We start from the raw sequence: 57,438 nt of genomic DNA, 5'->3' as shown, positions 1-57,438 counted from the left end.
TGTTTTTTTCCATTGTCTCGGGATAACTGGTCCCAAAGCTGATCACTAACAAGGCTTTTTTCATAGTTTGTTCCACTCTCTTTTTCACACCCAGTTGGTGTGAAAGGGCTAGTAGTATCAGCAGGCAGCGCCTACTGAATAAATTCATTTTTACAGCGAGTGATAGCTCGCCAACAGAGCCTTACAGGCATCAATATCGTGCAATAACGCGCTGTACTCACCATTTAACACCGGCTGAGGTCGTTCAATCACAATGCAAGCAATGCCAAGCTCTAAACACGGGCGCATTTTTTCCAAAAAACCGCCCGCTTGACCGGACTCTTTGGTCACCATCACATCCGGTGCAACTGTTTGATACACCGCATGGTTTAAGGCTTCGCTAAACGGACCTTTCATCGCGATGATGTTATCCACGCCAAGGCCTAACGCTTCACACTGCTCAAGCACTTCCGCCGTTGGCAGAACTCGTGCAATCAACATCTGCTCAGGTAGCTGCGCACAAAAGGTCGCGAGATCTTTACTGCCTGTGGTGAGCAGCACTTTGTGCCAACCTTGCTTTTGCACCATTTCACACGCTTCAGCTACCGAATGAACGCGAGTGATAAGCTCATGTTCAATCGACTGACTTAGGCGTTCAAAACGCATCAAAGGCAAACCGAGCTCAGTTGCCGCGGTCATGATGTTTTGGCGCAGCTCTTGCGCATACGGATGAGCGGCATCAATCACATGGGTAATCTGATGTTCCATCATCCACTGCTGCATTTGCAGTGCGTCCATGCGCCCGACAATCAACTCACCTTGAATGCTGGGCTTGCCATCGGTGCCTTGCGCCATTTGGCGACCCGCATCGGTCGCCACAGAAAAGGTGTAAGGTAAGCCGAGCTGCTCAATCGCGCCGCACAGCGCGATCGAATCGGACGTGCCACCAAACACGAGGAGTTGTGGTGAACTCACTGCGCGCTACCTGCCAATTCAGAATCTGCATGCTCTACATCTGTCAGCTCAGCGTCACGCTTGCCTTCTACAGAGTAACCGCGCGGTGTCACCATCAAACCGTTTTCGATGTAAGTCGATTTGTTACCGACAATCACCAAGGTGCGCATATCCACCAATTCAAAATCCATCTCTTCGAACGTGGTGATCCATTTTTCTTCTTTACGACGACCCGCTTCTTTGACAATTCCCACGGGCGTTTTGCCATCCACAAACGGCGACATCAGTTCAAACGCGCGTTTTAAGTGACCTTCACGACCGCGACTGCGTGGGTTGTAGAAACAGACCACAAAGTCCGCTTCGGCTGCAGATTTCACGCGCTGCTCAATCACTTCCCAAGGGGTTAATAGGTCACTCAAGCTAATGTGACAAAAATCATGCATCAAAGGTGCGCCAAGCACAGAAGCGGCAGCGATACTCGCGGTCATACCCGGAATCACTTTCACTTCCACGTCCCATTTTTGGCGTGTCACCATTTCTAAAATCAAGCCCGCCATGCCATATACGCCCGCATCGCCACTACTGATGATCGCGACGGTTTTTCCTTCTTGAGCCAACTCTAGTGCGGTCGTGCAACGTTCAATCTCAGCGCACATACCCGTTTTGATCACGGTTTTGTCGCCCGTCAGCTCTTTCATCAAATGGGTGTAGGTTTTGTAACCCACAATAATATCCGATTCTTCAATGGCGCGGCGCGCTTCAAAGGTCATCATATCGAGGCCGCCAGGGCCAATACCTACCACATATAACATGCTTTTTTAACTCCAAAAGTGAAGGTCATGCCTTGTTGTTTCACGGTATCTCCGACCAAACACCCTTGGCTAATGATCCAGGCTGAGGGCTGAGAAACGGCGCCAACACCGACCGTTTTTCTAACAAACTCCGATTCTGGGCCGCTCCAGCCCGAATCGTTTAATTGTGCCGCGCTGAAAAAACTCAGCGAAGCGTGATACTGTTGAGCCAACTGCAAAATCGCAGGCTCGTCTTGTTTGACATCAATGCTGGCAAACTGGGTTAACGCCAAAGGATGCCAATTGCGCTCGTGCAATAATTGCGCAAAGCTCTGCGCCATCAAACTCGGCTCAAGGTCGCGGCGACAGCCCATGCCGACCACAAGTTGCTGCGGCACGATCTGATAAGCATTTGAAAGTGCTGACCACTCACCTAACTCTTGCTGCATCGAGACCAGCAGCACATGGTCGCAATCAACGGCTTCGCTTGGCTGCTTAAGCCGTGTTAGACCACGTAAATCGAGCCGATTGAGATCCAAATCGAGCCAAGCGATCGTGCGTGGATCAAAATAGATCCCCACTTTTTCACCGCTGACCAAGGCTTGATTGAGCACTTTGACTGCGTCACGAAAATCCACCATGGTGGCACCAAGTTGCTTAACCAACACATCAATCGCACAAATCTGGTTTACATCTGTTGCGGTGGTAATCACCGGGGTTGCGCCCACACGCGCTGCCAATTGACACGCTAGTTCGTTCGCGCCGCCAATGTGCCCAGAAAGCAAGCTAATCACATGCTGCCCTTTTTCATCCATCACCAGTACGGCGGGATCGTGCAACTTGTCTTGCACTAGTGGCGCTAAGGTGCGCACCACAATCCCGCACGCGCCAATCACGATGATCGCTTCATCACGAGCAAAGGCTTCCGCTAAGGTGGCAGCAAAACTGCCACTGAATGCGGTAAAACCCGGTTTGAGGTATTTCTCTGCGCAGTAACACTTCACTGGCCATAACGCCTGAATGCGCTCGGCCAATGCCTGCCCACCCGGGGTTAACGAGAGTAACGATACCCTTGCGGGATCAGCGATACTCATGGCTAAACTCCGCATCGTAGAGTTTCGAGTAGTGATACTCTTCCCCTAAGAAGCGCCCGACCAAAATCAGTGCGGTTTTATTAATTCCCGCGGCATTCACTTGCTCAGCGATATTGGTTAAATCGCCACGAATGATTTGGCAGTCATCCCATGTCGCTTTGTACACCACCGCCGCTGGCGTCTCTTGTGGGTAACCGCCTTTGAGAAGCTGTTTCACCACACTTTCAATGCCTTGTACTGAAAGGAAAATCGCCATAGAGGTTTGATGCGCAGCAAAGCGTTCAATCGATTCCAACTCAGGGGTTGGCGTACGACCTGCCATGCGGGTAATCACCAAGCTTTGTGACACCTCTGGCACCGTGTATTCCACGCCCAGTTCCGACGCTGCACCCAAGAAAGAAGAGACCCCCGCCACAGAGCGAAAACCAATGCCGTGTTTTGCCAGCTCTTCCCCTTGTTCACGAATCGAACCGTACAGCGACAAATCGCCCGTTTGCAGACGAACCACCAGCTTGCCAGCTTTGATGCCGTTCACCATCAATTCGGTAATTTGATCAAGGTGCAAATAGGCACTGTCATGACATTCCGCTTCGGGCTTGCAGTAATCGAGCAGCTCTTTATTGATCAGCGATCCCGCGTAAATCACTACGTCAGCTTGGCTTAAAATTTTGTAGCCTTTGAGGGTGATCAGTTCTGGGTCACCGGGACCTGCACCCACGAAATAGACCATTGAGGGATCAAATGTCGCCATGAGCTTTCCCCTTCTTGCAAGAGACCACATAAGTGGGGTTATTTGGTTTGAAGTAGTAACCTTTCCCCAGCGTCGCGTAGTTGGATACCAAGATTTGACAGCAATCGAGGTCATCCACCTCGCACTGTTTCAAGTGATTCAGCGCTTCACTGAGGTTATCTTGCAGGATAAAGCTCAACACCAAACGGCCTTTCTCGACTAAGTGCTGCAAACTCCAATCGATGATGTCGGTAAGATTACCGCCGCTGCCACCGATAAACATCGCATCCACATGACCGGTAAAATCGCAAGGCGCGGTCTGAGCAAGAATGCGGATCTGTTCGCAGCCAAAGCGTTGGCAGTTATCTTTAATCAGATCAACCGCTTGTGGCTTTTGCTCGATAGCAAGAATGTTTAAGTTAGGGTGACGAATCGCCGCTTCAATCGCGACACTGCCCGTCCCAGCGCCAACATCCACAAAGCGGCTAGCACTATTGAGTTCGAGACGTTCTAACACTACAGAACGCACTTCGCGTTTGGTCATTGGGACGGTTTCGCCCCGTAAAAATTCACTGTCTTTCATTGACTATTATCACCACATTCATGTCATATTCTGGCTGCACTTGCTCGGGAGTAAGTACAGAAATCCGTTGGCTTGGGTAACCGAGGTTTTCACCGATGATCAAGGTCCGTTTGAAGCCGCGCGCCAGGATTTCCTGTGCGATTTGATAAGGACCAATCACCTTATCGGTCACTAATGCCGTTTTATCGTGCATTAAAATAAAATCGAAATTGGGCTGCTTGCCGTGGCTACTGGTGATGTACACATCGTTCATATCCAGCCCGACCGCACTAAACAGCGCTTGAATCGAGCTGATGCCAGGCACAATTTGGCGCTCATGTTCAGCAAAGGCTTCGGCAATGCGTTTACCTATGCCAAACAGCATGGGGTCTCCCGAGGCGAGCACCACAATCTTGCGCGATTGATTAACGCGCAGCCATTCGATGGTGGCATCGATGTCGACGCCCATCAGATGTTTTTCTGCTGGGTGACCATCAAATTCACTAAGGAGACGTCGCCAGCCAACCAGCACATCCGCTTCATCAATCAAAGCTTGCGCTGCATGCGTGATCAGCGCTTTATCGCCGGGTCCGGTGCCTATTACGCTGATCATGCTAAGTCTCCTTTGGGAACCGACTTATCGGCTACCTCGCCAACCATCTCGCTCACTGGGCGGTTTGCACCGAGCACAATGTTGTCGTAAGAAAACAGCACCACATCGCAAGTCATCTTATGCGTGGCATAACGCAGCATATGCTCGACTTTTTCGACAATCGCTTTGGCGATTTCGTCATACACGTCATCAAAACCTTGCTCGTGAATCAGCTCCATTGCGGCTTCGGTGGTCGGGCAAGCAAACACCGCTTTGAGCAGATCGTTCGGCGCGCCAAGTAAAGCCAAATGCGTGACCAAGGTTTCCATGCGCGCATCCGCTACATGGGAGTGCGTATGAAACACCCCCGCCGCCACTTTGACCAATTTGCCCAAGTGCCCGACCATGATCACCCGTTTAAATTGCAGGCGATTGGCTTCTTGCAGCATGTAGCCGACAAAGTTGCTCATGTTCACAACCAAATCGCCGCTTAAATGCAGCTCATCGGTGACAAAGCGTTCGCCATGATTGCCCGGCACGAAAATGATTTCTTCCATGCCAAAGGCGCGTTTTTGCTCCAGCTCAATCGCAAGAGATCGTTTCCAGCTCTCTTCCGACATCGGCGTCACAATGCCCGTGGTGCCTATAATGGAAATGCCGCCTTCAATGCCCAACCGAGCGTTGTAGGTGCGCGTGGCACGCTCTTCTCCTTCTGGAGCAAAGATAACCACTTTTGCCCCTTGATTAGGGCCAATCACGCCGCGCACTTCTTGCTCGATGGTATGACGTGGCGTTTTATTGATTGCCGCCCAACCAATCGGTAGACCGACGCCTTTTTGCGTCACTACACCCACGCCTTCACCGCCGGTGATTTCAATGTCGGTGCTCTCTTCTAACAAGGACACACGCGCAAAAATCAACATGTCGTGAGTGGCATCCACATCATCGCCACCATCTTTGCGTATCGCCGCGGCCGCTTCATTGCCTTGAATGGAAGGCTCTTCCACATTCAAATTGAGCGTCACACCTGATGGCGTCACAATCGATACCTGATAGATCAGCTGTTGGCGCGCAATCATCAAGGCGGCTACTTTCGCCGCAGCCGTGGCGCACGATCCGGTGGTGTAACCTTTGCGATAAGCTTTACCGCGATGCCACACTAACTCCTCGCCGCCGGGGCTGGCACTGGCGCTAATCGGTGAGGCTTGCTGAGTCTCTTCGCTCATGCGTTTGCCTTATTGTGATTGGCTTGGGCTTTTGCATCGTCGGCTGCCATATCGCGAATGTGGTACAGCACTGCATTAATAATGGCTGCCGCCACATTGCTACCGCCTTTACGACCAAGCGCTGCAATGTGTGGGAAACGGCTTTCGTGCAGGGCTTGTTTTGATTCTGCTGCACCGACAAAGCCTACCGGCACACCAATGGCGATGGGCAAATCAGCTGCATCAAAACGCCCTTCATGACTGAGCAATTGGAACAACGCCGTTGGCGCATTACCAAACACGAACACATGGTTACCCTCTTCTTGCACCACTTTATCGACCGCAGCCATAGAGCGAGTAATCCCGTTGGCTTTGGCAATTTCGGCCACTTCTGGATCAGCGATATAACAGCGCGTTTCGCAGCCGTATTCGGCTAATAAGCGTTTGTTAATGCCTGATAACGCCATGGTGGTATCGGTGACTAAGGTGCAACCCGAGCGAATCGCTTGTTGCAATTTATCCAACACATCCGGTGAGAATTTTAAGATCTCCAACCAATCAAAATCCGCTGTGGTATGAATGGCGCGGGTGATGATCTTTTTCTCTAACTCATTGTGAAAACGGTACTCGGGAAACTCTTCCGCGATGATGCCGTCAATGATTTCAAAGCTTGTGCTTTCAATGAGTTGCGGCTGTTGAATAAAGGTCATAGTGATTCCCTAATGCATAATCCAAGAACAAAGTGTGAAAATAATCAGTGCGGCGCACGAAGCAACAAACAACATTTGGTTCGCATTGACGATGTCTTGCGGCTCAATATCGCGCTTAAGATCGCCAATCCATGGTTTTTCCACCATCTGACCAAAATAGCGATTTGGCCCACCCAATTGCACACCCAGCGCGCCTGCCACAGTCGCCTCTGACCAAGCAGAATTGGGGCTTTTATGCTGATAGCGATCGCGCCAGCCAATGTGCAGCGCACTACGCCAATCCAGTTTGAGCACCCACGCGGCGATGGTTAACAGCAACCAACCTAAACGTGCTGGGATAAGATTGAATAAATCATCCATCTTAGCCGAAACAAAGCCTAACTCGCGGTAACGGTCATTTTTGTAACCCACCATCGAATCGAGGGTATTGATCGCCTTGTAGGCCATCGCCAACGGCACGCCTCCAATGAACAGATAAAAGAGCGGTGCAATCACGCCATCGACACTGTTTTCCGCCACGGTTTCGACCGTGGCGCGAGTAATTTGCGGCGCTTCGAGTTGTGAAGTATCACGACCAACAATGTAGGAGAGCATGATGCGACTTTGGCCTAAATCCCCTTGTTCGAGGGGCTTCATCACATCCAAAGCGCAATCTTTGAGGCATTTACCCGCCAGTACCGTCAGTGCCAGCCAAAGCTCGACCGCCGATCCCAATAACCAGTGCCAATGGAACAGACTAAACAGCAAACCTTGCGTGACCGCGTAACTTCCACCAACGATCACCACCCATAAAATGCCACCTGCGATGTAGAGCCACTGCGGCTTTTCACCTAAGCTGCGCAGCCATTTCTCCATCCGGCTGATGGACGTTCCTATCCAACGAATCGGATGCGGCCAACTCGGCGGATCGCCAATCAGCCAATCGAGAAGAAACGCAAACCAGATGATGACGAGACTCATTTTGTTGCCTCTTGGGTTGAGTTAATACGCAACTGTTGCTGCTCTTTCGCCAGCGTAAACCAATGCTGAATCAGCTCGGGCTGCTGAGCAAAATGCAGGTGCAGATAGGTCGCTAAGGTATTACCGACTTGATAACCACCACCCCAACGCGAAATGATGTCACCATCGCGTTCTTTGGTCATATCGAACACGGGCTCAAGCTCGGTCGTAAACTCGGAATAGTGAAATTCGTGACCGCGTAACACAGTCTGTTGCGGACAAATCACTGTATTAACATTGGCTGTAGCAAAGCAATAACCAAAACGTTTCAATGACTTAGTCATCACACTACTGCCAGACAAAATCCCCACCATAGGGTGTGTGTCCCCGTTAGTATCGCTAAGGCTGTCGCCGAGATACATCAAGCCGCCACACTCGGCATAAATTGGGGTACCTTGTTGATGGAGGGTGCGCAGTGATGCAAGCATGCTGCTATTTTGCGCCAATTGTGCGCCATACGATTCAGGATAACCGCCGCCGATGTACACCAAATCACACTCGGGTACGGCGACATCTTCTAGAGGGCTAAAACGCACAATGGTCGCGCCCTGCTGCTCAAGTAAATCGAGGTTATCTTGATAATAAAAGTTAAACGCGTTGTCGTGCGCTAGCGCGACGGTTAAACCCAAGCCCGCTTGTGCAACCGGCGCTTCAGGTTCGGAAAAATCAAACTCACTAAAGCCTGCTTCTTGGTCGGCAATATCACTGATGGCGAGTAAGGCATCCAAATCGATGTGCTCTTCAATTGCCTTAGCAAGAGTTTGCCAATGTGGGTCAAAGCGTGACGATTCTTGCGCCGTCAACAAACCTAAATGGCGCTCAGGCAATTCGATTTCTGGCAACTTAGGTAGGCGACCTAATACGGGAATTTGGCAGTATTTTTCCACTGCCGCGCGAATCAAATCCAAATGGCTATCGGAATTGACGTTATTGAAAATTACCCCAGCGATATTGAGTTCAGGGTCGAAGTGTTGAAAACCCATCACGGTCGCTGCTGCCGAAGTAGACACCGCTCGTCCATCCACCACCAAAATCACCGGTAGATTCAAATCACGGGCAAGGCCTGCTGTGCTGCAATAATGCGGGTCGACGCCATAGCCATCGTAAAGGCCCATCACCCCTTCAATCACGGCGATATCGGCTTGGGAAGTATGAGAATAGAAAAGAGAACGCATGGTTTCTGCGGGCAGCATAAAGGCATCCAAATTACGCGATGCCACGCCACTGACACGAGTGTGCCAAGCGGTATCGATATAGTCCGGTCCGACTTTATAAGGTTGTACCGCTAAACCGCGATTGGTTAGCGCCTTTAATAGACCCAAAGTCATGGTTGTTTTTCCACAACCACTGTTTGTTCCGGCAATCACAAATGCTTTCATATTCCACCACAAGGTATGAGTAAGTCCTTGGCGGAGAGATCTGAAAAACAAGTGTTACAGCAACTCCCATACGGCAGCTCTGCTCGACTGTTTCCACTCTCTTCCCACCGAAGGAGTTTGGAGTTCATAGTGACTCGTCTTCTGGCTTAGCGTCATTCGCTTTGGCTCCTTCCCGTTTTCTACAAACAGTGGTTTTAGCCAAATTGTCAGCATTACAGCAGCGGGGGCTGCGGAGGATTCTCACCTCACTTCCGGTGCATCGCTCAAACGATGCGCATCTCTATGAAAAACGGATAAATAAACGTGCTACTATACCTCAAGCTTATCCCAAGCGACATGCGCTTTGCGCTGCATTGTTTACCTTCGTGACCCTTTCCATATAACCCTTGCTATGTAACCAAGCTAGGTATCCAAGTTATAGAACCAAGCACCTTTAATGTAACCAAGCACCAGCGCGCTAAAAGCGAATAACAGCACAAATTTTTAGCCAGATGTTGCACAACTGCATAATTACGCCAATCTCGCTAATATCGATGATCTATTGATGAACTTAAATCACCTTAATGGTCATCACTTTCTGTGCTGTTACACAAATTTGAAGTGCTACCATATTAATATTTGACCTAGTCAATCAATGATGTAGATCAACAGAATTTGGTTTTCTTGCCATCTTAGCCAAATTGCACAAAATAAATTCTTTCCGGAAAATCAAACGCTTTAAATATTTCACCACATTGGTGATTTCTTCGGCTAAATTGAATTTTATTCATCTACAAATTGAAATAATTTCATTTATTCGCGGCACTATTTTATTACTCTGTTTATTTCTCTATTTATTTTTTCGTAAATCGTTATTAACTGACACATTATTGTCGTGGCTCAAAAAAAGAGGCGATCAGCGGTGTTACTGTCAAACGCAGATACCAAATAACATCAATAAGATAGTGCTCGATAAACCATCGCAAGGCAGCATGATGGCTATCAAGGCTGAATAAAGAGAAATGTAACTATGCCAGGAAAAGTATGGCTCGTCGGAGCAGGCCCAGGAGATCCCACCCTTATCACAGTGAAAGGATTGCACTGCATCCGCCAAGCTGATGTCTTGGTCTACGACCGACTTGTGTGTAAAGAGTTGCTCAGTGAAGCAAGTGCGCAATGTGAAATGATCAATGTGGGCAAAACCCCTAACTTTCATCCTATACCACAAGAAGAAATCAATAATATCTTGATAAAACATGCACTTCAGGGGCAGAATGTTGTTCGGCTAAAAGGTGGCGACCCCTACGTGTTTGGTCGCGGTGGTGAAGAAGCAGAAGCGCTGATCCCACACCAAATCCCGTTTGAAGTGGTGCCGGGTATCACCTCTGCGATTGGTGGCTTGGCCTATGCGGGCATTCCTGTCACCCATCGTGATTGCGCCTCTTCTTTTCATGTGATTACCGGACATCGTAAAGAAGGCAAAGATCAGGTTGATTGGTCACAATACGCCAAACTCGATGGCACCTTAGTAGTGTTGATGGGCATGAGCCAACTGGACCACATCTGTCAGTCGCTGATGTTATGTGGCAAAGAGGCCTCAACGCCGGTTGCCGTTGTTCGCTATGCATCACGTAAAGAACAACAAGTGGTGTGCGGTAACCTAGACAGTATCGCCACCTTGGTGCAAGACGCTGGATTACGCTCTCCTGCCCTGATTGTTATCGGTAAGGTAGCGGAAAAACACACAATTTTGGAATTTACTGCCACGCATCAAGAGATACAATCTCTAGCACTCACTAACTAAGTGGCCAGTAATAATAATTATAACAACACAACATCAATATAATTTGGGAAGCGCGTATGGCCAAAAGTGGGCAACACGGTGGAAATGTCATTCAAATGGCACAAAAGTACGGTTTAGAGCCGGAACAGGTCATTGATTTTAGCGCCAATATTAACCCCTTAGGTATGCCGCACAGTGTTAAACAAGCCATCATCGACCAACTCGATTGTCTTGAGCATTACCCAGATATTGATTACCTCAAGTTGCACCAAGCCATCGCTGCCCATCACCGCTTACCGGTGGAACAGGTCATTGCTGGCAATGGTGCAACTGAACTGATTTTCCTGTGGACCAATCATCTAAAGCCTAAAAAAGCCTTGTTAGTTGAACCGAGTTTTGCCGAATACCGCCGCGCGTTAGTTCGCGCTGGCTGTGAAATCGTGCAATTCGATCTACAAGAGACCGATGATTTTGCCCTCACTGAGCAACTGTTATCGGCACTGGATGAGAGCTTTGATGCGCTCTTTCTGTGTACGCCCAATAACCCGACGGGGTTAATGCCAAACCACGATCTTTTGCTTAGTATCGTTGCGCGTTGCCACCAACTGAATATCGCACTGTTTATCGATGAGTCGTTCATCGACTTTATGCGTGATACGCCAAGTTTGGTGGCTCAGTTAGCCCATTACTCTCATGTCGCCATTTTGCGCTCACTGACCAAGTTTTATGCGTTGCCTGGTTTGCGCTTAGGCTATCTTTTGTCGTCCAATCAAATCCTGCTGGATGAAATGCGCGATCAGCGTGAGCCTTGGACAATCAATGCATTAGCTGCATTAGCAGGTGAAGTTCTGTTTGCTGATACCCAATATGTTGAACAGACTCTACACTGGTTAGAGCAGGAGCAGACATTGGTATGGCAGGAACTCAATGAGCTACCCGGCATTAGGGCCTTTAAACCCAGTGCTAATTATCTGTTTTTTAAACATCTTGAGCCTAATAGTCAGCTGCAAGCTCAAATGATGAAGCACGGCATACTGATTCGCAGTTGCGCCAATTACCCAACGTTAAATCAACAGTTTTATCGTATTGCAATCAAATCCCGTGCGGCCAATATCCAGCTGATTTCGGCATTAAAAGAGGTTTTACATCATGGCTAAAGCAAGTTGCCCCGCTTCCTGTGGTGAGTTAATTCAAGGCTGGATCGGCGGAAATGAAAAATTGGTCTCCTGTCCTATCGATTGGTTTGCAACCGTTGAGGTAAGCCGAAACCCTGACCTTCCCACCAATATTGGGTTTATGGCGCGCAAAGCGTTTGCCCTCACCTTAACCTTTTTGGGTCAGTCTGAAGAAGCAGCGCAAGATCTCTCAGTTCATGTGGAAAGTACCATTCCGAAAGCCAAAGGCATGGCGAGCAGTACAGCAGACATCGCAGCTACTATGATGGCGACCGCGCGCTATTTCAATCGTGAATTGACCGAAGTGGAATTGGCGCATCTATGTGCTTCTCTTGAGCCAACCGACGGCACGATTTTCAAAGAGTTAACGCTATTTGACCACAACCAAGGTGAAGTAATTGAAACCCTTGGGGATATCGACCCAATCAACGTATTGGTCCTTGAAAGCTCAATTAGCCTAGAAACCGCCGATTATCACCGCATGCGCCGCTATGAAACGCTGCAAGCCTCGGCAGATCAACTGGAAAAAGCGCATCGTTTACTGCGCAGCGCAGTGCACGAGCAAGACAAAGCCCTATTAGGAGAAGCAGCAACGCTCAGCGCGATTGAGAGTCAAAAAGTGCTGCCAAAGCCCCTGTTTTACTCCTTACTCGATATGGTAGAGCGCCAAGGGTTGTATGGCATTAACCTCGCCCACAGTGGCAGCGTCATTGGCATTTTGTATGATGAAAGCCGCCACGATGTGGAAAAGATTGCTCAGCAGATTCGCCAAATTGATGTGCTCGGTTTTTACCATAGCCAACACCGACAAAAAATGATTCAGGGTGGTTTGCGTTAATCAAAGGTCGTGGTGGTTAACGGAATCCCCACCCCTTGGACGCTAAAAAACTCTTTCCCTTCATAGCGTAGCAGCTGAACATGAGTAACGCTCTGGTTAGTAATGTTCAGCACGCTATACCACTTGGGATCTTTCCAATCCACGTTTAAAAGATGCGCCAACACAAAGCGAATCATCCCGCCGTGGGTGATCACTATGGTGTCTTGTTGTGCTTGCTCAACCAAGTGTTTCCATGCCGCAACTGCGCGATAGTAACCTTGATCCAAAGGCTCAGATTCAGGTAATGGATGGGCTAATGGGTCAGCCCAAAACGCTTCTAACTCTGCCCATGCATCCCCTAATTCATCATAAGGAATGCCGTCGTAGCGACCAAAATCGAGCTCGCGCCAGTTTGCTTCCACGCGGATCTCAAATTGTTCCGGATTTAAGCGGTCAGCCACATCAAAGCAGCGACGCAGTGGCGAACTGACGATCTGCTTTACAGGACCAGCTTGAATACAAGCGGCCATTTCATCTTGAATATCATCGTCCACCAGCACATCCGTGCTGCCGTTGAGCGCATTCGCCATCTGCGTTTTGCCATGACGAATCAAATAAAAATTGAGCTTACTCATCCTATCTCCTCAGCCAGCGGCTTACCTTTCATTGCTAACGGCAAACCTGCGGCCATAAAGGTCACGGTGTCGGCTATTGCTGCGACCGCTTGGTTCATCCAACCTGCATGGTCGACATACAAACGGGTAACTTCACCCAAGGGCACGATACCTAATCCCACTTCATTAGAGACACAGAAGATCGTGGCGGGTGTTGTTGCTAGCGCCTGAACCAAGCGCTGCACTTCACTGTCGATAAGCGCCGCATCTGCTGTCTCTCCTTCGTTATAAATCACGTTATTGAGCCATAGGGTAAAACAGTCGATCAGTACCACATCATCGCCATTGAAGCGTTCAATCTGTTCGACTAATGCTCTAGGAACTTCATGGTTTTGCCACTCTTCACCACGCCTTGATTGATGGGTGTGAATACGGCTGCGCATTTCGTCATCAAATGGCGTTGCGGTAGCGACATAGTGCAATTGGCTGGGCAACGATTGCTGGGTTTTGTGGTGACAAAGTACTTTGGCGTATTTCTCTGCGTAGCTGGATTTACCACTGCGGGCACCACCGAGTAAAAAATGGACTGGCATCGAACTTCCTTTGAGGTGGCAGTAACACCACAGTAAATGAGCTTGGCAAAGCCGGAAAAACTTGGCTTAACGTGGCCGGATATGTTACCAATAAAGCACAATATTCCCAAACGATCCCTTGAAGATCTTGTTGAATATTCACAGTTTTGTCTTAAATTTTTCTACTATTGTGTGAAGTTATGATTCCTGAATTTGAATTCTCATTTCGTATCGAAATCAAGGTTGATAAACCGATTGTGGTCAGCCAATCCCAAACCCATGGTAAGCGTCAATTGATCCCTATCGCCTCTGGCGTAGTCAGCGGCGCGATTGAAGGCAAAGTGCTTCCCGGCGGTATCGATTCACAGATCATCGACAGCGAAGGTTTATGTCATCTTTCGGCTCGCTACGCGGTTGAAACCAACGATGGCGACACCTTCTATATCGAAAACAACGGCATTCGTCGTATCCCAGAGCAATGGCGCGCCCAATTGTTCAGCGATGACATGAGCTTTTTTAACGAGATCCCTAAAGAGGAGATTTACTTTAAAACCACGCCAACCTTTGAAGTGTACAGCGACAACCTGAAATGGCTAACCGAATCACTGTTCGTTTGCAGTGCTGCGCGCAGTGCAACTGGTGTGTTCCTCGATATGTATCGCGTTAAGTAAGCTAATCAAACTCGTCACCATTGCTAACACCAACCGCGTTTAGTGCCCTTCACTTGATAAACCAAGGGTACTGACGGGATTATCCACGTTTTGGCGAATATGATTCCACATAATGACCATTTTTGTGGATAGTCTTCAATGGTAATCTAAGTCCATTGAATTCCAGCACTTAGCGCACCGCAAACGGCGCTTTATCACAACACTAACGCTGGAACAGTTTGATTGATAGGAGTAAAGGCAGATGTTAGTCGATGGTAAATGGGTAGAAAACTGGCAACCCGTGCAAAGCAAAGATGATCAAGGCCGCTTCGTGCGCCAAGTCTCCTCTTTTCGCAATTGGGTCACTCCCGATGGCAGCGCGGGTCCAACCGGTGAAGCCGGATTTAAAGCTGAATCTGGCCGCTACCGTCTCTACGTGGCGTATATCTGTCCTTGGGCATCGCGCACGTTAATGGCGCGAGCACTCAAAGGGTTAGAACAGCATGTGCCAGTGACGGTGGTCAATCCTACCATCACCGATCAAGGCTGGCAGTTTGGCGATTACGATCAAGCAGACCAAGATCCCCTATTTAACTCCAGCTACATGCACGAGATTTATACTCGCGCCGATGCCCATTTTACTGGTCGCGCAACGGTTCCTGTGCTGTGGGATACGCAAACCAACACCATAGTGAACAACGAAAGCGCCGATATTGTGCGCATGTTCAATACTGGTTTTGGTGACTTAGCCAGCAATGACTACGATCTCTATCCAGCAGAACTGGCCGAACAGATCGACGAACTTAACCCACGTTTGTACAACCAGCTCAATAATGGCGTGTATAAATCGGGCTTTGCTTCAACCCAGCTGGCCTACGATGAAGCCGTGCAAGGCGTATTTGCCATGCTCGATGAATTGGAACAACGACTCGATGGCAATTTTCTGTTTGGTCAACAGTTAACCGAAACCGATATTCGCGCCTTTGTCACCTTGATTCGTTTTGATTCTGCTTACCACGGCATTTTCAAAACCAACTGGAAACGCATTGCAGACTATCCAAAACTCTCCGCTTATATGGAGAAAATTTACCAATTGCCAGGCATCGCCCAAACGGTCAATATGGATCACATTACGCGCGGCTACTATTCGATTAAAGCGCTTAACCCGCTAGGGATTCGCCCGATTGGCCCTGAGCACATCACACGGTTACTCAAATCCGTGCGCGCCTAATCATTGAGATGTCACATTCGTGCTTTAAGCCTATAAACATCAACGATACAGAATCAACGCCCGTGAATCACAGATTGACGGGCTTATTAAGGAGAACACCATGACAAGGGTGATATTTTTACACGGCGTTGGCGCTAACGGTGCCACCTTCAATCCTTTGATTGAGATGCTAAAACTCGATGAACTGAACGTCGAAGCGTTTAATCCCGATGCACCTTATCCATACGATATGTCCGCTTACGGTCGCCAATGGTTTTCGATCAGTGGTGTAACGGAAGACAATCGCACCGATCGCGTCAATCAAGCATTAGGCAAATTAAAAGAAGTATTGGAAAGCTACGGCCCGCTCGAAGAGACCATTTTGGTCGGCTTTTCGCAAGGTTCTATTATGTCGCTACATGCCGCCGCTGCGGGTTTCCCGGTTAAAGGCGTGATTGCGATTGCAGGTCGCCTCGCCGCCCCTGTTGCACACCGCGACACTTGGCCAGCCATCACCATCATCCACGATCAAGACGATCCGGTGATCGCGATTGAAAAAGCCCAAGAAAGCTACCACTGGCTCGAAGAAGCAGGTGCACACCCACAAGCGTTTGTGTCCAAAGAAGTGGGTCACTCAATCGGCAGCGCCATGATCCCGGTGATTCGCCAAGCAATTGAAAACTTGCTGTAATGATTCACGTCCACCAGCGCTATGTGGTGCTGGTGGTTATCTACTTTGCAAAACTCTCTTTTCCTTTCGCCACTCTATTTAAGTACCGCTCATGCACTTCTCATTTAGTGCATAAAAATTCCAATCGAACAGCAACAAGCAAACATTATTGAGTTATTGAATAATCCAACTTAAGATAAATGGTTACCATATTCAACTTGTCCGTTCATTTTTTATTCCATTGATAAATAATGCATTAACTTAAAATATAATTTGCTTATAAATGCAATAAAATGATAGTTTTATTCAATCTTATTGTTAAAAGGATTTACCTTATGAAAAAGCTATTGGGCATTTTCTGTCTTGCTATTGGCTTAGCACCTTGTATCGCGAGTGCAGAAACTTACGTGGTTGGCGCTGGCGGCACTTATCGTCCATTTGAATACGAAACACCAAGCAAAGAGCTACAAGGTTTCGATATCGACATTATTAAAGCGATTGCCAAGAAAGAAAACTTCGACATCAAATTGGTGAATACACCTTGGGAAGGCATTTTTGCCACTCTTGATTCTGGTGATCGTGACATTCTGGTCTCTGGTATCACTATTACCGATAAACGCAAACGTATTGTCGACTTTTCAAACCCTTACTTCCCTGCTGAACAAGCTATCGTCGTGCCAAACTCATCAAAAGTGCATGCGCTAGACGATCTTAAAAGTGAAAACGTCGGCGTGGTGAACTCCAGTACAGCCGATGTGATTGCGTCAAAAGTATTGGGCGTAAACAGCACAGCGATTAAACGTTTTGATAACACCCCACTGATGCTTCAAGAGCTTTATGAAGAAGGTCTAAGTTCTGCCATTGGTGATGTGGGTGTCGTGAAGTACTACATCAAAACGCATCCAGAGAAAGAGTTTAAGTTGGTTTACGATAACCATTTTACCCCTCAATACTTTGGTATTGCGGTTGCAAAAGGGAACGACAAGCTGCTTAGCAAAATCAACGCAGGACTAAAAGGGATCATTGCTGACGGCACTTACGCAAAAATCTACCAAACTTGGTTTGATGCAAACGTTCCAACCCTTCCAGCTCAATAAGCATTAAACACTTCACACCGAAAGCGAGTATCAATGCTCGCTTTCTCGTTTTACCTCGGGAAAGACTATGAACGGATTCCATTGGGAAATCATACAAGAATATTGGCCGCTCTTTATGAGTGGAGCAAAAATCACACTAGAATGCACCGTTATCTGTGTTATCACAGGGACGCTTTGGGGATTGATTCTCGGCTTAGGTCGCCTCGCCGAAGCACCTCATGGTCCATGGAAATATATTCTCCATTACGGCATTCAGTGGCCCGTGCGAATTTACATTAGTGCCTTTCGTGGTACACCGTTATTTGTCCAAATCATGGTGGTCCATTTTGCGCTGATTCCCCTACTCACGAACCCAAGAGACGGACTGCTAGTGGCCCACGGCATCATCAGTTCGGATTTTGCTCGCGAACTGCGCTCAAACTATGGTGCGTTTCTTTCCTGTATCGTTGCCATCACACTTAATTCCGGTGCCTATGTTTCCGAAATCTTCCGCGCTGGTATTCAGTCGATAGATAAAGGACAGATGGAAGCGTCACGATCACTTGGCATGAGCTATCTGCGCTCTATGTATCGCGTGATACTGCCACAAGCGTTTCACCGTATGTTGCCACCGCTTGGCAATAACGCCATCGCGATTGTCAAAGACTCCTCACTCGCCTCGGCCATTGGTCTGGCTGATCTGGCGTATGCGGCTCGTACCGCTTCTGGCGCTTACGCAAGCTACTGGGAACCCTATTTAACAATCAGTGTGATTTATTGGGTATTTACCTTCTTACTTTCACTCTTTGTTCAATATTTAGAAAAAAGGAATAACCAAAGTGATCAACGTTAATAATCTAAGTAAAACCTTTGGCTCCCACACAGTATTGGATGGCGTGAGTTGTGAGATAAAAGCAAAAGAAGTGGTGTGTGTTATTGGCCCTTCTGGGTCAGGGAAAAGTACATTTCTGCGCTGCTTAAATGCCCTTGAAGACTTTCAAGGTGGTACGGTTTGGGTGAATAACCACGCTTTGCATGAACGCCAAACCAATTTGAACCAGATGCGTACTCACGTTGGTATGGTGTTTCAAAAGTTTAATCTTTTCCCGCACATGACCGTATTGGACAACCTCACCATGGCCCCAATCGATGTGCTCAAGCAGAGTAAAAAAGAGGCGCAAGATAAAGCGCACCAACTCCTTGCCAAAGTGGGGTTAGCAGACAAAGCCAATGCGTGGCCAGCCACTTTATCTGGCGGGCAGCAACAACGTGTCGCGATTGCTCGAGCGCTAGCTATGGATCCCTCGGTGATCCTGTTTGATGAACCAACATCAGCACTCGATCCAGAATTGGTCGGTGAAGTTCTTGAAGTCATGAAACAGCTCGCCAATGAAGGGATGACCATGGTGATCGTCACTCACGAAATGGCGTTTGCCCGTGAAGTCGCCGACCGGATTATCTTTATCGACAAGGGCCAATTCCAAGAAATAGGCACCCCTGAAGAGATTTTCACCTCGCCTAAAAATCCGCGTACCGCCGAGTTTTTAAGTAAGGTTCTCTAAATGAAAATAGCCAGCGATGCTGGCTATTTTACTCAATCTTGGATAGTTAACTCACCACAAGACTTGAATGGGCTGCCACAACCTGCCAGTCATGGTTATCTTTAGTCTGCCAAACTCGTGTAAAACGAAAAGTTCCATCTGCAGGCTCACCGGCATAGGTGCCAAATATGGCGACTTTCGCAAATACCATTGCGGCACCCTGCAGTAATTTGACCTGCCGTTCTTGAGTTTCAATCCGAGCAATATGTAATAAGCCCGACCGATGTGCTTGCAAATCATCTTGTTTTCCAAGGCATTGTCCCAAATGATTGGTAAAGATAAGTTCGTCTGCGAGCAGCTGATTTAACTGTTCTACGTTGGAATCGAGCATTGCCTGAGATAAGGCATCTTCTGCTGCTAAAATTTGGTTTTCTGTACCGACTTCCATGCCATCAAACTCCCAATTTATATTCGATCTGCCGGATGGTTTACACCATCATTAGTGACAATGTCACCTAGTTCAAAAGGGTTTACCCCATCTAAACATCCGATGTTATAACCGTATTCATTGGGGTTAGAACGTCTTTGGTGGTGGGTGTAGATACCACAAACAGAGCAGAAATAGTGTTTCGCTGTATGAGTGTTGAATTGATAAAGTGTTAGAAACTCTTCACCTTGCACAATACGAATTCCAGACAATTCCACTGACCCGACAATGGCACCTTTGCGCCGGCAGATGGAGCAGTCACAACGCCTTGGATTCACAATACCGTGAGGTAATGTAAGTTCTATTACCACTTTGCCACAGTGACAACTCGCTTGGTGCTTTGGCAAAATAGTGGTCTTCCCTACCATCTTTATCATCATGATATTCCTTATCTATTTGTCGTTAAGCTACCTTATTACCCCAAATAGACCTCGTAGCAACCTAACGTTGTTTTATAAGCCACCTGTGACATCAATGTAATTGGCAGTTGAAAACGTCGACTTATCAGAAGCCAGCCAAAAAATCGCTTCGGCGACTTCTTGCGGCTCTCCTCCACGTTGCAGTGGAATAACCGATTTCAATCGTTCAATTCGCTCTGGCTCACCACCATCGGCATGCATTTGAGTATAAATAAGTCCCGGACGAACACAGTTGACGCGAATGCCTTCAGATGCCACTTCCATCGCTAAGCCTTTCGTTAAGGTGTCGATAGCACCTTTCGATGCAGCGTAATCAATGTATTCATTTGGCGAACCCGAGCGAGCAGCACCGGAGGAGACATTAACGATCACACCGCCATTCCCTCCACGATGCGTCGACATGCGTTTAACTGCCTCGCGGCTACACAGAAAATAGCTGGTAACGTTATTGCTTAACACGGTGTTGATTCGCTCAGCCGTCATCTCTTCTAACCGCATTTGCTGAAACAAAATGCCTGCGTTATTCACCAATACCGATACCGTCCCAAGCTCATTGTCTACCGTTGCAAATAATCGTAAAACATCCACTTCTTGCGATACATCAGCCTGAACCGTAATGCATTGACCACCAGCATCTTGGATTTCATCAGCGAGTAAACTCGCTGCTTTCTCGTTGGATTTATAATTGATACAGACAGCATATCCTTGCTGGGCAAACAGTTTCGCTGTTGCCGCTCCAATACCACGACCACCGCCAGTAATAATGACCACTTTTGTGTTTTGCATGGGTGTCCTTTAATGAGGTAAATAGTTACAACGATTCAATATCCAAATAGCATCCTGACTGACTCGCTATCGCTCATCTCCCAATATCTCCTCGAGTTCTGGTTCAAATTGCCACAAGGGATCTGGGTTATCGCGCATAAATTCATCCGCAGGAGTGCCTTCGACTGTGTCAGGTCGTTTTACTCTAACCTGCTTTCCATTGATAAACACCGTTTGGTAGAGTTTCTGCCGCTCCGATTTGGCTTTGCGCCTCGCGATTTGCTGCCCTCTGGTTGTTGTATTTTTCATCAATGTTCCCTACCGGTGCCAATTCAATATTGACCACTTTATATAAATCATTTCTATATGAATCATTAGGATGTGTCACTCACCGTGAGTGAATTTAATTAGATTACGGTGATAAATGTGACCTATTGTAAGCTTTGATTGATATTGACGATGTTGCCTACACTTCCGCCTCAGCATCATTCTTGCATAAAGATTCTCAAGACAAAGCTATTAGCCCTCATTTAGTGCATTTCTATATTTAATTCATGCTTAGATACGCAAGTTGTGCAGCAAAATATAAGGCGACGCCAATTAAATTGAACGAAAATTCGCCATTTATTTTTGTTATCAGAATAATGAGCGGCTTGTTGCGCAAACATTGTATAAAGTGTGATGAATACCCCTTTTTTATGTATGCAAACTGCATACTATCCGATAGGTTAATAAACGATAGCGCTACTTAATATCGCTTTATTACTCAAGTTAAGTGCTTGTTTACGATTAAATTCACCATTAGGGAAATCAAATTTTTATGTGATTCACGTCATCTCATACAATTTGAAAATACAAAAGGAGTTTGTATGAAAGCAGTTAAGCTTCTGCCATTGGCAGCGCTTATTATGGCGACCTGTGCCCACGCGGCAGACGGGAAAGTCTTCAAATTTTCGGATTCTGGTGCGCCAAGTACCTTTGATCCCGTGCAATCGGGTACGGTTTACAGTAATGAAATCGTGACCGCCATTTTTGATACCCTCTACGAATATAAATACCTCAAACGCCCTTATGAGCTCGAGCCTAACCTTGCAGAAGGGATGCCTCAGGTCTCTGAAGATGGCCTTACTTACACCATCAAAATTAAGCCCGGCGTTAAGTTTGCTGATGATCCTGCGTTTGCCGATGGCAAAGGTCGTGAAGTCACAGCGCAAGATTTTGTTTACTCGATTGAACGTAACTATGACCCAGAAAATCGCTCTCAAGGCGCTTGGGTATGGGAAGGCAAAATTGCTGGCATGGATGCTTGGCAAGCCGCTGGCGCTGATTATTCCAAACCAATTTCAGGTTTAAAAGCGCTGGATAAATACACCATTCAAATCACGCTCACTCAGAAATTCCCGCAATTAACTTACACCTTAGCGATGGGCTATGCGGGTGTGGTGCCACACGAAGCGGTCGAAAAATACGGACGTGAATTTGGTTTACACCCAGTGGGTAGTGGTCCATTTAAAATGGAATCAACCAACAGCACAAAGACCATTTTGGTGCGTAATCCGTCCTATCGTAGTGATATTTTCCATGCAAAAGAGGAAGGCTACGATGCCAAAGTTCATGGAGCGACAGGAATTGCGAGCCTAGATGGCAAAGCGATGCCTTTTGTCGATCGCGTCGAAGCCAACTGGATCAAACAAACCTCAGCGCGTTGGAACTCATTTAGTAAAGATAACGAAATCCAAAATACCTCATTGCAAAACGAGCAGTTAGACCAAGTCCTATCGTCTCGCGACCCCATTACGCTGCGCCCTGAATACGCAGCCAAGTACAATTATCGCGTTGCCACTGAAACGGGCATGGTATTTAACATGTTCAACTTTGACGACGAATACTTTGGCTTTAACAAAGATCCCAAAATCAATGCGCAAAACAAAGCACTGCGCTGTGCTATCGTCAGCTCGTTTAGCTGGCCAAAACGTATTCAACGTTTTTACCTTGGCTTAGGTCATGCCTATGCTGGCTTCATTGTTCCGGGAACCGATGGTTTTGACCCGAATATGGGTAAGGAAGCAATTGAGCAAAACATTGCTAAAGCGAAGAAACTCCTCAAAGAGAACGGCTGGAATGCGAAAAACCTACCGGTTCTTTACTACCCAACGGTTTCTGATGTGAAAAGCAAACAGATGTATGAAGAGTTTCGTGGTTACCTGACCCAAATTGGTTATCCAAAAGAGAAGATCAAGCTGAAAGCTTACGCGACGTTTGGTGATTTCAATAAAGACATCAAAGAGAGCAAAACTCAAATGGTGCCAATGGGTTGGAGCTTAGATTACCCAGATGCAGAAAATACCCTGCAACTCTTCTACGGTCCAAACCGTTCACCAGGTGCGAACAGTGCTAACTACAGCAACCCTGAGTACGACAAGATCTTCAAACAAGCTTCAGTGATGCAGCCAAGTCCTGAACGCACGGCCTTGTACAAAGAACTGAATAAAATGCTGGTTGATGATTGTGTCGGTGTGGGTAGTTTCTCTCGCACGGGCGTTGCACTATGGCATAAAGACGCCATTATGTGGCCTGAATCGAGCATTTTAGGTAACTATTTCAAATACGTAGACGTGCAATAGGACGGTTCCGACGGCATGGATACCTTGAAATACTGCATGCGGAAGCTGGTTTACAGCCTTCCGCTGCTTTTCGGAGTCACTCTGATTAGCTTCGTTCTGATGGTCTATTTTGGCCCAGATAAAACCTACGATTTGCTCGGACGCAACCCAACGGTTGCAGAGATCGCCAATGTTCGTCATCAACTGGGTTACGACTTGCCTTTTTGGACGCGCTATCTGCAATACCTAAAGGAAGTGGTGACGTTTAATTTCGGTTATTCCGATTCCAGCGGCGAACTGGTCACCGCCATTTTAGAGCGTACGATCCCCATCTCGCTGATCCTTGGCCTACCCGGTTTTATCTTAGGTCACATCATCAGTATCGCGCTCGGTTTAGTGGCCGCGCAAAATCGCGGTCGTTGGTTGGATAAGTTGGTGATGTCATCCTCTGTGGTTGGCATGAGCATCTCCTACATTATCGTTATCATCGCGATTCAACTGGTGTTTTGTTCAAGCTATGGATTGAACTGGTTTCCGGTCTACGGCTGGGAAGTGCACGATATCAGTAGCTACCTCTACTACGTGACCGTACCGACCCTGTGCACGATTTTTGTGTCCGTTGGTTACACCACGCGATTCTATCGGGCTATTTTGGTTGAGGAGATGAATCGCGACCACATTCGCACTGCCAAAGCCTTTGGTCATTCTCCGCTAAGGATTTTGATCAAACACGTACTAAAAAATGCGCTGATTCCAATTATTACGCGCATCATTTTTTCGATTCCTTTTGTTTTGGTCGGAGGATCACTGCTGTTGGAAAGCTACTTTGGCATTCCAGGAATCGGATTAGTCACCTACAACGCGATTACTACTGGCGATTTACCGGTATTGAAAGCGGTGATTGTCTTGATCACCCTGCTCTATATCGTGGTCGTTAGTATTGTGGATGTTATCTACAAACTCGTTGATCCGCGTATTTCACTGCAATAAGGATATGAGTGGAGGTCATTATGACGGATGTTATTACTCAATTATCAATGGATGTTCCATTAAAACGGGAATCACTGTGGAGCAAAGCGTTCTGCAAATTTCGCAAAGACAAAATTGGCATGTTGAGCCTTTTTGTCGTGGGCCTATTTATGGTGATTGCCCTGCTGGTTTGGCTTGGCGTGATTGGTCAACAATGGGATGAACTGCTCGCGGCAGGTCAAAGCGGCCCTACGGCGCAATATTGGTTTGGCACGACAATTAATGGTCAAGACATTCTTGATCGCACCTTATACAGTACAAAAACCGCCTTTCAGGTTGGGTTGATCGTCGCCCTGTTCTCGATTCTGTTCGGGGCGATTGGCGGCGCGCTAATGGGTTTCTATTCCAACACTTGGTTAGATGAAGTCATTTTATGGCTGATGAACAGCATTGACTGTGTGCCCTATTTTCTGCTGGTGGCTGCCATTGCTGTAGCGCTTAAAGAGAATCCTTATGCGATGCACATCGCGATGATCTTGGCGTTTTGGACCAGCACGGCGCGCGTGATTCGTGGCGAAATCATCAAGTTAAAAAACATGGAGTTTACCGAAGCGGCCCACTCGCTTGGTGTACCGGTTTATCGCATCATCTTCAAACACCTGCTGCCCAATACCATCCATATTTTGTTGGTCGATTTAACCCTGCTGTTTATCACCGCGATCAAAAGTGAAGTGATTTTGAGCTTCTTAGGTCTGGGCGTGAAAGACAGCATCAGTTGGGGCGTGATGATCGCTGAAGCGAGTACCGAAGTAAGTTCAGGTCATTTCTGTAACTTCTTCGCCGCCTCAGTGCCGCTGTTTATTCTGGTGTTGGCGTTCAATATGTTCTCCGACTCGCTACAAGATGCGCTTGATCCGCGCAAGGTAGCGTAACGATGACAGAAACTAAGTTAACACCACTACTTTCAGTGCGAGATTTGGCGGTTGAGTTTCGCACCGACAAAGGCCCAGCCCGTGCGATTAATGGCGTCAGTTTTGATGTCTATCCCGGCGAAACTTTAGCGATCGTTGGCGAGTCTGGCTGTGGTAAATCGGTGAGCTCGCTGGCGATCATGGGCTTAATACCCTCGCCACCGGGCAAGATCGTTGACGGCAGCATTCGCTACCAAGGTCAAGAGCTGGTCGGGTTGGATGAAAAAGCCTACCGTCGGTTGCGTGGCAGCCAAATCTCGATGATCTTTCAAGAGCCGATGACGGCGCTCAATCCAGTGCTCAAAATCAGTACCCAAATGATTGATGTGATTCGCAATCACCAATCTTTAAGCCGCAAAGAAGCCAAACAACACGCAGTGGAAATGCTGCGTAAAGTGGGCATTCCTGCTCCTGAAAAACGCATTGATGATTATCCTCATCAGCTCTCTGGCGGGATGCGCCAAAGGGTCATGATCGCCATGGCGCTCTCTTGTCATCCCTCGCTGTTGCTGGCTGACGAACCGACCACAGCATTAGATGTGACGATTCAAGCGCAGGTGATGCGCGAAATGGTGCGCCTTAAACAGGAACTGGAAATGGCGATGATTCTGGTCACCCACGATTTGGGTGTCGTGGCAGAATCTTGCGATCGCGTGGTGGTGATGTACTGCGGCGAAGTGGTGGAACAAGGCAGCGTTGAAGCCATATTTGCCAACCCGCAGCACCCTTATACCCGCGGCCTACTTGAATCGGTGCCGAAAGTGCGTGAACACAAAATTCGCCGACTGCCGACCATCGAAGGCATGGTGCCGGATCTGTTCCATCTTCCGCAAGGTTGTCGTTTTGCCGATCGCTGCGCACTCGCCTCATCGCAGTGTCATCACAACCGTCCCGAACTCGAAGAGATTGCCACGATGAGCGTAACCCACCACCAAGCGGCCTGTTTTCACCTTGATAAGGAGCCAGCATGATGAGTTCCGATGTATTAGTGGAAGTGAAAGGTTTGCGTAAAACCTTTGCCGTTAAACAATCTGGTTTCTTTCGGCGCAACGACCTGCTGTGTAAAGCGGTCGATGATGTCAGTTTCACCATTCGTAAAGGTCAAACCTTAGGATTGGTCGGAGAATCCGGTTGCGGTAAATCGACGTTGGGTCGCTGCTTGCTGCGGTTAATTGAACCCACCGATGGCAGCATCGTCATTGACGGTCAAGCAGTTGATAGCCTGGATAAAAAAGGGCTAAAAGCGATGCGTAAAGACATGCAGATGATCTTTCAAGATCCGTTTGCCTCGTTAAGTCCACGCATGACCATTCACGATATTTTGCGTGAGCCTTTGGATATACATCACATTGGTACTGTGGAAGAGCGTGAAGCGAAAATCGCCGAAGTGATGGCGATTGTAGGCTTGAGACCACAAGCGTTAAACCGTTATCCGCATGAGTTCTCTGGTGGGCAACGTCAGCGCATCGGCATTGCGCGCGCGTTAATGCTTGAGCCTAAATTCATCGTGGCCGATGAGCCGGTGTCGGCTTTGGATGTGTCAGTACAAGCTCAAGTGCTTAACTTAATTGCAGAACTGCAAGAAACCAAAGGCATTTCGTTTTTGTTTATTGCGCATGACTTGGCCGTGGTGCAGCACATTTGTGATGAAGTGGGTGTGATGTACTTAGGTCGTTTAGTAGAAAGAGCCAGTGCTGAAGAGCTGTATCGCAATCCCAAGCATCCTTACACTCAGGCGTTACTCGCATCGATTCCGGTTCCCGATCCGACTTTGCGAAAAGATAAAGAACCGCTGCAGGGAGATGTACCCTCACCGCTCGCACCACCAAGTGGCTGTACGTTTCGCACCCGTTGCCCGCATGCAACGGCTCAATGTGCGAAAACCGCGCCCAGTGCTATCAATGTCTCAACCGATAATAATGAGACTGCAGGTCATTGGGTCGCATGTCATCTCTATAACGAGGCACTGGCTTAGCCCTGCCTCTCTGCCAGCCAACTGATGTTAATGATGTAATCCACCGCGGCCGTGAAGATCACTTTGCGGCGCGGTGACTCGGATAAATCGGCGAATCTCACGTAATAATTCTAACGACAAAGGCTGATGGGGGTTGTCGTAGGCAGCTCGGTTGGAATCATAATCTTCGCCCACGGTTTTTAATACGTGGTTCATCCCCTTAATCACACAATAGCGAGCGTTTGGTTGCGCCGCTTCCAAAGCCAATCCATTAAGCTCGCCCAATTCCAAATCGTGATCGCCGTAAATCAGCAAGATAGGCGCTTTAACACGAGCAATAATATCGACCGGCTCATAACGAAATAACGAGCGCAGATAGGGCTGAAATGAAGGACGAAACAGATGGTTTAACGATTCAGGAACGTTATCGACCGGCTTATTGGCCGCGAGAGTGTCGAGTATGTCTAAGGCTTCGGTGCTAAACGGTGCGGGTAGCGATGAGAGTTGTAGCCGCAGCAGCTTTTGTCGATTTAACGATGAAGCCGCGATCATGATCATGTTATTGACGCACGGCATGTTGGCAATCGAGGACGTAATCAGCGCCCCTTCCCCAACACCAATCAACATAATGTGCTGATAGTGAGTCAAACGCGCGGCGATATAACGCACCCAGTTTTGTGCATCATGGACATAATCATCAAAGCTCAATTCGCTTTCCGTTAAACCATGGAAACTGCTCGCCCCAACACCGCGTTTATCGTAGCGGATACTGGCGCAACCCATTGAGCAGAGTGCTTCAGCTACCAGCTTGAGACAGTTATTTTTTCCGTTCGGTTGGTTACCGTTGCGGTCAATTGGGCCATAGCCAGCAACAATTAAGGCAATGGTATCGCTCTGCATCGGCTCAAGTAGCTCGCCGTACAGATCACAGCCATCACTGGTTAATGATATCTGTGTCGTTTTCCCCATTTGGATCTGTCCTAAACAAAGATAATATCAATAATGTAGCATATCAAAACGTTAGAACAATAACTCTAAAGTAATAAATCACAGGTCAATTTATGCGCTTCAGGTCAAGGACTTATCTCACTAACGCTTTATAATAAATGCGCTGATTTTTTAGCCATTTATACATCATCAGCCCCTTTTAATCAGGAAGTTAGGGCAAAGATCCATTCACATTAGTGCGTTGTTTCGCGTCAAATGGCAAGCGCGATGGCACTGATGCCACATGCCCGATAAGGAGTCTCATCCATGTCATCGTTACAGACTAACGACATTCCGGTACTTTGCGTGCGCCAAGATGGAAGTGGTGATTACCCGACCATTCAATCCGCTCTTGAGGCACTACCAAACTCCGATGAGCTCTACCAAATTCATATTGGCCCTGGTACGTTTCACGAGCGCCTTTGCATTACGCGTTCGAATGTGATTTTGCAAGGCAGCAGCTTGCACGATACCCACATCGTCGCCAGCACCGCCAACGGTATGCTCGATCCGCAAGGTCGTATCTTTGCCACCACCGGCAGTCGCACCGTGAGTATTGATGCCCATAATGTGCAATTGTTTGATTTGACCATTCGTAACGATTTTGATTTTGATGCCAACCAAGCCAAAAGCGCTGATGACCCCACCCGCCTAACCCATACTCAGGCCGTCGCTTTACTGGTGGATGAGCATGCCGACCAAGTGATTCTTTCCCACGTTGCGCTTGAAAGCGGCCAAGATACGCTGTTTCTCAAAGCGGGCAGAACCTATCTGCATCAATGTTTGATCACCGGTCATATCGATTTTATTTTTGGTGCCGGTACGGCGTGGTTTGAGCAGTGCGATATCACCGCGAAAGCACGACTTGATGTGGCTGAGAACGAACCTTGGGGCTATGTGTGCGCGCCTGCCACCGCCATTCAACACCCTTATGGTTTTATCTTTCATCGCTGCGCGCTGCTTAAACAGATCGATATCCCCGCCCAGAGTTTTGCCCTCGGCAGACCTTGGCATCCAACCACCCAATTTGCCGATGGATTGTACGCCGACCCCAATGCCATTGGGCATGCGGTGTTTATTGATTGTGTGATGGATAACCATATTTATGGCTGGGATCAAATGAGTGGCAAAGGCAAAGACGGTGAACGAGTATGGTTCACGCCGCAAGACTCGCGCTTTGCGGAATACCACTCCCACGGCACTGGCGCTAACCTCAATATCGAGCAGCGCCCGCAACTGAGCGTGAATGAACGCGAGCAATATACTATTGAGCAAGTCCTACAAGGCTGGGCACCACACATTAGCGAAGAAGCCGCATGGTAAAACCAATGCGTGTGGGTAGAGATTAAATGGGTGAATGTGGAATAGCAGCTTAAATTTTTCTTTGGTTGAATGTGTCACAGCCTATTTCATTAAGGGATATTTCGCGATAGAAAATACCCCAATAATTTAAATAGGCTTATTTAGGATAAGGAAATTAAACATCTATACTGGTGACCCATTTTTATAAATGGCTACACATATTCCCCTCAATACTGAATAATACGTTTTCCTTACTGTTTTCAGCGATTACATCAACGTATGGATTTAGGGCTTTACATAGCATTTTTCTTAGTCACTGGAGAAAGAAGTGAGAAATCGACATTTTATTACAGCTCTCGCAATTTTCACTCTCACTATATTCGCAAGTTTTCCGATTATATCGATAGCTTCCGAACATCGAACAGACAGCCAGATGAAATACAAAGGGGTCGTCTACGATGTTGGACTAAGATTTAATGAAAACGGTTCGTTATCTGTAGAACCTTTTGATCCAGAACTCGTTAAATACGACATTAATACGATAGCCAAAGATCTCAACGCCAATACAATACGTATCGAAGGTGAAGATATTAATCGATTAGTTGTAGCGGCAAGAGCAGCTCATGCCGCTGGACTTACCGTGTATTTTAATCCTTGGAAAATGAACGTTCCTATCGAACAACTCCCTTCTTATTACCGTAAGGCAGCCAAAGCGGCTGAAGTACTTCGTAAAGAAGGCGTCGATATCCTATTTGTCGCCGGTTGTGAAATATCCTTATTCAACCAGGGCATCCTTCCTGGAAGCACTTTGATGGAGCGAATCGGTTGGATGGGAAGTTTAGCGAATCAATCAGATGCTTCACAGATCTTAAACGATCGTTCAAAACGCCTAAACCATGTGCTGCGTAACATAACCGAAGCCGTAAAAAAGGAGTTTTCTGGTTCAATCACATACGCTTCTGGTACATGGGAAATGGTCGACTGGAATTTATTCGATATCGTTGGTGTAGATTATTACCGCAGTGGCGAGACATCAAGTGACTATATAAATGGTCTAAAGCGTTTTCAGATTGATAAACCCTTAGTTGTGATGGAAGTTGGATCGTGTGCTTACAAAGGCGCATCCAAACTCGGCGCGGGTTGTTTTGCACTGTTACAGGGGGTTAACTCTGATGGAACTGGGAAATATTTAAACGATGATATTCCAGAGCGCAGCGAAGCTGAACAGGCTAATTATGTCGATGAACAACTCAATTTAATTAACCAAGCGGGTGCCGATGGCGTTTTCATCTATGTTTTTTCATTCCCCACATATCGTTTTGGTAATGGAGAAAAAGATTTAGACAAAATGAGTTTTTCTTTAGTAAAGACTTATCCAAAATCGGACCCACGAGCTATGCAAATACCACCGTGGAGCCCCAAAGAGTCATTTTATAAAGTCGCTCAGTTTTTTAAAAACAACTAATTTGTGTCGTCATACATACGGCCCTGACCTTGGTTTGAACTTCGACATAGAATGAAAACCAAGCCTTGCTCCGGTTGCCGACATAAATGAATTAGGCCACTAATCAAGAGTAATGAATTCATACAAACCCTATACGATGCATTTAGTATGAACTAATACATCGTATAGGTTTAGAGAAGGCATCTATTCTTTCAGTCGTGGACTAGCGTTGGATTATATGAGTTTAGCCATACTTATCGGGTCGAAATCTCTAAGGCTTTTGTAATCACCCTCTTTTACTTTTTTAGCCCAATAAGGGTCATTCAATAGTGCTCTTCCTATTGCGATTAAATCGAACTCTTTATTTTCCATTCTTCGAATCAGTTCATCCAAACTTTCTGTTTGTGATGCTTCACCATCAAACAATGCACCGATAACATCACCAGAAAGTCCAACTGACCCCACGGCAATCGTAGTTTTACCCGTTATCTCTTTTGCCCAGCCCGCTAGATTAAGACCTTTTGCACCATCAATTTCCGGAAACTCTGGCTCCCAAAACCGACGCATTGAACAATCAAAGACATCAACACCGGCATCCGCTAAAGGCTGCAACCAACTAGCAAGCTCATCTGGTGTATGAGCTAATTTGGTTGTGTAGTGGAACGTTTTAAACTGGCTGATTCTAAAAATCAGTGGAAAATCCATTCCAACCGATTCCCTCATTGCTTTTGTAAGCTCAACCGCAAAGGTTGTTCGGTCACGAAGTGATAGGCCACCGTAACGATCAGTTCGTTTGTTGGTTTCACTCCAAAAAAATTGGTCAAGTAAATACCCATGCGCACCATGAACTTCTACCACATCGAAACCAAGTTCTTTGGCACTGGCGGCTGCTTTGGCAAAAGCACTGATGGTATCTGCAATATCCTCATCCGACATTGCTCGCCCGGCAGGTGTATGGCGAGATTCTATCGCGGAGAGCCCTGATGGACTTTCAACGTCATGGGGTGGCGCAGTTCCTGGTGCTGCACCTGAAACAGCACCCACATGCCAAAGTTGCGGCCCCATCCGCCCTCCGACTGCATGAACACTATCAATCACGTGTTTCCAACCAGCTAATGCTTGTTGACCATAAAACTGTGGTACACGAGGGTCGTTATGTGCTGCAGGTCTATCGACTATCGTCGCCTCCGAGAGAATAAGCCCTACGTCATTTTCGGCTCGGCGACGGTAATATTGAGAAATGTCATCGGTCACTACACCTTGTATTGCAAAATTGCGCGTCATAGGTGCCATAACAATACGATTTTTAAGGTTTAAGTTTTTAAGTTGATAGGGTTGAAAAAGTAGGCTACTCGGTAAAGATTTCATTTTGTCACTCCTAATATCAGAGTCACTATTAGTATATACTGCATACCGTGTGTCAATTACGCACCAATACTATACTAGGTTACCTCAAGGATACTTACATACATGAAATATAATATCGAAAACCGACTTCTACTTGATCAAATAGCTGATAAATGGTCGATATTGATACTGTCACAAATATGCCAAGGTCCATTACGTTTTAATACGCTAAAAAGAAGCCTGCCAGGAATTTCACAAAAATCCCTTACTCAGGCATTAAGAAAACTGGAGCGAAACGGAATTTTAGCCAGAGAAGTCCAACCTACTTCACCTATTACCGTAGAATATCGTGTTACTGCACTGGGTCTCACACTTAAAGAACCCTTTGAATCATTATTTAACTGGGCTCGTAAATATGCTCACGAAGTAGAAAAAGCTCAGAAAGAATATGACGAAAATTATGGGAATGAGTAATTTAATCGTTTATTTAAAATGATGATGGTTGCGTTGATAACCAATGATGTATTACATGCTTTAGCGAAAGTTAATTTCCCTGTTACCGACACGCCATGTAGCCAAAATCTTTTTATTCCAATGCCTTAAAGTTTCACATCGCAAGACCGCTACTCACCACAGGGCGAAAAAAGCAGAGCAAAGAATAAGCAGCGTTTTTTGCTCTCTGAGTGCATGCGGTTATCTCACAGCACTGGCGCTAACCTCAATATCGAGCAGCGCCCACAACTAAGCGTGAATTAACGCGAACAATACACTATCGAGCAAGTCCTACAAGGCTGGGCACCACACATTAGCGAAGAAGCGGCGTGGTAAGACAAATGCGGGTAGGTAAAAATTAGCTTTAATCTGTACTTCCGTTAGATTCATTTCAAATACAATATCCATTGTGTTCCTTGATGGGGGTAATTTAATTATTGACTCCATAGTCTCTTGTTAGAAACCACTTTCTTCGAACTCAGCTCTAGCTTTATCTTCGCATCTAACACATGCGAAATATTTTATTGTGTCCATATCCCCGGTAACAAATTCATTACAATGAGGACATGTAATTGCTCGCCAACCTCGATCGAAACAAGAAATACAACTCCAAAGACTGTCAATATAGAAAACTGAAGGGCGATCATCGTAACATTTGTGGCAATAAGCTATCCATTCACCACCCTCTTCGCACCACTCATCACCTTGTGAATATCGTTCTTTACACATTTCATATACATATTCATGATCGATTTCTTCACCACAATTAGGACAACGTTTTAATTCTTTATCAAAAAATTGAAATTCCTTACCACAACTTTGACAAGGAATCGTTGCGTTAGTTTTCTTAATAAGCACATCTTTGACACCACAGACCATACATTCATAATCATTACTCCATTCATTTTTTTGAGTAATAATCGCTGATTCCATATGGCAATGTGCGCAATTCTCAACCTCAAAGCCTGATTTTTTCTTTATTTCAATTTGAGGAAGAATTGCGGTGTACCTTGCTTTTATAAATTCCTGCTGCCCCATCATTCGTTGATGAATACGCTCAAATTCTTCCAGATAATTATCGAAAATTGGTGACCAATCACTAACTAATAACTCATGCAAATAATGCCATGCACTCCATTGTTCTGCAACAACACTGGCTTTTGTTGCTTGAATGTCTTGATATTTAGTATGCGCAAAATGAACAATCTGATTTCTATGTTCTCCTAAAGCTTTAAATGCATCTATTGCATTCGCGCCAATCGGTTGTTTTAGAATATTCTTAATTCTCGTTACCGCGTCATCAAGAAAAATAGAGTGAAAATCACCGACTTGAAAACTATCAAGATTTGCTAATTCAGGGCGACTAAGAATCAAGGTCCAATGTTCGGTCATTAACCGAGCTTTAAGAAACAACTCAATTGAAGTATAAAAATCTACTACTGAATTTTTGGGTCGTTTATCAAGATCATCCAAAGATGAATCTAAAAAGTCGATAGCATTTTTAACTAATGCATCATGCATATCTTCTTTAGTTTGTTTTTTTTGAGAAATAAATGTGCGTCCCACAATATCCACCTCTGGTTTTTAACGCCCCAGTTAACGGCGCAAATCACCTAAACTAAAGCGCATGAAAATTTTCATACAACAACGACTGAACTTAAATGCGTCAATTACACTGGCTTGTTATAACGTAATACCGTATTTATGTAACATTTCTTTTATGAGGAAAGGTGTGTCTAAACAGGAAGTTGCGTCTGTTTTATACAAAAACTTATTTAAATATGCCCTTGCACCATTAACTGATTTTAGTTTCTGAGCTTTAATAGCTGGCTCACCAATCATTAGATTATACATTCCTACCTCATTTTTCTCTGCTCTTTCTAACGGCATCGAATGATATAAAGAATATGTTTTCACCGCATTTTTAAGATAGTTAGGATAATTACCTTCTACTGCTTTCGGATTTACATGTTGTACCGCTGCACACGCAAGACTAGCTATACTCAAATCAAACAATGCTTCATCACCCGCTGGACTTGAAACACTATCAAGACTAAAGCCTAACAAACTAAGTAAAATTATTAATCGAAACATTAATTGTATGACCTATCGTTATAATGCCAAGATCAGTTGCACAATACATTGGCTATATTTTGGTAACCAAAATTCGTGACATGTATTTTGTCAATTGATGCGACTTGTTATAAATGTTATTAGCTGATTATTTTTTTAATATTTTCTTCCAATGAAGATTTTCTAAAAAGATGCTTCGAATAGAGCCAATTTTTATGCTGCGAACCAAAATCTATAACACCTGTATTTTCTGTTTTATCTCTTGGATTTAATCGGATTTTTAATTTGCCATTCTTTTCAATAAATAATTTCTTGGGCATTGCCCAAACTACTTTAGCTGACGATTTCCTTGCATCATCTAGAACACAATATACAAAATCCCCTTTAGAAGCTAAATAGGTTCTTTGTTTAGACGTTGAAAATATATTAAGAAGCTTAAATTCCTCATTGGTATTACTATAATCATTTTTAAAATTGCATATTTCTTTATATATTTGATTTTTATTTCTAAAGCGGAGATTTTCGTCATAAAACTTGGATAGAAATTGCATATTAATCCCCAACTTTTTGTTCTGGTTCATCATCATGGTTCATTTTTTCTTTATTTGCAGTGTCAACCATTTTGGCAAACATTATAGGCCATCCTATCCCGACGAATGCGCAGGATTGCATACTAACAACAAAAATTTCTAAACATTGTCCGAACAAACCTATTATAAATGCACCACCACCCCACAAAATAAAATATAAAAATGTTTTTTTTCCATGTTTTAAAGCTAATGGTGAACGATCAACTGTATAATAAGCACAACAATCTACAATAACAGTTAAGACGCCAATGACCATACATCCTAGCGCGAAAACTATGACTACATAATCATTAGTTGCACTGGGATCGACTTGAAGTTTAAAAAATAGATTTTCAAGTCCATCTATAATTATGTTCATAATTCTCCTATATTTATAACGCTGAGAACAGTTGCAAAATATTTGGCGCGTCATTTTGCTCTGCAAAATGCGTGACAATTATTTTGTCAATTTATTCGACTTGTTAGCCATTTTTCACAGGGCAAAAGGCATCTGATAAAATTAGTTTCTCTAATGATTTATTTATAAATCCAAACAAAAAACCATCGTAATTGAGGCTTTCCATTGAAAAAGAATTCGCTAGATCATCTTTTACATTGCCCAATTTATCAAACCACTGAGTATATATATCTTTTTTATAAAAATCTGAATCATCAATATTTCGTATATAGTTGGCAGTTATTTGACCATAAAAATTATTTTCTGGATCACGTACCATTGAAAATTCGATTTGAATAGTTTTACCAAAAGCTTCAACTTGTAAATATCCATTTTTTGAAGACGAAACTAAAATTAAAGGAAAACTCGCCACAGTTGAAGATTGTTTTTCTATTAAATTTTTAAATTTATTTAGTAATTCAGGATACTCTCTATACGCATTATCTAGTAAATTGCTCATATTTAGCTTTCCTCTATTTAGCTTTAACTGGCCAACGCTAAGCTAAGTGGCTAACAAACTTGGCACAAACCTAAATTGAACACCATAAACACTTAACTCAACCAAATTAAAAATGCCGAACGTTTGTTAGTCCGTCTTAAGCGCTTTGTTATGTATATTTATTGCAATGACATACTATAAATAGATGGACCATGAGCAATACCAAACTCTTCGGCTACTCGTTCAATGAGTGTTTCGTTTTTGATATGCAATAAAAAGTCCATATTCTTTGCATTCTCTAAACGTCGGTTAGGAAGTTCTAATTTAAAGGATGTATCAAAACTAGCTAACGATAATGAATCACGCAGTGCTTTCAAAACTAAACTCTGAGCGCATTTTAAAGTTTCTACTTGTCCATTTTCACGAAGAGTTTTCTCAAGTTCGGAATATGCATTATCCGATACCAATCCACTAAACTTATCTAAATTTGATAATTTATTGCAGAAATCATATTTTATACCCCAATTGCCATAAAACTCCCGACTACTACTATTGTTCATTTGTGCAGATAACAGGAACAAGCTTAAGATAAGCTCTCTTACTGCTGACTCGTAAGACTCTGTAACAATATAGCTACCATCCATTGCTAATGGGAAAATTGCATTATGTAAGCTTCTGATCTTAGTTATATCTTCGCTATATAAGTTTATTTTTTTACAATAATCCTCAAACTCCTCGAGGTGCTTATAATAGTTAATAAATTTATTCTGCTCTGCGCTTAGGGATATTTGAGCTTTTGTTTGCTCCGAACGATGGTTTGCAGCAAAGATGGCTCCAACTGGGATACTCATCGCTAAAAAAGCCAAAGGCAATTTAAAGGCAACTAACAATCCATTCAGTTGTTCAACACTTTCTACGACAATCCCATCTTTCAACAAATACCTATGTATTAAAAAGCAACCGATCACAAAAGACAATAGAATGAAAACTCCAGTTCCCCTAACAATACCCAGTTCAAAAAAACCTTTTTCGGGAGAAAAAAACTTTATAGTCGACTTTTTACTCATTAAAACTCACTCATAGATTGAGAATATACATAACAGCATCTTTTCAACAGACATTGTCTATAAAATATTTTCACAAACTACAGACACCACTCCAGCAACATACTGTTCTGTAAGCCTTACTCTTCCTTACACTCACACATTGCAGAACATATCTGTCTAATCGCAATTGCTCAACTAGATTCATAATCTGCCATTAAAAAATTAGATCAAGAATTGACTTAGCAAATTGGTCAGCAATAGTACAAAAAGAGAGGCGACTCACTCTTTAGTGTTAACCACAATGTAAAAGCGCCCGCTAAGAACGTCCAATAAAAAAGGCCACGCTGATTTATGGAAATCGACGTGACCAATGGCTCGAAGAGAAAAAGGATTAACGTTTTAAATTAGCAAAGGCGTAGTCAATTGCGTCTGCAATCATATCCGCCTCTTCTTTGGTGAGAGTCAGCATTGGACTCAAACATAAGGTGTTGTTGTATTTACGAAATGAGCGGTTTGTGCGGCCAATCAGCACGCCTTGTTGCGCGCATAGGCCAACCAGTGCCATACATACCGACTCGTCGACCGGCTCTTTGGTGGTGCGGTCATTGACTAGCTCCATGCCGATGAAGAGACCTTCACCGCGCACATCGCCGATCAAAGGGTATTTTTCTTGCAGTGCTTGGAGGCGTCCTTTGAGGTATTCACCCATTGCGGCGCTGTTTTGCAGTAACTGCTCTTCTTCAATAATGCGTAAGTTTTCTAACGCGGCAGCAGGGCCAGCAGTACAGCCACCAAAGGTACTGATATCGCGGAAATAGCTTTCACGCTCTTCCGGTTGGTCGTTGAGCAAATTGAACACTTCTTCGGTAACCACTGTGCACGAAATTGGTGCATAGGCAGAGGCTAACCCTTTGGCCATAGTGACAATATCCGGTTGAATACCAAAATGTTGATAGCCAAACCATTGACCAGTGCGGCCAATACCACACACCACTTCATCAATGTGCAGCAAGATATCGTACTTACGACACAAGGCTTCAATCCCACGGAAATACCCAGCAGGAGGCACAATCACCCCGCCGCCAGCAGTAATCGGTTCAAGCACCATCGCCCCAATCGTCTCAGGGCCTTCTTTAAGAATGATCTGCTCTACCGCTTCAACCGACAGCTCTGCGTAGCTATCCGTTTCGCCATATTGGCTGCGGTATTCGCAGCAGTGAGGGATTTCAACAAAGCCTGGGGTAAATGGGCCATATTGATTTTTACGTTCTTCCTGTCCGCAAGAACTCAAACAAGCAATCGTGGTGCCGTGATAGTCGCGATCACGGTACAGAATTTTGTGTTTTTTACCGCCGTATTTTTTCTCAGCGATTTGGCGCACCATTTTGTACGCTTTCTCATTGGCTTCAGAGCCTGAGTTGGAGTAATACACACGGCTCAAACCCGGCATATAACTCAGCAGTTTAGCGGCAAATTCCGCAGCAATCGGCGTTGCGCCAGAACCCGCGTAGTAGTTCAGTTGCACCAGTTGGTCATGCACGGCATCGGCGATGCGAGTTCGGCCATAACCGACGTTAACACACCATACGCCACCAGCGACGGCATCGAGAAATTTCTCCCCTTTGTCATTCCAAAGGTAGCTGCCCTCACCTTTCACAAACATCGGTGCGGTATGGTTCGCGTGTTGCATCATATGATGCCAAACGTGTTGTTGATCCTTTTCTTTACTTGATGCTACTGATGACAAGTCCATTTCGTCATTCTCCTCATTGCTAACGAAGGCAAATTTCACGTTAGAGCAAATTCTGTCCGGCGTTTAGGTCCAGATCTCGGTATTTTTAGGACCACTTTTGTGCTTCTTAGCGAATAGACAAAGGCATCAAATAGCATATTTCTGAGTAATTATTCAAAAATGGCACATATCATGCTTTTCTATAAAAAAAATATAAAAAAGAGGAGTAGATTTTGAAGAACGATCATTTAATTCACATTCAATTTTCTCCTGATAGAAGCCTCCAAGAACAGATCAGAGAACATCTACTGGAAAAGATTCATCAAGGGATATTTGCAGACAAAGCTCTACCGTCTTGCAGAAAATTAGCACAAATGCTCAATGTATCGCGAAATACCATTGTATTAGTCTACGAGCGTTTAGTGGATGAGGGATTTTTGGTGTCGCATCAACGGAGTGGTTTTTTTGCCAATCCCGAGATAGATGCCATTCAAGTGAACCCGCTCAAACGAGAAGAGCCTGCACCTAAGTGCGTAGGTGATGCACCAGTTTGGGGCAATAAGTTCAAATGTGACTTTTCCGGACAACGTAGCCGTATCAAACTCAACAACTGGCAAGAGTTTCCTTATCCGTTTATTTATGGTCAACCTGACGAAAGCCTGTTTCCTGCCAGCCATTGGCGCGAATGTGGCCGTTTAGCGCAGCGGACCAACGTGATTAAAGATTGGCTCGCCGATCACGTCGATGACGACGATCCTATGTTGATAAAACAGCTGCAAACCAACGTATTAAGTAAACGTGGCATCATTGCCGATAGCGATGAAATTTTGGTGACGATTGGCACGCAAAACTCTCTGTTTCTGATTGCGCAGCTACTCACCGATCATCACTCTACCGTGGGCATTGAAGAGCCGGGTTACCCTGATGCACGCCATATTTTTTCGACTTTTCATGCCAATATTCAAGGGCTACGCATCGATCCTGAAGGGGTCTCTTTGACTCCAGAGCTCACTCAGTGTGATTACATCTACACGACGCCAAGCCATCAGGTGCCGACTAACGTGACAATGTCACTTAAACGTCGCCATGAACTGCTACAAATGGCGGATGAACATGACATTGTGATCATCGAAGATGACTACGACAGTGAAATCAATATCAATCAACAGCCGCATCCGTCGTTAAAGAGTTTGGATAAAAATGGCCGCGTGATTTACGTCGGCAGTTTGTCGAAGTCTCTTTCACCCGGTCTGCGGATCGGTTTTATGGTGGCGGATCGCAATATGATTGCCCAAGCTCGTAAGCTGCGCCGTTTGATGTATCGCCATCCACCTTCAAATAACCAACGCACCTGCGCGCTGTTTATCTCTTTAGGCTACTACGATACCTACTTAAGTAAGATTAAACGCGCCTACTGCGAAAAATGGCAAGCACTGCGCCAAGCGTTGGAACGTCATTTACCTGAGTGCATCACGTCCGACACCCTTGGTGGGAGTGCGTTTTGGTTGCGAATGCCCGATGGGGTCAGTAGCAAGCAAGTGGCAAAATTGTCGCGGGAACAGGGCGTGATTGTCGAAGATGGTGATGTGTTATTTATGCATCCAGAAAACCTTAACTATCGTTTTCTGCGTCTCGGCTTTGGCTCTATTAAAGCGGAGAACATCGAACCGGGCATCGAAATCCTCAGCCAGATTGTTCGCACTCTCGCGCTCACGTCTTGCCAAGAGGCATTTTGGCGTGACGAATAGCAGCCTTTTGGCGTCATGAATCATAGCCTTTTAGCGTGATGAATAGCCGCAACACTTAACCTAATTCAGCCCGTTGAATCGGTCATTAAGGGTGTAAAACGCACAGTTTTACACCCTTTTTCGTGGGCAACGAATTTTCTATCAAGCTCATCGCTTAGCCATAAAGCCCATGTAAACAAATCGTTGCCTAAATCACGCAGTCATGAAAGGATGGTTAACATTCATTCAGGTGTTACTTAGATTTTCCCAACCATAATGAAGCTATCGTGGTGACACCTCTCTTTACCCTTTTAATTAGACAAGGAGTCAGTATGGCAAACGTGGTATTTATCACTGGTGCAACATCCGGATTTGGTCGCGCAGCAGCGCGCCGTTTTGCTAAAGATGGCTGGTCGGTCGTCATTTGTGGCCGCCGTGAAGACCGCTTGAAAGCGTTAGCGCAAGAGTTAAGCGCCTCGGTTCCCGTTCATTATCACGTGTTAGATGTTCGTGATGCAGCCGCAGTAAAAGAAGCTGTTGCATCTTTGCCCGAACCTTTTAAACAAGTGAAATCGCTCATCAATAATGCAGGGCTCGCCTTAGCGCTTGCGCCCGCACAAAAAGTCGACCTCGACGACTGGCACACCATGATCGACACCAACATCAAAGGCTTAGTCAACGTGACTCATGCGCTACTGCCGACCCTGATTGAAACCGGTGCAGGTGCGTCGATCATCAACGTTGGCTCTACCGCTGGTCAATGGCCTTATCCGGGCAGCCATGTGTATGGCGCAAGTAAAGCCTTTGTGCAACAGTTCAGTTATAACCTGCGCTGCGACTTACTGGGCACCGCAGTGCGTGTCACCGATTTAGCACCTGGCATGGCTGAAACCGAATTTACCTTGGTTCGCAGTAAAGGTAACCAAGCCGCTTCTGATGCACTTTATGGCACCACCACACCACTGAGTGCCGAAGACATTGCTGAGCAGATGTTCTATATCGCAACCTTGCCTGATCACATGTGCATTAACCGCATTGAAGTGATGCCGCTGCGCCAAGCGTGGGGACCATTTGCGGTCGACAGAGACAAGTAATTCGCTTGCTTGAATTGCCTTTGTTGAAATGAAAAACCGTCGCAATTGCGACGGTTTTGTTTATTGGGTGAGCCCCTTGATCTTTACTCTTTAATCTTTGCTGACAAGATTAAGCAAAAGAAGTTAAGAATTGGCGGACACGCTCAGATTTAGGGTTATTGAAGAACTCTTCTGGTGGCGCTTTTTCGATCAATTTGCCTTTTTCAAGGAACACCACTTGGTCGGATACGGCACGAGCAAAATCCATTTCGTGGGTTACCACAACCATGGTGTAACCTTCTTGAGAAAGCTGCTTCATAACGCCCAACACTTCACCTACCCTTTCTGGGTCAAGTGCTGAAGTCGGTTCATCAAAAAGAATTACATCTGGGCTCAGTGCCAAAGAGCGCGCAATCGCCACACGCTGTTTTTGACCACCAGAAAGAGTGATTGGGTAAACGTCTTTTTTCTCAAGCATGCCCACTTTTTCAAGCTGTTCTAGCGCGATTTTTTCCGCGTCATGTCGCTTCATGTGTTTTACTTTCAGCAACGGCATCATCACGTTATGTAAGATGTCTAAGTGAGGCCACAAGTTGAAGTTTTGGAACACCATGCCGACACGTTCACGAATTTTCGCTAACTGTTTATTGCTCATTGGTTGGTCATTTTCATCGTTAACACCAATACGTTCATCACCGATGAAAATCTTGCCTTTGTCTGGCTGTTCTAGCCAGTTCATGCAGCGCAATAAGGTCGATTTACCTGAACCAGACGAACCTAAAATACTCACTACATCGCCTTTGTTTACCGTCAAGTTGATGTCGCGTAGCACTTCGATACCATCAAATTGTTTTGACAAGTTTTTCACTTCAATTGCTGAATCATTAAGCATGATAAAATCCTTTTTTCTTACCAATCAATCCAATCAACTTAATCGCATTTTCAATCGCAAGTCCGACTACCCAGTACAGAGCAATCGCAACTAGGAAAGCTTTGAACGGGATAAAGTAAGTCGACTGCACACTGTTTGCTGATGCAGTGATCTCTTGAACCGTAATGATACACAGAAACGCAGTATCTTTTAGTGTGATAATCAACTGGTTACCAAGCAGTGGCAACGCACTTAATATCACGGTAGGTAAAATTATGTGTAAGAAGGTTTGGTGGTGACGAAAACCGTGTGCATGCGCCGCTTCCACCAGCCCTTTTTGCATCACCAAGCGTTGACCACGCAAGATTTCGCAGAAATACGCGCCGTGATAGAGCACTAACGACACCAAACCTGCCGTCTCCGCTTCCATACGGAAACCAAATTGACCTAATCCGTAATAGAGCAAGTAAGCCAAAATAAGAAACGGTACGGTACGCATCACGGTCATGAAAACGCGAACCGCGGGAGACAACACTGGAATCTTCGCTTCCAGCACGTACAGCAATACCAAACCAAACAGAAAACCAATTACAGCAGCGAGTGCAAAGAGGTATAAGGTCTCTTCAAATCCCTCGAGAAACAGATCACGTGCTTCCCAAATCATTGCCCATTCATTCATTTGACTCTCCTTATATCGCTAAACGGCGAGCTTTCACTTCGGCGATCGATTGGGCTTTCACGAGCAAACCAACGATGATCATATAGATGATCCCAGCGCCTAAGATTGGGTAAAGTGGTTCGTACGTGACAGAGGAAATACGGTTAGTAACACGGGTTAAGTCTACTAAGCCGATGATCGCCACCGCAGGGCTACCTTTGATCAAAAATGACATTTCATTCACGAGCGCAGGCAAACTGACGGAGAAAATCTGAGGCAACATGATGTGACGGAAGAAGGTCCATTCAGTCATACCGCATGCATAAGCAGCCTCTCTTTGATCCATAGAAAAGTTGCGTATCGCTGAGCGCCAGATTTCGGCATTAAACGCAGCGGTATTCAGTGCCAATGACATGATGGCGGCGACAGTCACATCCAATTGCAACCCAAGAGCAGGTAATGCTAAGAAGATGAACAGCACCAAAGTCACAAGCGGAGTGGAACGAGCGATGCTTATGTATAAGGCAAGTAGTTGATCGATGACCGGAATTTTACGTTGGCGAATGATGGCGATAAGTAGTCCCATCGACACACCAATAGTGATCGCTGTGGCAGATACCCATATCGTGGTCACAGCGCCCTTGAGTAACATTATCCAAGCACTCAAATCCATCTAGTCGTGCTCCTTTGTTGGCTTTCTCGGAAATCCGGCCCAACGGCTGGGCCGGTACAGCTTCTTTTTTTACTTAGTTGTTACTTGATGTTGGCTAGCTTATGGAAATCGGCCACATTGGTGATCGGTTGATCAGGCAATCCTTTAAACTCTTGACCAAACCATTTTTTCTGTAGCTCTGTTAGTTTGCCAGTGGCTTTCAGGTGTTCAACGAATCCATCAAGGAAGGCAAGTAGCTCTGGGCTATTTTTTGGCACAGGCCATGACACGAAACCACCACCTGACACTGGCAGACCTTTTTCAAACACGTCTGGGCGTTTTTTCACTAGGTCGTTCACTGAGATAACGGCGTTGATAACGTAGTCAAGACGGCCATTGGCTAGGTCAGCGTAAGCTTCTGGGTAAGATTGGTATTGCACGATTTTACCCAATTTGCCGCCTTGGTCAGCCAGCATTTTTTTCAGCTCTGGTAAACGCGCCATGAACGCACTACCCGCTTGAATGCCCACTGTTTTGCCGTCAAGATCTTTGATGCTATCTAGGCGATCGTCACCTTTGCGTTTGACAAAGTAGTGCTGTGCAGACGCTAAAGGAGTAACGAAGTTGAACACGTTTAAACGTTGGTCTGTCACCAACGCGCCTGTGATAGCCGCATCGTATTGACCTGAAGAAACCGCTGCAAGTAAGCCAGTCCAAGGCAGAATGCTTTGCTCAACTTTGAAACCTTTGGCGTAAGTTTTCAGCTCTTTCAATACATCGTTGTTAAAACCAACTGGTGTACCGTTGTCCATAAAGTTGAATGGAGCGTAGTCGTCCTCAGTCGCAACTTTAAACACACCCGCTTGTTTGATTTGAGGCAAATCGTTAGCGTGAGCAGCGAAGCTTCCAAGCATCAGTGCCAATAGCGTAACTTTACCCATACGTTTCAATTGTTGACTCGCTAATTTCATAACCACCTCCTGTGATAGTTTCCTTACGTTATGATTTCTCACAACAATTAGCTTTTTAGCAATCCTTAACAATGCTTTCACTATTACTGACTCTACCAAAGAGTAATAGAGCCAAAAAAAAATGAAATTAAGGCCAGCACAGCAGTAATGGTGCCAGTTCTGGCCCTATCATTTGTGGAAAAATTGGCCCGGTGTGCAGCCAAATTGTTTTTTGAACGCCTCACCAAATGCCGAGACAGAATCGTAGCCACAGCGCAGTGCCACGTCGGTCACGACTATGCCCTGCTCAAGTAGATTCAAGGCATAGATAAAGCGCAGCCTCTGACGCCATTGCTGAAACGTCAACCCAGTCTGTTTCACAAACAAGCGACTGATACTGCGACCACTGAGCCCAATATTCTGGCCCCATTGTTCAACGCTCCAACGATGCGCTGGATCGGCCTGTAATTGCTGGCACAGTGTGCGAATACGGCGGTCTTGTGGCATCGGCAGTTCTAAACTGACCCGTTCTTGTAGCTGCAGCTCATCGAGTAGCACCATCGCCAATCGCTCTTGCGCCGATTGCAATTCATACAAGGCTGGCATTTGGCAAAAGCGAATAATGAGTTCACGAAACAGTGGCGAAATCACGCAGACAAACGGCGCTTCCCACCCCGCGCCGGGCAACACCTGCGAATCGATATAAAGACTGTTCATGGTGGCAGCACCATCGGACACCACTTGGTGTGTGACACCCTCTGGTACCCAAATACCGTAATGCGGCGGCGACACGTAACTGGCGTTTTCCGTTTGTACCGACAATATCCCTTGTGCGGCGTAAGAAAACTGGCCCCATGTATGGGAGTGCCATGGCGTGGCGCTACCTTGCTCATCCCAGCGCTCGGGACGAGCCCAAACCGGACGCGGCAGCTGTTCATACACTGGAATGGTGCGTATTTGTCGGGTATTCGACATAATTTGTCTTAACTTCGATAGCAGGAAATAGAAAGACAGCGTACCTTAGCCCGGGTCATTATTTCAACCTTTCTGGAACACTTTTATGTCTCTTCATTCGGTCATACAACGTATTAAAAAAGAGTGGTTTATCGTCTCAATGCTCTTGATGATTGTGATTGCTGCTCTATTGCCCGATCTGGGTAAAAGCCATGGCTGGTTACAGCTGGATAAATTGACCGGCATTGGTATTGCCATCATCTTCTTTTTGCACGGTATTGGTTTGTCGCCAGAGAAGATTCGCCAAGGGGTGAGTAACTGGAAACTCCATATTGTGGTGCAGCTGACTACTTTTGCCATTTACCCACTGATTTGGGTGATCTTCGGCAGCATGATGTCGCAACTGTTTCCGGCTGCATTGGCCATCGGCTTTTGCTATTTGTTCGCACTGCCAAGCACCATCTCCTCTTCTGTTGCGATGACCAGTATCGGTAAAGGCAACGTCCCTGGCGCGATTTTTAACGCTTCTTTATCGAGCGTGCTTGGGGTGTTTGTCACGCCGCTGTTAATGGGATGGTTTACTCAATCGACCGGCGCTCGCCTTGATGTGACTGGCACCATCATCTCCGTTGCTGAGCTGTTATTGCTGCCGATGGTCGCAGGTCAGTTGCTGCGTCCGGTGCTCGGGAATCTATTGGCTCGTTACAAAGACATCACCAACAAAATCGACAAATGGGTCATTTTGATGATCGTGCTAAACGCCTTTAGTGATTCGGTCATTGAACACATTTGGTCACACTTCTCTGCCACCTTGCTCGGTGTCTCGGCCGTGATTTGTGTGGTGGTGCTTCTGGCGATTACTCACCTATTGCGCTGGGGCTCGCATCGTTTGCACTTTGATCATGCGGATGAAGTGGCTGCGGTTTTCTGTGGAACGAAAAAAACCCTAGCCGCTGGGATTCCTATGGCTAAGGTTATTTTTAGTGCGTCACCAGATTTAGGCATGATTTTGTTACCTATCATGCTCTATCACCCAATTCAGCTATTTTACTGTGCAATATTGGCTAACCGTTACGCTGACCAAGCCAATGCTCATCTACCGTTAAACAAATAAGCAAATTGCAAAAGAGTTGGATTAGGATGCCAACTCTTTTGAGATCTGCACAACGTGATAAGTGTAGGTAATCGCCATCGTTGGTTTTAACATCAAAGCGACGTGACAATTTTCATTGATCGCACTTTCAATCACTTGGTTTACCATCGAATCGTTTAAACCAAACCCTTTGATGATGAAATGCAAGTTCACACTTTTAAACAGACGAGGCTGAGTATCGGTTAAGGTGTAACTTACGTCGGTCTTCATACCAAACAGTTCAACGCCCTGTTGCTTCAATCCTGCAACCACTTCACCAGAGCAGCAACTGCCTAAGGCTGATAACAGGATGTCGGTTGGACAGGTCGCACTTTCATTGTTGTTATCCACTGGGAAATGAAAGTTATGATCATTGATTACATCAAATTGATAATCTTGCTGCCATTCGACGCTAACAGTCATAATAGCCTTCTCCTAAGAGTTATATACACCGCTAAACATTCACTGACGCGCTGCGCACGTTCAGGGTCATCACCAAGGCTCTACTGACAATTTCAGAAAGCGATTGATGAATCTGAATGTTTTATTTGTAATATCAATAAATTAAAGCCTAGCAAACACGTAATCATTCGAACATTTCTGCTTTCGATTTTAAGCGTTTGCTATGCGTTATCGATAAAGCCGCAGATAGTAGCAGACCATGAACGCGGTTTCATTATCATTATCGAGTTTAAGGAGATAAATCGGCGTAAACGGTGAAGTACGCACCAATTGTTAATTCAATTATTATCAAATGAGTTGATACTGAGGGAAGTTTGTTGAGCAAATGCACCAAGTCACCGAAATGTGACTTGGTTTTATGAAATAAATGAACAGCTAAAACAGCAATAACTAATATTAACTCACTGAATTAAAAGACCATTCTGTAGAAAGCACCGCCATAGCGACCTTATCTTTGAACTCACCATGACGAAAGCCAGCATCGCGTAAAACGCCCTCTTGGCGATAACCGGCATTAGAATAGGCCTTCACTGCAGCAGGATTATCGGCAAACGCGGTTAAGGTCATTCGATGTAATCCAATATCAGCAAAGGCATATTCAGTGATACGCCGCGTCACTAATGAGGCAATCCCTTTGCCCCACAGATCTTTTTCACCAATCAAGATAAAAAACTCACCGCTGCGGTTCAGCGTGCTCATTGAACTGATGCCCGTGTAGCCAATCAATTGGTGAGTTTCTTGCAGCACAATCCCAAACGTAATGGTACGGCTATCATCGTTAATCTGACTTAGCCATTTTTGAACATCAGCGCGTGATTGTGGGTAGCGATACCCAGACAAACTGTATTGCGTTATCTCATCATCACAGCCCCAGCGGTAGAAGCTTTCGGTATCTTCAACGTCTAACGCTCGCAGGTAGACCATCCCGGCCTTCAAAATCATTGTGTGTCCTTCTCTTGATCTGCCCTAATTTGAATAAAGGGAACTCTTAATAACAGGGAACGCTTAATAAAGGAAATACTATTGAATTTGCGCACCAAGCCAGGTGCCAAGTTCCTCAAGTTGCGCTTGATATTCAGGCGCTTGTTCAATCACAGAGCTGATCGCTTGACGCATACCGTCTACGGTGTAAGTCTGCTTAGTCAAAGCTGCACCGAACAGTTCAATCGGTTTCGGATCCAACGCATCACTGTAGACTTGCGCATGTTCAATAACGCCGTGCGTCACATCCAAATAGAGATCCACCCCACCCCAGACAAAACGCTCACTCAGTTGGTGGGTAAACTGCGGCGTGCTGCCAAAGTTCCATTCCCAGCTGCTTTGCTTGGCAAATTTCATCTCAAAATCTGGCAAATCGGCTGACGCCTCTGGAGAGATAAATTCGATGTCAATTTCGGTATCGTAATAGCGGCTGTAGGCTTCTATCATCGCATCGCACACCATTTTATGGTCGATTTGCGGCACGATGGTATTGAGGTTAATGACGCGAGATTTCACCGAAGTAATGCCTTTGGCTTGTAACTTTTTCGGGTCGGGATTGAGGTAATCTGCCAAACGCGACATATCGGTACTCATCAAAATCGTACCGTGGTGGAAACCGCGATCAATGGTTTCACGATATGCCGAGCCGGAGAATTTGCGCACGCCCTGCTCATCTTCCACGACTAAGTCATTGCGACCAGTCGCTTTACCCTGCACGCCAATACTGGCGAGTGCATCTAACACGATTTGAGTCGAGACACTTTTGTCGTATTCAGGTTTTCCCGCCATAAAGGTAAAACAGGTGTTGCCGAGATCATGAAATACCGCGCCACCGCCGGTTTGACGGCGAGCCAATTTCACCTTATCTCGTTCCATGATGTCGGTTTTACACTCTTTCCACGGGTTTTGTGCTCGGCCAATCACCACTGTGTCGTTGTTTTGCCACAAAAAAAGCACGCGCTGATCGGCAGGCATTGAACGAAAAATGATGTCTTCCACCGCAAGGTTAAACCAAGGATCAGTGGACTGGGACAATAGAATACGCGTTTTTTTCATAGCAAGACCTGTCTATCTAGTTGATTGCGCACTATGTTAAGTGATTTTTCACTGAGAATCACTAAAAGGCGTCATCCTAAAACAGGGTGAAAAAAAGGATGCCGAAGCATCCTTAAAAATGGTTTGTGTGCTTGTCGATTATAGTGACAAGTTACCTGCACCAGCAGACGCTTTAAGGTAAGTTGCCAAACCATCCGTTGAATACAGTGTGTAAGTGTAAGGAACGCTCCAAGACACTTCAGCAGGAATGTTGCTGCCGCTGAGATCTAATGCCGTACCGTTAAACAAAGAGCCTGTTTCAGTTAACTCTGAGTTGGTTTTGTACACTTTAGCCACTTTGCTCATTTTGGTAGTTTTTAGGTTATCAATATTAAATACGTTGTATTGAGAATTGATAGAACCTTCATAACCTAAACCAAACGCGTACATAAATGGGTAAGCAGAATCTTTGTAATCGCCTTCGAATAGGTTGTTAAACGCGTGCACTTTACCGTAACGAACGCGTGGCGTACGTTGGGTGGTTTTGCTAAAGATGTTATCAGCCAGCGTGACACGCAAATGACCACGGTCTTCTTTTGAGTTACTTGCACTGTGACCGATCAACATGGTTTTGTTGTGGTTTTCAAATAGAGAATAAGAAACCGTTACGTAGTCACTGCCGTGTTTAATATCCAGCATACCGTCGTGACGAACGTATTCGTAACCCTCAACTTCAGTGTAATCCGCATCGGTGTATGAACCATCATCAAATGTCACATGGTCAACCCATACGTTGGTTGAGTAAGTGATGGTCATACTGTCCCATTCTGCGTTCCAGCCATCGCCTGATTCAAAGTGCGGTTCAACGTCAACAGGGGTTTCAATGTGGATATTACGAATAATCACGTTGCTCACTTCAGACATCACAAGTGAACCGTTAGTAAAGCCCGCATCGCTAGAAACACCGATGATCGTGGTGTTGGAAGGAATCTTAATTTGTGAACGGGCTTTTTGATCATCAAAGCTGGTGTAGGCTGTGCCACCGCTAATATCAATAGTGCCGTTAATTTGGATGATGCGCGCATCACCTTCATCTTCTTCTAACGCCGCTTTAAACGCTGAAATAGAACTAACAAGATAAATATGAGCGCTGTCGGCTTTAGCGCCACCCGTAGTACCACCATTTTGGGTTGCAAAACCAATCGTCGCTTCGGTCAGTGCTTCATTGGTATACAGAGAAGCTGCTTGAGCTGGAATAACCACCGCTGCACTTAACGCACAAGTCACAGCAACGCTAAGTGTACGCTTAGCGAAATGAGAAGAAAAAGTCATATAAAATTCCTATAAATGGTTCGACAACACTATTTTCTTATTTAAAAATTACGCACACGAACACAATTAATCAGTACGCGAGACTAATAAATGAACGCGAATGTAATACTTTGTAAATTTCATTATTTCGCGCTTTGTAACATTTATTTATTTCTTAGGGAACCTTCCCAATTAACATCTTTATTATTATAAGATCTGTGCCACAAATTCTTGTCGAATTAGGATAACTACATCATTTATCACATGTTTATTTTCAATAAAATTGAAACGAAACGCAGTTTTATTGACGTCGCCAGAAATCTGACTGGTGATGAATGAATAAGAACCCAATGTCAGATCAAGGTAAAATACAAAATTTAATGAAAGGTTATGAATGGAATTAAATAATCACTCGGTCTAAAACTCTTTATCTAGACTCTGACCAAACAGGTCGTCATGTCATTTTTGGAATAAACATCGCTAAATATGAGCAGTGCCAAAACAATCACATTGAGCATAAATTAACCAATCTTTTTAGCGATCCTTAAGCTATAGTTAAGCAATAGTTAAGCAATAAATAGTGAAGCGATATTGAAGACAATTTAGCTACGCCCGTACGGATATAAACACGGTTGTAACGCTGAATATAACTACAGACGTAAGGACGGAGATAACGAACTTCCCCGTCGATGGTAGGAATAAATGGATCGTGATATCGGCCTATCGATGCAGCTGATAGTTATTACGGCCATGATGTTTGACATGATAAAGGGCGTCATCCGCTCGCTGAATCACATCACTTAAACTCTTATCCGCAGCTTGTACTTTCGCGATACCAATACTTACCCCAATCGAGATAGCTAGGTCGCGGATATAAAATGGTTCAGCGACTGCCGCAATCACGGCTTGAGCGACCTCTATCGCTAGGCTTTCTATCTTATCGTGATCCAACAATAAAATAGCGAATTCATCCCCACCAAAACGGGCGACCAAATCACTGCGATTGACTACCGCCATGAGTCGCTTTGCCACCTCTTTAAGCACTTCGTCACCAATAATATGCCCGTGGGTATCATTGACCGGTTTAAAGCGATCCAGATCCAGCATCATCAGCGCCGAGCGACCGTGTGGATGAGAATCGTGTTCTTTTACTAAGGCATCGCCTAACACCTGATTAAACAGCAATCGATTCGCAAGGCCCGTTAATGGATCGTGCCGAGCTGCAAAGGCAATTTTCTCTGCGGCCTTTTCCCGTTCCGTAATGTCTTCCACGGTTGTCACCCAACCGTGATCAGGCAAAGGTGTATAAAGCACTGAAATAATGCGACTCTGAGCCAAAGTGTATTTGATCGCCATCGACTCACCCCGAGCAAAATGGGTTTGCATCTGGCTAAACACTTGCTCTGGACTTAGCGAAGTATCACTACGCCCAACAACCTCGCGCAACAATTGCAAAAACGGCGTGCCGTACGCCATCTGCTTTTCTGTACGATTGAGAATGTCTCGATACTGCGGATTGGAGTATTTAAGGCAGGTATGTTCATCAAACACCGCGACACCTTGGCGCATATTCGCCATGATGGTATGTAACTCATCGGATTTTTCTCGGGCGGTTAACTCGCTCGCCCGCAAGCGCAATTCTTGTTCTCGACGAGCGGTGATGTCTTGAAAGCCGCCAATCAGCCGAGTTAACTTGCCCTCTTCAAACACCGCTTGTCCGGTTGCTTTCACCCAAATCGCCTTACCTTTGGCGGTCACCAAAGGTAATTCGTAGTCCCAGATCCCCGTGGAATTGAGGCCATCATGCACGGCTTTTTCAATCAGCGGCCTAGCCTCGGGGGCGTAAAACTCAATCGCCTCTTGTACGGTCGGCATATAATCGTCTGGCACTTGGTGTATCTCTCGGGTTTTCTCCGTCCAGTAGAGCTGATTGGTTTCCACATCCAGCTCCCAACCACCCACCCCAGAAACTTTTGCCACCTCTTCCAATAGCTGCCCTTTACGCATCGCCATATTCTGCGCTTGTTGGGCTAACTGTTTGGCAATGTCTGCTTTGATTGCGTTGAGTTGCGATCGTAACAACCCCTCCACGGCATGGGCAATTCGCTCAAGACGCTCTTTATCGCGCTCAAGCAGTAGGTGTGGCTTTGTCGAGAAGATGCTCAACACGCCAATCGGATCGCTTTCAAGATTTAGGGGAATGCCGGCACAAAAGCGCAAATCGCACCGACAATTGAGATAAGGATTGCCGGTGAGTTCAGGATAAGCATGGCTGTCTTCCACCACTAACATCTCTTGGCGTTCTAGTACCAATTGATGGAAAGAGCCATCATCCACTTTGACGCAAGAGAGCTGAGTCCCAATCGAAGAGATAAACTGCTGCTTCGTTCCGTCAAAGAGCGCAACAAGAGCAATGTCAGCCTGAAAAATATCAGCAACGAGCGTTATCAAATCGTCCAACTCGGGAATTTGACCGACACTCATGCTTTGTAACACTTGCAGCGCTTTATCATGCAAGTGTTGCTCTTCGATGGATTCTATTTTTAAACGGGTAACCATTACTCTTCCTATTGCTATCTCAAAGGGTTACACACAAGAAATCGTGCCAACCCATTAAGAGACTCACTCGCTATAACTATAGAAGAGTATGAAAAAAGAGAAGGAAATTACTCGACGAGAGGATTGATTTTGGACATTAACACGTGATCTTGCCACTGACCGGCAATGTTTAGATAGCGCTTCGCGTACCCTTCGCGCTCAAAATGGAGTTTGGTCAATACGCGTTCACTCGCTTGGTTATGCGGAATGTAATTCGCCATGATGCGGTGCAGCTTTTGTTCGGTGAACACATAGTCAATCGCCGTTTCAAGGATTTCAGTCATGTAGCCTTGTCCTTCGAACGTTTTAGAGACGCTATAACCAAGAAAACAGGCTTGAAATGCTCCGCGCGCCACATTGGTAAAGTTGGCAACGCCAATCACTTGATCACGCTCAGGAGTCAGCGCGACAAAATGAAACCCCGTACCTTGAGTGAAATGGGTTTGGTTGCCAGCAACCGCATTATGCCAATACTCTTTTGTGTAATATTCCGGCGCACGAATCGGTTCCCATGGCGCAAGATGTTTGCGGTTTTGTTGATAGAAATTGAGTAATAAATGACTCTCATCGGGATTGAGTATTTCAATCCGAGTCCTTGCTGTGGTAAGCAACATGATCTCTTCCTGTATCAATAAAAATTGGGTAAAAAAATAAACGGCCCGAAGACCGTTTATTTATCATTTCTGCCACTACATTCCTGCGACTAAAGGGAGCGCAGCTCAACCGCTTCACTTTAGCGAGTATATGGCTTAATTATCCGCATCGGTTTCCCCGTAAGGGAATTTCTTATGACCAAAGCGAATCACCAAAATCGACAGGGCGATAATTAAGATGGCACCAGCAATGCCCAACATATTCATGGTGTCGAGATTTTTCATATCCAACGCCATATAGCGCGCCAATGCAACAATCACAATATAAAGAGGCATCCTGACTGGAAGACGACCAGACTTAAGATACAAGCCCACCATCGCCAACACTTCAAGATAGATAAATAGCAAAAGTAAATCGCCAAGGCTGACGGTCATGGCTCGATAAATAGCACCAACTTCCACGCCCATCGCAATGATGGTTAACGCTGCAATGAGTAGCAGCCCTAAATCTTCAATAATGGTCAGGTAATGGTATCCTAACTTTCTAATTTTATTCAACTAACTTCTCCAAAACTACTTTATACCAGCGCATGCTGCGCCAAAAATTCATCTAACGCTAAACGATCAGAATCGATATCTAACTCACGATCAGAGAGATCGTGCCAAAATACCTCATCTGCTTCGTGGGCTTCAATTGTACCCTGCCACGCTTCAATGACGTAGTAATGAATTTTTTGCCATTCCGTTGTTTTATGTAAATAACTGCATAGATAACGATATTGCGTAGGGACGACGGCAAGTTCTTCTTCCATCTCACGCAGCAACGTCTCCTGCTGCGCTTCCCCTATTTCCATATGCCCACCAGGAATCGCCACTAAACCTGGATCGTGCTCTTTACTCATCGAACGGCGCTCAAGCAATATTTTGCCATTTTGAATGAGCATAAATGAGACACAAGGGTGCTCAATCATGATTGGATTCCTTTCATGAGTTTGATTAATCAATAACATAATGCGATTAACTGTGTTAGGCAAAACTATTTTGTCAATTCCATGTAAACCCTGCGGACACAACCTGCTCTTTGTCTCATTTTGGACAAAGCGTCTTACTCTTGATAACGCTTACTATGCATTTTCAAATAGTACTGTTATGTGAATCACAGAAAAAATTCGACGACTACTGCAACAGCGTCAATACTTGTTGCTAACAACGATTCTTATAAAAACGTCACGTCATTGGATTGAGGGTTTAACTAAACGACCGTAAACGGACCAGGAGGATCCATGATCCAATTACACTCAATCAAAACCAAAGTGACACTGGGTTTCTTTACCTGTGTACTCTGCTTTGGTATCGCTTCAGGATGTGCGTTAATCGCCTTAAATCACTCTTCAGCCGCGTTCAAACATATCTTGTCTGAATCGAAAATATTTAGTGAAGTCAGTGAAATACAAGCGCTATTTCTTAAAGCTCGCTTAACCGCAACCGACTATTTTTATACTCATGATGAAGCGTTTCTCAGCGAATTTGCCACCAAAAAGGCCAATCTTTACTCTTCGTTTGACTCTTTGAACAAACGCGAGGAGCTGAACATTAACCCCAAACTCAAAGATGAAGCGATCACGATTCAACGCGATATGAGCGAGTATTTTGCGACGTTTGCGCAAGTCGTGAATCAATCGAAGAAATACGAAGCGATGGTTGATAGTCAATTTTTGCCCGAGTTCAAAGCGACGAAGAAATCACTCGACGTGTTACTTGAACATGCCAAAGAGGCACACAATACGGCACTAGAATTTAATTTAGCGAAACTGGTCGAAGCCATTTTGGAACTAGAGATCAGTGCCATTAATAGCCTAAATACGGCCCACTCGGATGCATCCACGTACGATAAATTGTTACAGCAGCGTATCGTTCCTATGGAAGCGCCTATCAACAGTTCACTTGAAAATAAACAAGATCGGGCGATCTTTGCCGACTATATTGAGCACAAAACCAAATTTGCCAACAGCTACCATATGTTAGTGGAGTACAAACATGAGTTGGAAAATCAGAAACAAGAGCTCTTAAGGATTGGTAACCACACTTCTGAAGACTTGGTTGTCATTAAGCAAGACCTGTTAGAGAAACAGCGTGCAGAAGCGGAAGAAATGGCGCACGAGAAAGCGCTTTTTGAAGTGGTGATTAAGTCCGTGACCGCCGTCGCGCTGATTGTTGCACTGCTGTGCACTGTCTTAATTAGCCGCTTGATCGCACGCGGCATGAATAAGTTAGCACACTCGATTCGACTTCTGTCGCAAGGGGATCTGACCTATCGCAGCCCAGTGAAACCATCTGAAAAAGACGAATTTAGCCTGTTACTCCAACACCTAAATATCTCATTTGATTCGTTAAACGATGTGTTAAGCGAAGTAACCAGCGCCTCTGGCAGCGTTAATGACATGTCTCACGATTTGAACCATGTGGCTCACAATGTCGATAAATCATCTCAGGCGCTACGCAGTGAAATGGAGCAAGTGGCTTCGGCGTTACATCAGATGACCGCCTCTTCTGAAGAGATTGCTAACAGTGCTCAGGACTCTAACCAGTTCACCATGAGCGCTACACAAATCACGACAGAAACCATCGATTCAGTGCAATTGGTGCTCAATGATATTGCCGACATCACCACCGATATTGAGCAAAGCTCACAAGTGGTTTCGCAGTTAGTCGCTCAATCAGACAACATAGGTAACATCATAGTGACCATTCGTGCGATTGCAGAGCAAACTAACCTCCTGGCTCTTAACGCGGCGATTGAATCGGCTCGTGCTGGGGAGCAAGGTCGCGGCTTTGCTGTGGTCGCAGATGAAGTGCGCACCTTGGCTCATCGCACGCAAATCTCAACGGAAGATATTGAAAAGCTCATTGAACAGCTGCAAAGCAGTGTGCAACAAGCCACCCACTCTATCGGTCACTGTCGCGCCAAGACCCTTCAAGCGTCTGAACGTGCTGAAACCATATCGGGCACGGTGCGTGTTGTCCAAGATACGGTGCAAGAGCTCCAAGAAGTGAATGGTCAAGTGGTGGTAGCGGTGGAAGAACAAAGCGCTGTGACCGCGGATATCAGTCGCAATATGGACTGCGCGAATGACATCGTGATTGACACATCGCAGAGTATTACTGAACTGGCTGAAACCAGTCACCATCTTTCACAGCTTTCGACTGGGCTGATGGAGCGTGTGCGACAGTTTAAGTTGGTGGGTGAAGCGCCTCGTAGCAAAACAAAAGCCGCTTAGCTTGCTAGCCGTGCGCGCTCCACTA

The 57,438-nt window shown here is 45.6% G+C and carries 60 protein-coding genes and 1 riboswitch (1 of these 61 only partly in view); of the genes, 21 read left to right on the top strand and 39 right to left on the bottom strand.

Going from position 1 to position 57,438, the window contains the following annotated elements; genetic code table 11:
- The 11 genes from cbiK to OCV11_RS20470 form a co-directional block, all read right to left on the bottom strand.
- Window positions 1-64, bottom strand: the start of a protein-coding gene (cbiK, locus tag OCV11_RS20520) for a sirohydrochlorin cobaltochelatase (protein WP_261897867.1). The gene continues 728 nt to the left of window position 1, outside the view; 64 of the gene's 792 nt are visible here — the first part of the coding sequence; its start codon is at window positions 62-64; its stop codon lies beyond the left edge, outside the window.
- A gap of 86 nt (window positions 65-150) precedes the next feature.
- Window positions 151-954: a precorrin-6A reductase gene (cobK, locus tag OCV11_RS20515; protein WP_261897866.1), complete on the bottom strand. Its 804-nt coding sequence runs from the start codon at window positions 952-954 to the stop codon at window positions 151-153.
- Window positions 951-1,745: a precorrin-3B C(17)-methyltransferase gene (locus tag OCV11_RS20510; RefSeq protein ID WP_261897865.1), complete on the bottom strand. Its 795-nt coding sequence runs from the start codon at window positions 1,743-1,745 to the stop codon at window positions 951-953. The genes cobK and OCV11_RS20510 overlap by 4 nt, the downstream gene beginning before the upstream one ends.
- Window positions 1,730-2,818: a cobalt-precorrin 5A hydrolase gene (locus tag OCV11_RS20505; protein WP_261897864.1), complete on the bottom strand. Its 1,089-nt coding sequence runs from the start codon at window positions 2,816-2,818 to the stop codon at window positions 1,730-1,732. Before OCV11_RS20505 ends, OCV11_RS20510 begins: the two co-directional genes overlap by 16 nt.
- Entirely contained in the window at window positions 2,805-3,569 is a 765-nt protein-coding gene (locus OCV11_RS20500) for a cobalt-precorrin-4 methyltransferase (protein WP_261897863.1), read from the bottom strand. The genes OCV11_RS20505 and OCV11_RS20500 overlap by 14 nt, the downstream gene beginning before the upstream one ends.
- Window positions 3,556-4,131 (bottom strand): decarboxylating cobalt-precorrin-6B (C(15))-methyltransferase, encoded by a 576-nt coding sequence (locus tag OCV11_RS20495; RefSeq protein ID WP_261897862.1) that lies wholly within the window; start codon window positions 4,129-4,131, stop codon window positions 3,556-3,558. Before OCV11_RS20495 ends, OCV11_RS20500 begins: the two co-directional genes overlap by 14 nt.
- Window positions 4,118-4,723, bottom strand: coding sequence for a cobalt-precorrin-7 (C(5))-methyltransferase (locus OCV11_RS20490; RefSeq protein ID WP_261897861.1), 606 nt, complete (start codon window positions 4,721-4,723; stop codon window positions 4,118-4,120). Before OCV11_RS20490 ends, OCV11_RS20495 begins: the two co-directional genes overlap by 14 nt.
- Window positions 4,720-5,928 (bottom strand): cobalt-precorrin-5B (C(1))-methyltransferase CbiD, encoded by a 1,209-nt coding sequence (gene cbiD / locus OCV11_RS20485; protein WP_261897860.1) that lies wholly within the window; start codon window positions 5,926-5,928, stop codon window positions 4,720-4,722. Before cbiD ends, OCV11_RS20490 begins: the two co-directional genes overlap by 4 nt.
- Window positions 5,925-6,617 (bottom strand): cobalt-precorrin-8 methylmutase, encoded by a 693-nt coding sequence (locus OCV11_RS20480; RefSeq protein WP_261897859.1) that lies wholly within the window; start codon window positions 6,615-6,617, stop codon window positions 5,925-5,927. The genes cbiD and OCV11_RS20480 overlap by 4 nt, the downstream gene beginning before the upstream one ends.
- Before the next feature lie 9 nt (window positions 6,618-6,626).
- On the bottom strand, window positions 6,627-7,577 hold the full coding sequence (gene cbiB / locus OCV11_RS20475) for an adenosylcobinamide-phosphate synthase CbiB (RefSeq protein WP_261897858.1): 951 nt from the start codon (window positions 7,575-7,577) through the stop codon (window positions 6,627-6,629).
- On the bottom strand, window positions 7,574-8,995 hold the full coding sequence (locus OCV11_RS20470) for a cobyrinate a,c-diamide synthase (protein ID WP_261897857.1): 1,422 nt from the start codon (window positions 8,993-8,995) through the stop codon (window positions 7,574-7,576). The genes cbiB and OCV11_RS20470 overlap by 4 nt, the downstream gene beginning before the upstream one ends.
- A 114-nt stretch (window positions 8,996-9,109) precedes the next feature.
- A riboswitch (cobalamin riboswitch) is annotated at window positions 9,110-9,292 on the bottom strand.
- A gap of 712 nt (window positions 9,293-10,004) precedes the next feature.
- Between OCV11_RS20470 and cobA the strand changes: the two genes are divergently transcribed.
- From cobA to OCV11_RS20455, 3 genes are read left to right on the top strand one after another with little or no spacing between them, the layout of a single operon-like run.
- Window positions 10,005-10,778 carry a uroporphyrinogen-III C-methyltransferase gene (cobA, locus tag OCV11_RS20465; protein ID WP_261897856.1) on the top strand — a complete coding sequence of 258 codons (774 nt, stop codon included), beginning with the start codon at window positions 10,005-10,007 and terminating at the stop codon, window positions 10,776-10,778.
- 56 nt (window positions 10,779-10,834) lie between these two features.
- Window positions 10,835-11,914, top strand: a complete 1,080-nt coding sequence (gene cobD, locus OCV11_RS20460) for a threonine-phosphate decarboxylase CobD (protein WP_261897855.1) — start codon at window positions 10,835-10,837, stop codon at window positions 11,912-11,914.
- Window positions 11,907-12,770, top strand: coding sequence for a GHMP family kinase ATP-binding protein (locus tag OCV11_RS20455; protein ID WP_261897854.1), 864 nt, complete (start codon window positions 11,907-11,909; stop codon window positions 12,768-12,770). Before cobD ends, OCV11_RS20455 begins: the two co-directional genes overlap by 8 nt.
- Here OCV11_RS20455 and OCV11_RS20450 read toward each other — a convergent pair.
- Both OCV11_RS20450 and cobU read right to left on the bottom strand, forming a co-directional pair.
- Window positions 12,767-13,384: a histidine phosphatase family protein gene (locus tag OCV11_RS20450; protein ID WP_261897853.1), complete on the bottom strand. Its 618-nt coding sequence runs from the start codon at window positions 13,382-13,384 to the stop codon at window positions 12,767-12,769. The genes OCV11_RS20455 and OCV11_RS20450 overlap by 4 nt on opposite strands.
- Complete coding sequence (gene cobU / locus OCV11_RS20445) at window positions 13,381-13,956, bottom strand: bifunctional adenosylcobinamide kinase/adenosylcobinamide-phosphate guanylyltransferase (protein ID WP_261897852.1); 576 nt, start codon at window positions 13,954-13,956, stop codon at window positions 13,381-13,383. Before cobU ends, OCV11_RS20450 begins: the two co-directional genes overlap by 4 nt.
- A gap of 179 nt (window positions 13,957-14,135) precedes the next feature.
- Here cobU and OCV11_RS20440 point away from each other — a divergent pair, with 179 nt between their 5' ends.
- From OCV11_RS20440 to OCV11_RS20415, 6 genes are all read left to right on the top strand, one after another.
- A complete protein-coding gene (locus OCV11_RS20440; protein WP_261897851.1) occupies window positions 14,136-14,606 on the top strand; it encodes a DUF3237 domain-containing protein in 471 nt (156 codons plus the stop codon).
- A gap of 241 nt (window positions 14,607-14,847) precedes the next feature.
- On the top strand, window positions 14,848-15,816 hold the full coding sequence (locus tag OCV11_RS20435; protein ID WP_261897850.1) for a glutathione S-transferase family protein: 969 nt from the start codon (window positions 14,848-14,850) through the stop codon (window positions 15,814-15,816).
- Window positions 15,817-15,916: 100 nt separating this feature from the next.
- On the top strand, window positions 15,917-16,486 hold the full coding sequence (locus tag OCV11_RS20430; RefSeq protein WP_261897849.1) for an alpha/beta hydrolase: 570 nt from the start codon (window positions 15,917-15,919) through the stop codon (window positions 16,484-16,486).
- A 314-nt stretch (window positions 16,487-16,800) separates the two neighbouring features.
- Entirely contained in the window at window positions 16,801-17,562 is a 762-nt protein-coding gene (locus tag OCV11_RS20425; protein ID WP_261897848.1) for a basic amino acid ABC transporter substrate-binding protein, read from the top strand.
- Between the two features lie 67 nt (window positions 17,563-17,629).
- Window positions 17,630-18,394 carry an amino acid ABC transporter permease gene (locus OCV11_RS20420; RefSeq protein WP_261897847.1) on the top strand — a complete coding sequence of 255 codons (765 nt, stop codon included), beginning with the start codon at window positions 17,630-17,632 and terminating at the stop codon, window positions 18,392-18,394.
- Window positions 18,381-19,103, top strand: coding sequence for an amino acid ABC transporter ATP-binding protein (locus OCV11_RS20415; RefSeq protein WP_261897846.1), 723 nt, complete (start codon window positions 18,381-18,383; stop codon window positions 19,101-19,103). Before OCV11_RS20420 ends, OCV11_RS20415 begins: the two co-directional genes overlap by 14 nt.
- A 46-nt stretch (window positions 19,104-19,149) precedes the next feature.
- Here OCV11_RS20415 and OCV11_RS20410 read toward each other — a convergent pair whose 3' ends face one another.
- The 4 genes from OCV11_RS20410 to OCV11_RS20395 all read right to left on the bottom strand — a co-directional run bounded on the left by OCV11_RS20410 (window position 19,150) and on the right by OCV11_RS20395 (window position 21,062).
- Complete coding sequence (locus tag OCV11_RS20410) at window positions 19,150-19,530, bottom strand: nuclear transport factor 2 family protein (RefSeq protein WP_261897845.1); 381 nt, start codon at window positions 19,528-19,530, stop codon at window positions 19,150-19,152.
- 17 nt (window positions 19,531-19,547) lie between these two features.
- Window positions 19,548-19,946, bottom strand: coding sequence for a GFA family protein (locus tag OCV11_RS20405; protein ID WP_261897972.1), 399 nt, complete (start codon window positions 19,944-19,946; stop codon window positions 19,548-19,550).
- Window positions 19,947-20,021: 75 nt separating this feature from the next.
- Window positions 20,022-20,774, bottom strand: coding sequence for an SDR family oxidoreductase (locus OCV11_RS20400; protein WP_261897844.1), 753 nt, complete (start codon window positions 20,772-20,774; stop codon window positions 20,022-20,024).
- 66 nt (window positions 20,775-20,840) lie between these two features.
- Window positions 20,841-21,062, bottom strand: a complete 222-nt coding sequence (locus OCV11_RS20395; protein WP_261897843.1) for a sarcosine oxidase subunit delta — start codon at window positions 21,060-21,062, stop codon at window positions 20,841-20,843.
- A gap of 560 nt (window positions 21,063-21,622) precedes the next feature.
- Here OCV11_RS20395 and OCV11_RS20390 point away from each other — a divergent pair.
- From OCV11_RS20390 to OCV11_RS20370, 5 genes are read left to right on the top strand one after another with little or no spacing between them, the layout of a single operon-like run.
- Window positions 21,623-23,377, top strand: a complete 1,755-nt coding sequence (locus OCV11_RS20390; RefSeq protein WP_261897842.1) for an ABC transporter substrate-binding protein — start codon at window positions 21,623-21,625, stop codon at window positions 23,375-23,377.
- Window positions 23,378-23,392: 15 nt separating this feature from the next.
- Entirely contained in the window at window positions 23,393-24,346 is a 954-nt protein-coding gene (locus tag OCV11_RS20385; RefSeq protein ID WP_261897841.1) for an ABC transporter permease, read from the top strand.
- A gap of 20 nt (window positions 24,347-24,366) precedes the next feature.
- Window positions 24,367-25,257, top strand: coding sequence for an ABC transporter permease (locus OCV11_RS20380; protein WP_261897840.1), 891 nt, complete (start codon window positions 24,367-24,369; stop codon window positions 25,255-25,257).
- 2 nt (window positions 25,258-25,259) lie between these two features.
- Window positions 25,260-26,267, top strand: a complete 1,008-nt coding sequence (locus tag OCV11_RS20375) for an ABC transporter ATP-binding protein (RefSeq protein ID WP_261897839.1) — start codon at window positions 25,260-25,262, stop codon at window positions 26,265-26,267.
- Window positions 26,267-27,271, top strand: coding sequence for an ABC transporter ATP-binding protein (locus tag OCV11_RS20370; RefSeq protein ID WP_261897971.1), 1,005 nt, complete (start codon window positions 26,267-26,269; stop codon window positions 27,269-27,271). Before OCV11_RS20375 ends, OCV11_RS20370 begins: the two co-directional genes overlap by 1 nt.
- A 27-nt stretch (window positions 27,272-27,298) precedes the next feature.
- Here OCV11_RS20370 and OCV11_RS20365 read toward each other — a convergent pair whose 3' ends face one another.
- Window positions 27,299-28,219, bottom strand: a complete 921-nt coding sequence (locus OCV11_RS20365) for an alpha/beta hydrolase (protein WP_261897838.1) — start codon at window positions 28,217-28,219, stop codon at window positions 27,299-27,301.
- Window positions 28,220-28,504: 285 nt separating this feature from the next.
- On the opposite strand from OCV11_RS20365, the gene OCV11_RS20360 reads away from it, so the two are divergent.
- Window positions 28,505-29,560, top strand: a complete 1,056-nt coding sequence (locus OCV11_RS20360; RefSeq protein ID WP_261897837.1) for a pectinesterase family protein — start codon at window positions 28,505-28,507, stop codon at window positions 29,558-29,560.
- Window positions 29,561-29,972: 412 nt separating this feature from the next.
- The gene (locus tag OCV11_RS20355; protein ID WP_261897836.1) at window positions 29,973-31,004 is read left to right on the top strand and encodes a hypothetical protein; all 1,032 of its coding nucleotides are present in this window, start codon (window positions 29,973-29,975) and stop codon (window positions 31,002-31,004) included.
- 213 nt (window positions 31,005-31,217) lie between these two features.
- On the opposite strand, the gene OCV11_RS20350 is transcribed toward OCV11_RS20355, so the two are convergent.
- Window positions 31,218-32,351 (bottom strand): NADH:flavin oxidoreductase, encoded by a 1,134-nt coding sequence (locus OCV11_RS20350; protein ID WP_261897835.1) that lies wholly within the window; start codon window positions 32,349-32,351, stop codon window positions 31,218-31,220.
- A gap of 102 nt (window positions 32,352-32,453) precedes the next feature.
- Between OCV11_RS20350 and OCV11_RS20345 the strand changes: the two genes are divergently transcribed.
- Window positions 32,454-32,804, top strand: a complete 351-nt coding sequence (locus OCV11_RS20345) for a winged helix-turn-helix transcriptional regulator (RefSeq protein WP_261897834.1) — start codon at window positions 32,454-32,456, stop codon at window positions 32,802-32,804.
- A 474-nt stretch (window positions 32,805-33,278) separates the two neighbouring features.
- Here OCV11_RS20345 and OCV11_RS20340 read toward each other — a convergent pair whose 3' ends face one another.
- The 7 genes from OCV11_RS20340 to OCV11_RS20310 form a co-directional block, all read right to left on the bottom strand.
- The gene (locus OCV11_RS20340; protein WP_261897833.1) at window positions 33,279-34,388 is read right to left on the bottom strand and encodes a phage terminase large subunit family protein; all 1,110 of its coding nucleotides are present in this window, start codon (window positions 34,386-34,388) and stop codon (window positions 33,279-33,281) included.
- Between the two features lie 117 nt (window positions 34,389-34,505).
- Window positions 34,506-34,916 carry a hypothetical protein gene (locus OCV11_RS20335; RefSeq protein WP_261897832.1) on the bottom strand — a complete coding sequence of 137 codons (411 nt, stop codon included), beginning with the start codon at window positions 34,914-34,916 and terminating at the stop codon, window positions 34,506-34,508.
- A gap of 119 nt (window positions 34,917-35,035) precedes the next feature.
- Window positions 35,036-35,446 carry a hypothetical protein gene (locus OCV11_RS20330; RefSeq protein WP_261897831.1) on the bottom strand — a complete coding sequence of 137 codons (411 nt, stop codon included), beginning with the start codon at window positions 35,444-35,446 and terminating at the stop codon, window positions 35,036-35,038.
- A gap of 1 nt (window position 35,447) precedes the next feature.
- Window positions 35,448-35,843 (bottom strand): hypothetical protein, encoded by a 396-nt coding sequence (locus OCV11_RS20325; RefSeq protein WP_261897830.1) that lies wholly within the window; start codon window positions 35,841-35,843, stop codon window positions 35,448-35,450.
- A gap of 103 nt (window positions 35,844-35,946) precedes the next feature.
- Entirely contained in the window at window positions 35,947-36,381 is a 435-nt protein-coding gene (locus tag OCV11_RS20320) for a hypothetical protein (protein WP_261897829.1), read from the bottom strand.
- 158 nt (window positions 36,382-36,539) lie between these two features.
- A complete protein-coding gene (locus OCV11_RS20315; RefSeq protein ID WP_261897828.1) occupies window positions 36,540-37,427 on the bottom strand; it encodes a hypothetical protein in 888 nt (295 codons plus the stop codon).
- Between the two features lie 370 nt (window positions 37,428-37,797).
- Window positions 37,798-39,159, bottom strand: coding sequence for an aminotransferase family protein (locus OCV11_RS20310; RefSeq protein ID WP_261897827.1), 1,362 nt, complete (start codon window positions 39,157-39,159; stop codon window positions 37,798-37,800).
- Window positions 39,160-39,371: 212 nt separating this feature from the next.
- Between OCV11_RS20310 and pdxR the strand changes: the two genes are divergently transcribed.
- Window positions 39,372-40,886, top strand: coding sequence for a MocR-like pyridoxine biosynthesis transcription factor PdxR (gene pdxR / locus OCV11_RS20305; RefSeq protein ID WP_261897826.1), 1,515 nt, complete (start codon window positions 39,372-39,374; stop codon window positions 40,884-40,886).
- Window positions 40,887-41,197: 311 nt separating this feature from the next.
- Entirely contained in the window at window positions 41,198-41,959 is a 762-nt protein-coding gene (locus OCV11_RS20300; RefSeq protein ID WP_261897825.1) for an SDR family NAD(P)-dependent oxidoreductase, read from the top strand.
- A gap of 109 nt (window positions 41,960-42,068) precedes the next feature.
- On the opposite strand, the gene OCV11_RS20295 is transcribed toward OCV11_RS20300, so the two are convergent.
- The 5 genes from OCV11_RS20295 to OCV11_RS20275 form a co-directional block, all read right to left on the bottom strand.
- Complete coding sequence (locus OCV11_RS20295) at window positions 42,069-42,830, bottom strand: amino acid ABC transporter ATP-binding protein (protein ID WP_261897824.1); 762 nt, start codon at window positions 42,828-42,830, stop codon at window positions 42,069-42,071.
- Window positions 42,823-43,488 (bottom strand): amino acid ABC transporter permease, encoded by a 666-nt coding sequence (locus OCV11_RS20290; RefSeq protein WP_261897823.1) that lies wholly within the window; start codon window positions 43,486-43,488, stop codon window positions 42,823-42,825. The genes OCV11_RS20295 and OCV11_RS20290 overlap by 8 nt, the downstream gene beginning before the upstream one ends.
- Window positions 43,489-43,498: 10 nt before the next feature.
- Entirely contained in the window at window positions 43,499-44,140 is a 642-nt protein-coding gene (locus OCV11_RS20285) for an amino acid ABC transporter permease (protein WP_261897822.1), read from the bottom strand.
- Window positions 44,141-44,220: 80 nt separating this feature from the next.
- On the bottom strand, window positions 44,221-45,090 hold the full coding sequence (locus OCV11_RS20280; RefSeq protein ID WP_261897821.1) for a transporter substrate-binding domain-containing protein: 870 nt from the start codon (window positions 45,088-45,090) through the stop codon (window positions 44,221-44,223).
- Between the two features lie 168 nt (window positions 45,091-45,258).
- Window positions 45,259-46,044 (bottom strand): AraC family transcriptional regulator, encoded by a 786-nt coding sequence (locus tag OCV11_RS20275; protein WP_261897820.1) that lies wholly within the window; start codon window positions 46,042-46,044, stop codon window positions 45,259-45,261.
- Window positions 46,045-46,129: 85 nt separating this feature from the next.
- On the opposite strand from OCV11_RS20275, the gene OCV11_RS20270 reads away from it, so the two are divergent.
- Window positions 46,130-47,137 (top strand): bile acid:sodium symporter family protein, encoded by a 1,008-nt coding sequence (locus tag OCV11_RS20270; RefSeq protein WP_261897819.1) that lies wholly within the window; start codon window positions 46,130-46,132, stop codon window positions 47,135-47,137.
- Between the two features lie 21 nt (window positions 47,138-47,158).
- Here OCV11_RS20270 and OCV11_RS20265 read toward each other — a convergent pair whose 3' ends face one another.
- The 8 genes from OCV11_RS20265 to OCV11_RS20230 form a co-directional block, all read right to left on the bottom strand.
- Complete coding sequence (locus OCV11_RS20265) at window positions 47,159-47,578, bottom strand: OsmC family protein (protein WP_261897818.1); 420 nt, start codon at window positions 47,576-47,578, stop codon at window positions 47,159-47,161.
- Window positions 47,579-48,013: 435 nt separating this feature from the next.
- On the bottom strand, window positions 48,014-48,559 hold the full coding sequence (locus OCV11_RS20260) for a GNAT family N-acetyltransferase (RefSeq protein WP_261897817.1): 546 nt from the start codon (window positions 48,557-48,559) through the stop codon (window positions 48,014-48,016).
- 78 nt (window positions 48,560-48,637) lie between these two features.
- Window positions 48,638-49,654, bottom strand: coding sequence for a lipoate--protein ligase (locus tag OCV11_RS20255; RefSeq protein WP_261897816.1), 1,017 nt, complete (start codon window positions 49,652-49,654; stop codon window positions 48,638-48,640).
- Between the two features lie 138 nt (window positions 49,655-49,792).
- Complete coding sequence (locus OCV11_RS20250) at window positions 49,793-50,965, bottom strand: pectate lyase family protein (protein ID WP_261897815.1); 1,173 nt, start codon at window positions 50,963-50,965, stop codon at window positions 49,793-49,795.
- 699 nt (window positions 50,966-51,664) lie between these two features.
- On the bottom strand, window positions 51,665-53,503 hold the full coding sequence (locus OCV11_RS20245; protein ID WP_261897814.1) for a sensor domain-containing diguanylate cyclase: 1,839 nt from the start codon (window positions 53,501-53,503) through the stop codon (window positions 51,665-51,667).
- 107 nt (window positions 53,504-53,610) lie between these two features.
- Complete coding sequence (gene rimJ, locus OCV11_RS20240) at window positions 53,611-54,156, bottom strand: ribosomal protein S5-alanine N-acetyltransferase (protein WP_261897813.1); 546 nt, start codon at window positions 54,154-54,156, stop codon at window positions 53,611-53,613.
- Between the two features lie 135 nt (window positions 54,157-54,291).
- A complete protein-coding gene (locus tag OCV11_RS20235) occupies window positions 54,292-54,693 on the bottom strand; it encodes a phosphate-starvation-inducible protein PsiE (protein ID WP_261897812.1) in 402 nt (133 codons plus the stop codon).
- Between the two features lie 20 nt (window positions 54,694-54,713).
- Window positions 54,714-55,106, bottom strand: a complete 393-nt coding sequence (locus OCV11_RS20230; protein ID WP_261897811.1) for an NUDIX hydrolase — start codon at window positions 55,104-55,106, stop codon at window positions 54,714-54,716.
- A gap of 312 nt (window positions 55,107-55,418) precedes the next feature.
- Here OCV11_RS20230 and OCV11_RS20225 point away from each other — a divergent pair, with 312 nt between their 5' ends.
- Window positions 55,419-57,413: a methyl-accepting chemotaxis protein gene (locus tag OCV11_RS20225; protein WP_261897810.1), complete on the top strand. Its 1,995-nt coding sequence runs from the start codon at window positions 55,419-55,421 to the stop codon at window positions 57,411-57,413.
- Window positions 57,414-57,438 lie beyond the last annotated feature (25 nt).

This window comes from Vibrio porteresiae DSM 19223 (genome assembly GCF_024347055.1).
Taxonomy (GTDB): domain Bacteria; phylum Pseudomonadota; class Gammaproteobacteria; order Enterobacterales; family Vibrionaceae; genus Vibrio; species Vibrio porteresiae.
This window is presented reverse-complemented; position numbering and strand designations above follow the sequence as displayed.

Bases quoted from the DNA above. Each gene is read 5' to 3' on its own strand.
- OCV11_RS20510 (WP_261897865.1), bottom strand. From the start codon at position 1,745: ATGTTATATGTGGTAGGTATTGGCCCTGGCGGCCTCGATATGATGACC.
- OCV11_RS20505 (WP_261897864.1), bottom strand. From the start codon at position 2,818: ATGAGTATCGCTGATCCCGCAAGGGTATCGTTACTCTCGTTAACCCCG.
- OCV11_RS20500 (WP_261897863.1), bottom strand. From the start codon at position 3,569: ATGGCGACATTTGATCCCTCAATGGTCTATTTCGTGGGTGCAGGTCCC.
- OCV11_RS20495 (WP_261897862.1), bottom strand. From the start codon at position 4,131: ATGAAAGACAGTGAATTTTTACGGGGCGAAACCGTCCCAATGACCAAA.
- OCV11_RS20490 (WP_261897861.1), bottom strand. From the start codon at position 4,723: ATGATCAGCGTAATAGGCACCGGACCCGGCGATAAAGCGCTGATCACG.
- cbiD (WP_261897860.1), bottom strand. From the start codon at position 5,928: ATGAGCGAAGAGACTCAGCAAGCCTCACCGATTAGCGCCAGTGCCAGC.
- OCV11_RS20480 (WP_261897859.1), bottom strand. From the start codon at position 6,617: ATGACCTTTATTCAACAGCCGCAACTCATTGAAAGCACAAGCTTTGAA.
- cbiB (WP_261897858.1), bottom strand. From the start codon at position 7,577: ATGAGTCTCGTCATCATCTGGTTTGCGTTTCTTCTCGATTGGCTGATT.
- OCV11_RS20470 (WP_261897857.1), bottom strand. From the start codon at position 8,995: ATGAAAGCATTTGTGATTGCCGGAACAAACAGTGGTTGTGGAAAAACA.
- cobA (WP_261897856.1), top strand. From the start codon at position 10,005: ATGCCAGGAAAAGTATGGCTCGTCGGAGCAGGCCCAGGAGATCCCACC.
- cobD (WP_261897855.1), top strand. From the start codon at position 10,835: ATGGCCAAAAGTGGGCAACACGGTGGAAATGTCATTCAAATGGCACAA.
- OCV11_RS20455 (WP_261897854.1), top strand. From the start codon at position 11,907: ATGGCTAAAGCAAGTTGCCCCGCTTCCTGTGGTGAGTTAATTCAAGGC.
- OCV11_RS20450 (WP_261897853.1), bottom strand. From the start codon at position 13,384: ATGAGTAAGCTCAATTTTTATTTGATTCGTCATGGCAAAACGCAGATG.
- cobU (WP_261897852.1), bottom strand. From the start codon at position 13,956: ATGCCAGTCCATTTTTTACTCGGTGGTGCCCGCAGTGGTAAATCCAGC.
- OCV11_RS20440 (WP_261897851.1), top strand. From the start codon at position 14,136: ATGATTCCTGAATTTGAATTCTCATTTCGTATCGAAATCAAGGTTGAT.
- OCV11_RS20435 (WP_261897850.1), top strand. From the start codon at position 14,848: ATGTTAGTCGATGGTAAATGGGTAGAAAACTGGCAACCCGTGCAAAGC.
- OCV11_RS20430 (WP_261897849.1), top strand. From the start codon at position 15,917: ATGACAAGGGTGATATTTTTACACGGCGTTGGCGCTAACGGTGCCACC.
- OCV11_RS20425 (WP_261897848.1), top strand. From the start codon at position 16,801: ATGAAAAAGCTATTGGGCATTTTCTGTCTTGCTATTGGCTTAGCACCT.
- OCV11_RS20420 (WP_261897847.1), top strand. From the start codon at position 17,630: ATGAACGGATTCCATTGGGAAATCATACAAGAATATTGGCCGCTCTTT.
- OCV11_RS20410 (WP_261897845.1), bottom strand. From the start codon at position 19,530: ATGGAAGTCGGTACAGAAAACCAAATTTTAGCAGCAGAAGATGCCTTA.
- OCV11_RS20405 (WP_261897972.1), bottom strand. From the start codon at position 19,946: ATGATAAAGATGGTAGGGAAGACCACTATTTTGCCAAAGCACCAAGCG.
- OCV11_RS20400 (WP_261897844.1), bottom strand. From the start codon at position 20,774: ATGCAAAACACAAAAGTGGTCATTATTACTGGCGGTGGTCGTGGTATT.
- OCV11_RS20395 (WP_261897843.1), bottom strand. From the start codon at position 21,062: ATGAAAAATACAACAACCAGAGGGCAGCAAATCGCGAGGCGCAAAGCC.
- OCV11_RS20390 (WP_261897842.1), top strand. From the start codon at position 21,623: ATGAAAGCAGTTAAGCTTCTGCCATTGGCAGCGCTTATTATGGCGACC.
- OCV11_RS20385 (WP_261897841.1), top strand. From the start codon at position 23,393: ATGGATACCTTGAAATACTGCATGCGGAAGCTGGTTTACAGCCTTCCG.
- OCV11_RS20380 (WP_261897840.1), top strand. From the start codon at position 24,367: ATGACGGATGTTATTACTCAATTATCAATGGATGTTCCATTAAAACGG.
- OCV11_RS20375 (WP_261897839.1), top strand. From the start codon at position 25,260: ATGACAGAAACTAAGTTAACACCACTACTTTCAGTGCGAGATTTGGCG.
- OCV11_RS20370 (WP_261897971.1), top strand. From the start codon at position 26,267: ATGAGTTCCGATGTATTAGTGGAAGTGAAAGGTTTGCGTAAAACCTTT.
- OCV11_RS20365 (WP_261897838.1), bottom strand. From the start codon at position 28,219: ATGGGGAAAACGACACAGATATCATTAACCAGTGATGGCTGTGATCTG.
- OCV11_RS20360 (WP_261897837.1), top strand. From the start codon at position 28,505: ATGTCATCGTTACAGACTAACGACATTCCGGTACTTTGCGTGCGCCAA.
- OCV11_RS20355 (WP_261897836.1), top strand. From the start codon at position 29,973: ATGAAATACAAAGGGGTCGTCTACGATGTTGGACTAAGATTTAATGAA.
- OCV11_RS20350 (WP_261897835.1), bottom strand. From the start codon at position 32,351: ATGAAATCTTTACCGAGTAGCCTACTTTTTCAACCCTATCAACTTAAA.
- OCV11_RS20345 (WP_261897834.1), top strand. From the start codon at position 32,454: ATGAAATATAATATCGAAAACCGACTTCTACTTGATCAAATAGCTGAT.
- OCV11_RS20335 (WP_261897832.1), bottom strand. From the start codon at position 34,916: ATGTTTCGATTAATAATTTTACTTAGTTTGTTAGGCTTTAGTCTTGAT.
- OCV11_RS20330 (WP_261897831.1), bottom strand. From the start codon at position 35,446: ATGCAATTTCTATCCAAGTTTTATGACGAAAATCTCCGCTTTAGAAAT.
- OCV11_RS20325 (WP_261897830.1), bottom strand. From the start codon at position 35,843: ATGAACATAATTATAGATGGACTTGAAAATCTATTTTTTAAACTTCAA.
- OCV11_RS20320 (WP_261897829.1), bottom strand. From the start codon at position 36,381: ATGAGCAATTTACTAGATAATGCGTATAGAGAGTATCCTGAATTACTA.
- OCV11_RS20315 (WP_261897828.1), bottom strand. From the start codon at position 37,427: ATGAGTAAAAAGTCGACTATAAAGTTTTTTTCTCCCGAAAAAGGTTTT.
- OCV11_RS20310 (WP_261897827.1), bottom strand. From the start codon at position 39,159: ATGGACTTGTCATCAGTAGCATCAAGTAAAGAAAAGGATCAACAACAC.
- OCV11_RS20300 (WP_261897825.1), top strand. From the start codon at position 41,198: ATGGCAAACGTGGTATTTATCACTGGTGCAACATCCGGATTTGGTCGC.
- OCV11_RS20295 (WP_261897824.1), bottom strand. From the start codon at position 42,830: ATGCTTAATGATTCAGCAATTGAAGTGAAAAACTTGTCAAAACAATTT.
- OCV11_RS20290 (WP_261897823.1), bottom strand. From the start codon at position 43,488: ATGAATGAATGGGCAATGATTTGGGAAGCACGTGATCTGTTTCTCGAG.
- OCV11_RS20285 (WP_261897822.1), bottom strand. From the start codon at position 44,140: ATGGATTTGAGTGCTTGGATAATGTTACTCAAGGGCGCTGTGACCACG.
- OCV11_RS20280 (WP_261897821.1), bottom strand. From the start codon at position 45,090: ATGAAATTAGCGAGTCAACAATTGAAACGTATGGGTAAAGTTACGCTA.
- OCV11_RS20275 (WP_261897820.1), bottom strand. From the start codon at position 46,044: ATGTCGAATACCCGACAAATACGCACCATTCCAGTGTATGAACAGCTG.
- OCV11_RS20270 (WP_261897819.1), top strand. From the start codon at position 46,130: ATGTCTCTTCATTCGGTCATACAACGTATTAAAAAAGAGTGGTTTATC.
- OCV11_RS20265 (WP_261897818.1), bottom strand. From the start codon at position 47,578: ATGACTGTTAGCGTCGAATGGCAGCAAGATTATCAATTTGATGTAATC.
- OCV11_RS20260 (WP_261897817.1), bottom strand. From the start codon at position 48,559: ATGATTTTGAAGGCCGGGATGGTCTACCTGCGAGCGTTAGACGTTGAA.
- OCV11_RS20255 (WP_261897816.1), bottom strand. From the start codon at position 49,654: ATGAAAAAAACGCGTATTCTATTGTCCCAGTCCACTGATCCTTGGTTT.
- OCV11_RS20250 (WP_261897815.1), bottom strand. From the start codon at position 50,965: ATGACTTTTTCTTCTCATTTCGCTAAGCGTACACTTAGCGTTGCTGTG.
- OCV11_RS20245 (WP_261897814.1), bottom strand. From the start codon at position 53,503: ATGGTTACCCGTTTAAAAATAGAATCCATCGAAGAGCAACACTTGCAT.
- rimJ (WP_261897813.1), bottom strand. From the start codon at position 54,156: ATGTTGCTTACCACAGCAAGGACTCGGATTGAAATACTCAATCCCGAT.
- OCV11_RS20230 (WP_261897811.1), bottom strand. From the start codon at position 55,106: ATGATTGAGCACCCTTGTGTCTCATTTATGCTCATTCAAAATGGCAAA.
- OCV11_RS20225 (WP_261897810.1), top strand. From the start codon at position 55,419: ATGATCCAATTACACTCAATCAAAACCAAAGTGACACTGGGTTTCTTT.